Genomic DNA, 55,887 nt, shown 5'->3' with positions numbered 1-55,887 from the left:
ACGCCCGCAGCCCCGTCAGGTGGCGCTCGGCCGCCTCGTCGCGGGTCGTGGCCGGCGGCGCGGTGAAGGCGGCGATCACATCGGGGGCACGCTCGACTGGTATGGGTCCCGGTGCCGACATCACCGAGGTCATTGACAAGGTCCGGGCCGGATGCTTGATCGCCATCGCCTGGACGATCATCCCCCCCATGGACCAGCCGGCTATGTGGGCGGCGGCGGCGCCCAGGACATCGAGCACCGCGAATCCGTCGTCGGCCATGTCGTCGACGGTGTACTTCGGGCCACCCTTCAGATGACTGGACAGCCCGACGTCCCGATTGTCGAATCGGACGACACGGAATCCCTCGCCGACAAACTTCTGACAGAACTCGACCTTGAAGTTGATGCACTGACTTCCGAGCCCGTTCACCAACAACAGCATCGGGGCGTCGTCTGCACCGAAGACCTCGTAGTAGAGCGACACCGCACCGTTGGACGTGATGGGCATGTCCGCAGTATAGGCGTCGCCCCGAGCTCTGGGCTTAGTGCAGGTGTTCGACGAACCACCCCGTCGCCGCTCGTGCAGCTCGCTCGAGTTGATCGGTATAGGCAGAGAAATGCCCACCGGGGTAAAGCTCGAGCTCTTTCGGTTGTCGGGCCCGATTGAAGGCCTCTAGTGCCAGGTCGGCCGGACAAACGACGTCGGCGTCACCGACGATCATCAACAGAGGTGTGGGCGCGATTCGCTCGATGTAGGACCCGGGCTCGTACTCTGAATACAGCTCGAGTGACCGCAGCGTGATCTCGTTGCGCCATTTCGTGAATCGCCACTGGTCCTCCGGAGGTGAGCTCTGCCCGGTGAAGAACTTCCAAGCATCCGCGCTCCCGTGCGACGCGAGGCCGCTCTCGCCTGGATCCATCACCATCGGCACCATCTTCGGCGGTGCACCACGGAAGCGTTCGAGGCGGTCGGCATCGAAAGCCAGGCGTTGGTCCGCTACGGCTTGAGGCGGAGTACGCCGCAATGTCGACTGCCACCCGCTGATCGTCGGCACCTGGGCGACCACGCACTTCACTCGTCGGTCTATCGCCCCGACAACGAGCACGTGGCCGCCGGCGTAACTGCTTCCCCACACTCCGACATGATCGGCGTCTACGCCATCGAGCGTCTGCGCGAAGGTGATGGCATGTCGATAGTCACGGACCTGTGCCCAAGGGTCGAGCTCCTGGCGCGGTTCTCCGTCGCTGTCGCCGAAGTTCCGATGGTCGTAGGCGACAACGAAGTGACCAGCATTGGCGATCGACGCCGCGTATTCATCCAGGTAGAACTCCTTGAGACAGTTGTAACCATGGGCCATGACGACCACTGGGGCCGGCGACCGAGCCGACCTCGGACGGTAAAGCCAGCCCCGCAGGGTGGTCCCCTCCGCGTCGAACTCGATGTCAGAGACGTCGTGGCTCTCGGTCCGGTTGGCTGCCATGCGGCCAGTGTTGCATCTTCTAGAGCATGTACGCCTCGATCCTAGGTCCAGAGGTGGTAGCCCGAGGTGATATTGAGGGTGAATGCGAACGTGAGGTAAATCAGCCAGAAACCCGTGCCGAGGCGGAAGAAGCCAAGCGCCTTCTCACCGATGTCGCCGCCAATGTGAAAGGTGGAGAAGAACTCGCTCACGTACACGGCGGTCAGTCCTATGAACACCCCTGCGACCGACGCGTCGTTGTTGGAGAGGAAGACGATGATGCCCAGAATCGATATGAACATGAACGCCACGGCCATGAAGCCGCTGGGTCGGGGGTCGGCACGTCGCAGCCGGTTGGTGCCGATCGCGAACCAATGAACTCCGTAGGCGGTGAAGGCCAACGCCGCCATGTACAAAGCTGGCGCGCGAAAGGAGTTGAACCAGGTAAGACCCACGAAGAGATAGACGCCGGTCAGGAACTGCATGAAGCCGGCCATCCATATTCCCCAGACACCCATGTAGACGCATGGCTGCCTGCCCTCCACTTCCTCTTGTTCCCTACCCTCGCCATCTGGTTCGGAGCTCTGATCGACCAGCTGAGGTCACTGGGCGAGCCTGGCGTTCGTTAGTGCCTGGACGATCCGATCATCCCCCTCTCGTCTACGCGTCCCCGTTGTGGCTCGACGACATACCTCGGGTCCCTGACTGAGGCGCGGCCGGCGTCGAACACCCCGAACCGCGTGACGGCCGAGCCGGCGAGCAGTGCTGCTCCGGAGAGTGCCGAGACGACCCGGTTCCGGCGGCCGAGGAGCGCTCCGGCCGCCCCCCCGGTAGCGAGCATGCGCCCCGTCCGCATCAGCATTCCCGATCTGCCTGTCCGGTAGGTCTCTGCAACGGGGCCGAGGCGCCGATCGATCAGCCATTCAGTCGCGAGCTCAGTGGCCGCCCCGACGACCGCCAGGCGAGAGGCGGGCCTGGCCTTCTGGGGCGCGACAGCGAGCAGGCCCAGCCCGCCAGCCGCCGTGGCGGCCGATCCGACGAACAGGTAGGGCAGCTCGCGGCGGGCGTCGTTCCACGCCGGCGCGGCAGTGTCGCCGAGCAGCACCGAGGTGTAGGCAGCGACGGCCGGCCCGAGTGGGGCGGCGGCGAAGGTCGCGGCCAGCCCAGCCCGTGGCAGTTTTCGCGTCACTGCCGACGCTTCGGCGGCTAGGGCGAGCGGGGCGTAGACGGACAGCAGCCAGGTGCCGACACTCATGGGTGAGGTCACCTTGAGCACCCGCAGCATGTTGACGAACCGGGCGGGCCGGCCGAGGTCCTGTACCAGCGCGCCCAGCGACAGGCTGATGGCGCCGGCTGCACCGGCCTTGGCCGTGCGGGCGAGCTCCGGATGCCCGGAGATCTGGGCACCGGCGGCGAGGGCCGACGAGGCACCGGCCAGCCCGCCGAGGAACAGATAGCTGGGCACAGCGGGCCCCCACACCGTTTCCTTGACCACCGGCCGGCCGTAGTAGGAGGTGAACTCAGCCTCCGGCACCATCGCCTTCTCGCCGCCGCGGCGGCCCGCGCGGCTCTTCATCGCCGGCGTCCCACGGACGCGGCGACGGCGGTGAGTGCGAGGCTGGCCGCGGCAACGCCGGCGTGCCGCCACATGCGAGGCAGGTCACGCGTGGGCACAACCGGGTCCGGGGGTAAGCCGTACACCTCAGGGCGGTCGAGGAGCAGGAAGAAAGCTCCCGCCCCGCCGACGCCGTCGTCCGGGTCCTCACCGTACAGCCGAGCTTGGGTCCTGCCGGACTGGTGCAGGCTGGCCACCCGCCGCTGCGCGCGCTGCCGCAATTCGTCGAGCGGACCGAACTGTATCGACTCGGTGGGACACGCCTTGGCGCAGGCGGGCGTCAGGCCGTCACCCAGCCGGTCATAGCAGAGGGTGCACTTGTGCGCTCCTCCATCTGACTGGCGCCTGCCGATGACCCCGAACGGGCAGGCCGACACGCAGTAGCCGCACCCGTTGCAGACGTCATCTTGGACCACGACCGTCCCGAACTCCGTGCGCATCAGTGCCCCGGTCGGGCACACATCCAGGCACCCCGCCTCTGTGCAGTGCTTGCACACGTCACTCGACATCAGCCAGCGCAGCTCAGGACGCTCCTCACCGTCGTGCTGGGCTGCGGTGTCCTCGTCCATCGGGCCCTGGGCCGGTTGCTCGATGAAGGCCACGTGGCGCCAGGTCGATGCGCTCAGGCCTTGGGTGTTGTCGTAGGACATCCCGGTCAGGAGCAGACCGTCCTCGGGCACGCCATTCCACTCCTTGCAGGCAACCTCGCAGGCTTTGCAGCCGATACAGACCGAGGTATCGGTGAAGAACCCCACGCGGGGCGGGTGATCAAGATGACCGGCCCGAGCGGCCGGGTCGAGGCCAGGGTGATCGGCTGATGCCGTGTCCAGGTTCGGGGCGCTCGTCACACCGTGGCCTGTCGCCGCGCCCATCTCACATCTCGGTCCCCGTCTGGTCCGTTATGCCGGCGCGGCTCTGATAGTCGCGCACGAGCTCACGAAGGGCCGGGCCACGCGGCCGTCTGCCGGGGCGGATGTCGCAGGCCATGGCCTTTACCTCCTGAATGTGGACGTTCGGATCGAGTGCCAGGTGGGCCAGCTCGTTGGCGGCGTCCCCGGTCGTGTACCCGCTTGGACCCCAGTGCCAGGGAAGGCCGACCTGGTGCAGCGTCCGGCCCTGCACCTCGAGAGGCCGTATCCGCTCGGTGACCAGAACCCGCGCCTCGATGGCACTACGGGCGGTGATGATCGTCGCCCAGCCCGCATGTTCGAGGCCGCGCTCAGCAGCGAGATGGGGAGAGACCTCGCAGAAGAAGGCTGGCTGCAGCTCGGACAGGTAGGGCAGGAACCGGGACATGCCTCCGGCGGTGTGGTGCTCAGTGAGCCGGTAGGTGGTGGTCACGTAGGGGAAGATGTCCGCTCCTGGCTCGTCGCCGCTGGGCTGGTACCGGTCGTCTGGGTGGCGGATGAGCTGGCGCACCGGGTTGTGCTGCTGGGCGTAGAGAGCATTGGGAAAAGGTGATTCCTGGGGCTCGTAGTGGGCGGGCAGCGGGCCGTCCACCAAGCCGGCCGGGGCGAACAGCCAGGCCTTGCCGTCGGCTTGCATGATGAACGGATCGATGCCGGAGATCGCCGCCGTGCCCGTGGCGCCCTTGGGCGGGCGGTAGGAGGGGGCGCGGTCGGCGATGAAGTCCGGCACGTCGTGGCCGGCCCACCGTCCCTCGCCCTCGTCCCACCAGACCAGCGCCTTGCGCTCGCTCCACGGTCTTCCCTCTGGATCAGCCGACGCTCGGTTGTAGAGCACCCGCCGGTTGGCCGGCCACGCCCAGCCCCACTCCGGCGCTACCCAGCTCTGCTGTTGTCCTGGCTTGCGGCGGGCGGCCTGGTTGACCCCCTCGGCGCGCACCCCGCAGTAGATCCAGCAGCCGCACGCGGTGGAGCCGTCGTCGACGAGCTGGGTATAGGTCGACAGCGGCCGCTGATCCGAGTCCCACCCGTTGATCTCGGCAAGCACCGCCTCGGCGTCCGGGTCCTCGAGCGGACCGCGCACGGGATAGTCCCAGGTGAGGTCGAGAACCGGCCGATCAGCATCCTCGGCGGAGGAGGCCAGCTTCTGTCTTATCCTTCGCCCGAGGTGGTAGGTGAACCACAGGTCGCTGCGGGCGTCGCCGCCAGGATCGACCGCCTGGTCGCGCCACTGCAGCATGCGCTGGGTGTTGGTGAAGCTGCCGGCCTTCTCGGTGTGGGCGGCGGCGGGCAGGAAGAACACCTCGGTGCCGATGTCCTCGGTGCGCAGCTCACCCGTCTCGATCTCGGGCCCGTCCTTCCACCACGTGGCGCTCTCGATCATCACCATGTCCCGCACCACCAGCCAGTCCAGGTTGGCCATGCCCATGCGCTGCATCCTGGCGTTAGCCGAGCCCACGGCCGGGTTCTGGCCGTACAGGAAGTAGCCCTTGCACCTGCCGTCGAGCTGGGCCAGCACCGTCTCGTAGGTGCTATGGCTGCCGGTCAGCCGAGGCAGGTAGTCGTAGCAGTAGTCGTTCTCGGCCCTCGCGGCCTCACCCCACCAGGCCTTGAGCAGGCTGACCAGATAGGCACCGGTGTTCGACCAGAACCCCTCTCGGGTCGACTCGGCCCGTAGGTAGGTGGCGAGATCCTCGTTCCCGTAGGCGTGCGGCATCGGCAGGTAGCCGGGGAGCAGGTCGAACAGCGTCGGGATGTCGGTGGACCCCTGGATGGAGGCGTGCCCCCGCAGCGCCATGATGCCGCCGCCCGGTCGACCCACGTTGCCGAGCAGCGACTGGAGGATGGCGGCGGTGCGGATGTACTGCACACCGACGGTGTGCTGGGTCCAGCCGAGGCTGTAGACGAACGCCGTAGTCCGGTCGGGCCCCGAGTTGTCGGTGACGAGCTGGCACACCTTGGTGAACCGGCCCTGTGGCACCCCGCACACCTGCTCCACCAGATCGGGCGTGTAGCGGGCGAAGTGCCGCTTGAGCACCTGGAGCACACAGCGTGGATGCTGCAGGGTCGGGTCGGTGTCCGGGTTCGGATGAGCGGCAGCGCCACCGCAGCCGTGCGCCTCGCCCCGCCCCGCCTGGCGCACCATGCGCCGAATGCGGTGTTGGGCCTCGAGCTGCTCGCGCTCGCCGGCTACCGCCTTGACCTCGTCTCCCTGGTATCGCCAGGCATCGAAGTCATACACGTTGTAATCGCGGATCAGGCCAGAGAACACACCATCGAGGTCCTCGGTGTCGGCGTAGTCCTCGGTCAGGATCGTCGCCGCGTTGGTGTAGGCCAGGACGTAGTCCTTGAAGTACTGGTCATTGCTGAGCACGTGATTGATGAGCCCGCCGATGAAGACGATGTCGGTCCCCGCTCGTAGCGGCACGTGGAGGTCGGCCAGGGCGCTGGTACGAGTGAAGCGCGGGTCGACGTGGATGAGGGTGGCACCGCGGGCCTTGGCTTCCATGACCCACTGGAAGCCGACCGGATGGCACTCGGCCATGTTCGAGCCTTCGATCAGGATGCAGTCAGAGTTCTGCAGGTCCTGCTGGAAGTTTGTGGCCCCGCCGCGCCCGAAGCTTGTCCCCAGACCGGGGACGGTGGCGGAGTGTCATATCCGGGCCTGGTTCTCGATCTGGATGGCGCCGAGCGCAGTGAACAGCTTCTTGATGAGGTAGTTCTCCTCGTTGTCCAGTGTGGCCCCGCCGAGGCTGGCGACACCGAGCGTGCGGCGAGTACGAGCGCCGTCGACCTGCCACTGCCAGCCGGCCTGCCTGGCCGAGATGACCCGGTCGGCGATCATGTCCAAGGCCGTGTCGAGGTCCAGATCCTCCCAGTCGGTGCCGAAGGATCGCCGGTATCTCACCCGGTACTGACGAGCGTCGCCGGTCGTCAGCTGCAGGCTCGCCGAACCCTTGGGGCAGAGGCGGCCGCGGCTGACCGGCGAATCCGGGTCGCCTTCGATCTGGGTGACCCGGCCGTCCTCGACATAGACGTCCTGGCCGCAGCCGACCGCGCAGTAGGGACACACGGACTTGGCCACCTTCTCGGCCCGTCGGACACGAGGCTCGAGCGCCTCGCTGCGCTTGCTCTTGGTCGCCGCGCCGAGGCCGAGCAGGTCGTGCTGCGCCAACTGACGGTAGACCGGCCACGACTCAATCCAGCTACGCGCCCCCATGGCCGTACCCCCCGGTCCACGAGTCCTGCTCGTACGCTGCCCTACCCCTCAGCCGTCGTCGAACGAGCTCCCCTCTGGGCGACGGACCGTCGGATCGGGTAGGTCCTTCAATCGAAAAGGGAGGCTAGCAGCAGGCGCATCCGTAGCGCCATAAGCACTCTGACGCCGTCGGCATCTTGACAGTTCGCGGAGTAGGGGAGTAATCCTCACGGGAGTCTCTCAGCGTCGAATGGTCGTGACGTGGCTGACCCCTCGGTGTTCGCGGCCGCCGGCCAGGTAGTGCCTGCCCGCGGCCAGATGGCGACGACCCTCGGGTTTCACATCATCCTTGCCTGCGTCGGCATCGCCTTCCCGACGATCGTGCTGATCGCAGAGTTCATCGGCCTCCGGCGTTCGAACCAGGTCGCACTCCTCCTGGCGCGGCGATGGTCACAGGCCATGGGGGTGCTTGTCGCCGTCGGGGCGGTCACTGGAACGGTGCTGTCGTTCGAGTTGGGTCTCCTCTGGCCGAGGCTGATGCGCAAGTACGGGGAGGTGCTGGGATTTCCCTTCGGCGTCGAGGGCCTGTTCTTCTTCCTGGAGGCCATCTTCACTGCCATTTACCTCTACGGCTGGAGCCGGTTACGAGGCTGGGCGCACTTCTGGTCAGGTGTGCCCATCGCGGTGAGCGGCATCTTCGGTGCCATGTCGGTCGTGGCTGTCAACTCGTGGATGAACCAGCCGGGTGGATTCACCGTCCGAGGCGGCCACGTCGTTTCGGTGAGCCCGTGGAACGTGTTCTTCAATACGGCTGCCTCCTACGAGATGCCCCACATGATTCTCGCTGCCTATCTGGTCACCGGTTTCGCTGTCGCCGGGGTCTACGCCGCCGGCGTGTTTCGAGGGCGACGTGACCGCTACCACTACACCGGCTTCGCCATCCCGTTCGTGACGGCGGGCGTGCTCACGCTGCCCCAGCTCGTGATCGGAGACACCGCCGCCCGGGCCATCGCGAGCGACCAGCCGGTGAAGTTCGCCTCCATGGAGTATGTCCCGCATGCAGCGACTCACGTCCCGGAGTACATCGCCGGCGTCTACGTCAACGGGCATGTCTACGGGGGGTTGCGGATCCCCTGGCTGGACTCCATCCTGGTCGGCTTCAGCCCCCGCACGAAGGTGGTCGGCTGGAACAGCGTGCCTGCTTCCCAGCGGCCGCCGGCGCCCTGGCTCATCCACCTGGCTTTCGACGTCATGGTTGGCCTGGGAAGCCTGCTGCTGCTGCTGGGCCTGTGGGCGCTCTACATCTGGTGGCGTCGACGTCGCCTGCCCCTGATCCGATGGTTCTGGCTCCTTGCCAGCCTCAGCGGTGTGGCGGCCATCGTGGCCATGGAGTGCGGCTGGGTGGTCACAGAGGTCGGCCGCCAGCCCTGGGTCGTCTATCGCCTCCTCACCACCTCGGCGGCCTCGACGACCAACGGGGGGGTACTGGCCATCTTGAGCATCACCGTTGTGTTCTACGCCCTTCTCGGCGTTGCCACGGTCCTCATCCTGCGCTACCTGGCCAGGCGATGGCGCCGGAACGAGGAGCCGGGGGTTCCCTATGGTCCGCCGACGATGCCGGAGGAGCGCGCCCTGGGACAGGTGGGCGGGTGATCGCGGCCACGGTCGGAGCCATCCTGCTGGCCGCCATCGCCGCCTACGCCATTTTCGGCGGGGCGGACTTCGGCGGTGGCCTGTGGGATCTGCTGGCCGGTGGTGACGTCCGTGGCCGCGCCCCGCGCCGGCTGATCGAGGAGTCCATCACCCCGGTGTGGGAAGCCAACCACGTCTGGCTCGTCTTCGCCCTGGTCATCTTCTGGACCGCCTTCCCCACCGGATTCTCGGCCGTGATGAATACGGCGGCCGTGCCGCTATGGCTGGCGCTGTTCGGAGTGGTCCTGCGTGGGATCGGCCTCGCCTTTCGCAAGGAAACGGCTCGATTGAGCCTGCAGCGTGCCTTCGGGGCCATGTTCGCCTTCTCCTCGCTCCTCACCCCCTTCTTCATGGGGACAGTGATCGGGGCCATCGCCGCCGGCAGCGTTCCCGCCAACGCGACCCACCTCAGTCTCTCGGCGTGGACCCAGGCGACCTCCCTGCTGATCGGGTTCCTGTTCGTGAGCGCGTGTGCCTATCTGGCTGCCGTCTACCTCATCGAGGAAGCGGCGCGAAGAGACGAAGACCGCCTACGGCGCTACTTCACCCTCCGGGCCATCGTCGCCGGAGTGGTCACCGGGGCGCTGTCGCTAGCCACCCTTCTGGAGTTGCACGCCTCGAACGAGACATTGTCCAACCGCCTGACCGGCCGGGCGCTTCCTTTTGTCGTGCTGGCCGGCGTGATCGGCCTGGCCGTCCTGGGGCTCTTGGCCAGTCGCCGACGGCAGGGCCTTCGTGTCTTGTCCGCCCTGGGGGTGGCCCTGGTCGTGTGGGGCTGGGGGGTGGCCCAGTACCCTGCTGTGCTGCCTGGAACCTCCGTGAATTTGGGCAATGCTGGCGCCCCGAACTCGACGCTGGTGGCCCTGGTCGTGATCTTCGTCATTGCGGTCTTCCTCGTGGGCCCGTCCTTCGCGCTGCTGTTCTCCATGCAAGGCCGCCTCCTCCTGCGCAGCGACGGACCAACGATGCTGGTGGCGGATCCCCTTGGCGCTGAGCCATCCCGGGTGTCGCGGGGCCAGCAGAGGGGGCCTTCGGGTACGCCCGGCCCCGGCGGTTGGCTGACTCTTGTCGGCCTGCTCGCCGCCGGCGCCATCGTTCGGGCCCTCGAGCGTCGAAGCCAGCGGCGCTGACACAGTTGATGCGTGAGGCCGGCTCGTCATCCTCGCAGGGTGGGCAGCAATTCGGTTGCCGCCCACGAGATGAATTCTTCTTGGGTATCAGCACCGACCTGCACCAAGGCCACGTGGGTAAACCCGGCCGCCTCGAACTCGCGAATCCCGGCGACATGGCGCCGGATGTCCGGGCCGCATGGCATCTGCGAAGTTACGTCCTCCTCGCGCACCGTCCTGGATGCCGCATTGAATGAGGCTGGGAGTGGGAGCTCGGCGTTGACCTTCCAGTCACCGGTGAACCAGCGGAACTGCTGCATCGCCCGCGTGACCGCGACCCGCTCATCGGGATCGTAAGACAACGCTATCTGGGCGATGCGAGGCTTCCCGGTGCCTCCCGCCTCGTCGAACATCTGGCCGAGGTCGGCACGAGGCTCGACGGCAATCATGGCGTCCGCGTACCGTCCCGCCAGACGACAACCTTCTGGCCCTGACACTGCGACGCCGATCGGCGGCGAGGTGTCCGGCAGGTCCCAGACCCTGGCGGATTCGACATCAAAATGCTTACCTCGATGCGTCACCGTGCCGCCCCTCCACAGAGCCCGGATGATCTGTACCGCCTCCTCCAGCATCTCGTGGCGCAAGCTGGCCACGGGCCACCGGCCGCCGACGATGTGTTCGTTGAGGTTCTCGCCCGCACCGAGCCCGAGGGTGAACCGACCCTCGGACAGCAGCTGCATGGTCGCCGCCTTCTGTGCGACGACGGCTGGGTGATAGCGGCGGATCGGGCAGGTGACATAGGTCATGAGCGGAATGCGATCGGTGGCCTGGGCGGCGGCGCCGAGCACGCTCCATGCGTACGGGGAGTGTCCTTGTGAGTCCAGCCACGGGAAGTAATGATCACTGATCACTGCGAAGTCGAAGCCGGCTTGCTCGGCAAGAGCGACGTCTCGCACCAGCTGTCTCGGGCCTGCCTGCTCGCACAACATCGTGTAGCCAATCAACGTCATTGCGCTCCTCCTTTCGGCGCGAGCCGCTCGTCACGACGTCGAGCTCCTGATCGCCGAGCCCAAGATCCACCACTCGCTGCCGTTCGTAAGCCAGCGATACCAGACTGCCGCGGCAATTGCATTTCGAAGCCAACACGAGGCGGTCGGACGAACCGATCAACTGACTCACATATGAGCCGGAGCGGGCCCCACAGGGCGTTGCGTATCGGGCGGTCCGGGAGATATCGCCTGCATAGGGACAGCTCCGGTCGCAAGGCCTTCGCACGGTTAGGCTCCACGGGTAGTGGCAACCGGTGCGATCGGCTTCATTGGACTGGGCCTGATGGGTTCTCGCATGGCGGCCAGCCTGCGCCGCGCTGGGTTCGAGCTGAGTGTGTGGAACCTGAGCCGGCCGAAGGCCGAGGAGTTCGCCCGTGCTCACGGAGCCAGCGTGGCCGACACGCCTGCCGCGATGGCCGGCCAGGTGGACGCCGTCGTCTCCATGGTCATCGATGGGCCCGCCGTCATGGATGTCCTGGTGGGACCCGGTGGCGTCGCCGAGGGCGCCCGGCGGGGGCTGTTGTGCGTCGACTGTTCGACGATCGGCCCCACGGCAGCCCGTATGGTGGCCAAGGCGTTGGCCGAGCGAGGGATCGCGTTCGTCGATGCCCCGGTTTCAGGGTCGCTGCCGGGAGCCGAGACGGGAACGCTCACCATGATGGTGGGTGGCGCGCCGGGCGACGTGGAGCGGGCACGGCACCTACTGGAAGCGATGGGTGAGCTGATCGTGCACGTCGGCGAGCTGGGGCAGGGGCAGATGGTCAAGGTGGTCTCGAACAGCATGGCTGCAGCCAATGCCGTGACGGTGGGCGAGGCATTGCTGATGGCCAAGCGAGCCGGGGTGGACCTCGATGCCTTCCAGCGCGTCGTCCCCGGTACTTCGGGGGCCTCGGCCATGCTGGACCAGAAGGCCGCACTGATGCGCCGCCACGACTACACGACACTGTTCAAGCTCGACCAGATGGTAAAAGACGTCCGTCTGTGTCTGGAGGAGGCCCGGTCCCTGGGCATCCCCTTCACGTCGGCAGCCGAGGCCGGCCAACTTCTTGTGGCCGCAGCCGGGCGCGGCCACGGCTCCGATGACTACGCCGCTCTGATCGAGGCTCTCGAAGGTCTGAGCGGCGAGCGGCTGTGAGCGGGTCCCCCCGATGGGAGCGGGTGTGGCGCCCCTGCTCGGCGAGGAACCCGCGCGACATCTGACGATTGCCGATGAGCAAGGGCATATCGGGGACCGGGGAGAGGCCGCGCCTCCAGTGACCTGGGCTGCTAGTCGGCAGCGAGCACCGTGTCGGCCGCCTCGGCCAGCACGTCGAGGGCCTCCAACAGGAGGGCGTCATCGATGACCAGGGGTGGGAGCAGCCGTACGACATTGCCGTGCGTCCCGCAGGTGAGAACGATCAGCCCTGCCTGGTGGCAGGCTTTGGCCAGGGCCTGGGCCGCTTGCGCATTTGATCTCTTCGTTCCCGCTTCCACTAGCTCCATGGCGTACATGCCACCCCGCCCACGCACGTCACCTATTGCGGGATGCGCGGCCTGCAGGGCGTGGAGCCGCTCCGAGACGATGACACCGATCCTCGAGGCAGCGCTTGTGAGGTCGAGGTCCTCCATGGTGCGGATCGACGCCAAGGCGGAGGCGCAGGCTACCGGGTTGCCCCCGAACGTCCCACCCAGGCCGCCGATGTGGACCTCGTCCATCAGGCGAGCCTCACCAGTCACCGCTGAGAGTGGCAGGCCGCCAGCGATCCCTTTGGCCGTGGTGACCAGATCGGGTACGACGCCTTCGTGCTCGCAAGCGAACCAGGTTCCCGTGCGACAGAATCCAGTCTGGATTTCGTCGGCCACGAACAGCACGCCCGTGTCCCGGCACCACCGAGCCATCGCGACGAGGAAGCCCGGAGCCGGGACGATGAAGCCGCCTTCCCCCTGGACCGGCTCGATGACAAGACAGGCAGTGTTGGACGCTCCAACCTGCGATTCGATCTGATCGATGGCGCGCTCGGCGGCGGCCTCCCCGGTCATGCCCTCTGGGTCACGAAAAGGATAGGAGGCCGGGACTCGGTAGATGTCTGGAGCGAAGGGCCCGAAACCGTCCTTGTACGGCATGTTCTTGGCAGTCAACGCCATCGTCAGGTTGGTGCGGCCGTGATAGGCGTGATCGAAGACGACAACGGCAGAACGCCCGGTGGCGTGACGTGCGATCTTGATGGCGTTCTCCACCGCCTCGGCCCCCGAGTTGAACAGTGCCGATTTCTTTGCGTGATCTCCTGGAATCAGTCGGTTCAGTTCGTCGCAGACCTCGACATAACCCTCATACGGAACGACCATGAAGCAGGTGTGTGTGAAGCGCTCTGCCTGTGCAGCGACGGCGGCCGCCACGGCAGGGTTCCCGTGGCCGACACCTGCCACTCCGATGCCCGAGGCAAGGTCGATCAGTGAATTCCCGTCGACGTCCATGACGACCGCCCCCGACGCGGTGGCCGCGTAGACGGGAACTGTGCTGGCGACCCCGCTCGCAACGACCTCGCCTCGCTTGGCGTGAAGCCGTGACGACTGTGGGCCGGGGATCGGGGTAACCAGTCTCCTCTCCTGTGGAAGGGGCGTCTGCCCTACTACTGTCACGTGCCGGTTCCCCCTCTTCGTTTGGGGGACGTCGATCAGGTGAGGTCGAAGCGATCGAGGTTCATGACCTTGTCCCACGCAGCCACGAAGTCGCGTACGAACTTCTCCTTCGAGTCGCCAGATCCGTAGACCTCCGAGATGCCTCGGAGTTGGGAGTTCGAACCGAAGACGAGGTCGACGGCAGTGCCGGTCCACTTGACCTTGCCCGTCCCGCGGTCGCGGCCCTCGTACACGTTCTCAGCCGAGACGGATGCCTTCCACTCCGTGCCCATGTCGAGCAGGTTCACGAAGAAGTCGTTGGTCAACACCTCGGGCCGGTCAGTGAAGACGCCGTGTGCGGACCGGTCGAAGTTGGCGTTCAGGGCGCGCATGCCACCGACGAGAACCGTCATCTCGGGAGCGGTCAACGTCAACATGTTCGCTCGCTCAACCAGCGCGTGCTCCGCCGGGAACTTCTCTCCGGTTCGCACGTAGTTGCGGAACCCGTCGGCGAACGGTTCGAGCACGGCAAACGACTCCACGTCGGTTTGCTCCTGCGAGGCGTCGGTGCGCCCCGGCACGAAGGGAACTGTGACGTCCTGCCCGGCGTTCTTCGCCGCTTGCTCGACGGCCGCGCATCCGCCCAGGACGATCACGTCAGCGAGCGAGACGGTCTTCCCGCCCGACTGTGACCTGTTGAAGTCCTGCTGGATCTGCTCGAGGGTCTGCAGCGCCTTCGCCAGTTCGGCCGGGTCGTTGACGTCCCAGTCCCTCTGCGGCGCAAGGCGAATTCGTGCCCCGTTCGCGCCGCCGCGCATGTCAGTACCGCGGAAGCTCGCCGCCGACGCCCATGCGGTGGAGACCAGCTGGGAAACGGACAGTCCAGACGCGAGGATCTTGCCCTTGAGGGCGGCAATATCCTTGTCCCGGATCAGTTCATGATCGACCTGGGGGACGGGGTCCTGCCACAGCTGCGGCTCCGGAACCCACGGGCCGAGATAGCGCGAGACGGGTCCCATGTCGCGGTGCAGCAGCTTGTACCACGCCCTGGCGAAGGCGTCTGCCAACTGGTCCGGATTCTCGTGGAATCGCTTCGCGATCGGCCCGTAGATCGGGTCCAGCTTCAACGCAAGATCCGTCGTCAGCATCATGGGGGCGTGCCGCTTCGACGGAAGATGAGCATCCGGCACGTCGTTCTCCGCCGCGGGGTCGGTCGGAGTCCACTGGTTCGCGCCGGCGGGGCTCGTCGTGAGCTTCCAGTCGTACTTGAACAGGTTGTCGAGGAACCCGTTGTCCCACTTCGTCGGCTCGTTGGTCCATGCCCCCTCCAGCCCGCTGGTGAGCGTGTCGGCGCCCTTGCCAGTGCCGAAGGTGTTCTTCCAGCCCAGGCCTTGCTCCTCGACGGGGCAGGCCTCGGGTTCGGGACCGACGTACTCGGCGCCGACTGCGCCATGGCACTTGCCGAACGTGTGGCCGCCGACGATGAGCGCAAGGGTCTCCTCGTCGTTCATCGCCATACGACCGAAGGTCTCTCGAATGTCCTTGGCGGCGGCGAGCGGATCCGGGTTGCTGTTGGGTCCCTCCGGGTTCACGTAGATGAGGCCCATCTGCACGGCGCCGAACGGCCTGTCGAGCTCCCTGTCGCCTCGGTAGCGCTCATCTCCGAGCCAGGTGTCCTCGGGTCCCCAGTAGATGTCGTCCTCGGGGGCCCAGATGTCCTCTCGCCCGAACCCGAAGCCGAACGTCTTGAACCCCATCGCTTCGTAGGCCACGTTGCCGGCGAAGATGATCAGATCGGCCCAGGAGATCTTCCGGCCGTACCTCTGCTTGACCGGCCAGAGCAGGCGGCGCGCCTTGTCGAGGCTCGCGTTGTCGGGCCAGCTGTTGAGGGGGGCGAAGCGCTGAGCGCCGGTACCGCCACCGCCCCGGCCGTCGTGGATGCGGTACGTGCCTGCAGCGTGCCACGACATCCGGATCCAGAGCGGCCCGTAGTTGCCGTAGTCGGCGGGCCACCAGTCCTGCGACGTCGTCATCACCTCGGTGATGTCCCGCTTCAGCGCATCGAGGTCGAGGGTCTTGAACTCTTCTGCGTAGTTGAAGTCCTCGCCCAGCGGATTGGCCTTGGGCGAATGCTGGTGAAGAACCTGCAGGTTCAGCTGATTCGGCCACCAGTCGAGGTTCGTCCTCCGCCGAATCGGGGCCGGGTACGGGAGTACTGGGTTCTCGCTTTCGCTGCCGCGGTCAGACACGTCGGTCCTTCCCCTCTCTCGCTCTTCCATCTGATGGCACTTTGCTCTTGACTCTGTTGCCGACGTCCACGGAGTGCCCAAGGCTGTGTTGCGCTGCGTGTCCGGTTCCTGTCACCAGACGAGGCAGAAGCTGCCTCGACACACCCGGGTGTGTCGGCCTCGCTAGATGGCCTTGGCTCTCTCGGGTCTCGAACTTGGACGAATACTAATTCTCGACACGTTCGTACGTCAAGAGATAGCATTGCCACGTGGGAATGGACTTGCTCACCCGCCTACGGGACCGGAACTGGCGGCTCAGCCCACAACGGCGGGTCGTGGCCGAGGTGCTCGTCGGCGACCACGTCCATCTGACCGCCGAGGAGGTTCACGACCTCGCTCGGGAGCGGCTCCCCGAGATCAGCAGGGCCACGGTGTACAACACGCTCAACGAGCTCGTGTCCATGGGCGAGCTCCTCGAGGTCGACGTCGTCGACGGGCCGAAGCGCTACGACCCCAACGTCGGCGACGAGCACGACCACCTCGTGTGCGAGCGCTGCCATGCCATCCGCGACGTCCCTCGCTCCCGGAGGTCGCCGACCATCCCCGAGGACGCGCTAGCTGGCTACGTGGTGACCGCGGTGGAGGTCACGCATCGGGGGCTGTGCCCCGCTTGCGCGGCACGCGACCGCCGCAGCTAGCCCCGCGCCGTACGCAAGGCCCATGGTCTACACGCCAGATCGCGAGGAGCACTGGCACGGCGCTGCCCCCGAACCCCCTCCACCGGAGCTCCGAATCGCCATTGCCCCAGGGACCTGGCTCCCGAAGGTTCGGACGGGTAGCGTCGCGACCCGTGCCCATCGTGGAACTCAGGTGATCTGATCATGCGGCGTCTGGCCGGCCGAGCGGCCATCGTGACCGGAGGCGCCGGGGGAATCGGTGAGGCCACGGCGCTGGCCTTGGCGAGGGAACACGCGTCCGTCGCCATCGTCGATATCGACGGCGATCGGGCGGAGCAGGTCGCGCAGGCAATCACGGCATTCAACGGCACCGCCTTCAGCGTGTCTGCTGATCTCTCGGAGGAAACCGAAGTCGTCGCTGCGGTCGCAGCAGTCGTGGCGCGCTATGGGCGCCTCGATGTGCTCCATAACAACGCAGCCATGACGGAGTCCGACTTCCTGTCGCGCGACACTGAGGTGACCGACCTGCCTCTCGAGATCTGGGAGAGGACCATCGCGGTCAATCTTCGAAGTCAGATGTTGATGTGCAAGCACGCCATTCCCGAGATGGTCCGCGACGGCGGTGGCTCCATCATCAACATGTCCTCGGGCGCCTCGCTCAAGGGCGACCGGACTCGCACCGCCTATGGCGTCTCGAAGGCGGGCGTCAATACGCTGACCATGTACGTGGCGGCCTCCCACGGGAAGCAGGGTGTGCGCGTCAACACCATCGCTCCGGGCCTCATCATCACCGACGCGGTCCGCGCTCACCTGACCGACCGCATGCTGGATGGTCTCGGGCGGGCAACGCTCACGCCGTATGTCGGTGAGCCCGCAGACGTCGCCAACCTTGTCGTCTTTCTTGCTTCTGACGACTCGCGCTACATCACGGGCCAGATGATCACCATCGACGGTGGTATGTCTGCCCACGTCGGCTCCGCCGCGCAGGACGAGAGATGAGCGCTCGTCGACGCATCAGGGAGGCCCGAGGATGTAGGACCCATCCTCCGGGTGGTGATACCAGCCGCTCGAGGCCTGGGTCCCGCCGTCGACATGAATGGTCTGGCCTGTGACGTAGCTCGACAGTGAGCCGGCCAGGAAGACGGCCGCGCCGCCCATCTCGTCGACGTGGCCGGGGCGGCCCATGGGAACGGTGAGGCCAAAACGGGCCTCAGCTCCAGGCGGGGCGACCGCCGCCATGCCCTCGGTCAGGGTGATGTCGGGAGCCAGTGCGTTCACCCGGATACCGTGACGGGCGAGCTCGAGTGCAGCGGTCTTCGTGAAGTTGATGACCCCAGCTTTCGCTGCCGCATAGGCCGCATACCCGGGCGCCGCCCGGACTCCCTCGATCGAGGTCACGCTGATGATGCTGCCCGTCGTTCCGCTCTCGACCATCGACTGGGCGACACGTTGGGTACACAGCATCACGTGCTTCAGGTTGGCCCGGTAGAGCGCATCCCAGCCCTTCTCGGACGTCTCCAGGAGGGGCGAGGAGAAGACACCTCCGGCGTTGTTCACCAGGATGCTGACAGGACCGAGCTCAGCGATCGTACGGGCGAGCGCCGCGTCGACCTCAACAGCCTCGCGGACGTCGGTGGTGAGGCCGAGCCCACCGACCTCCTTCGCCGCCGACGCCGCAGTCTCGGCATCGCGCTCCCAGACGGCCACCGAGGCACCGAAGGCGGCGAGAGCGCGGGCCACACCCCGGCCGATCCCCCCTCCACCCCCGGTCACGACAGCCACGCGGTCGGTGAGCAGCACAGACGAAGGCACCATGGACACGACATCACCTGCCTTGTAGCTTCGAAAGGCCAGCGCCAATAGATCGCTGTACCGGCCGAGAGTAGGTATGCAGATGCCCAGGATAGAACCGATCCCGTTGGACCAGCTCGCCGAGGAACCACGGCGGATCATCGAAGAAGGGGTCGCCGACGGCACCTACGCCACGCCGGTCCCACTTCAGATCTTCGCTTACAAGACGGCACAGATTCTCATGACGCATGCGGCGCGCGGCGTCATGGGGAAGCAGAGCCTTCTCGGTGCCCGGATCGTCGAGCTGATCCGGATACGCAGCGCCCAATTGGGTGAGTGCCAGCCCTGCATGCAGTCCCGCAAGCACGACTCCATAACCGACGAGGACGTCGCCTGCCTGGTTGCTCCCGGGGGCTCGCAGCTGACGGAGCAGGAGCGAATGGCCGTGGAGTTCCTCGATCTGCTCTCGGCCGACCATCATGCGATCGACGAGGACATGTACCGACGACTCGGTGAGGTCTTCACCGCGGCCCAGATCGTCGAGCTTGGGTTCACCTGTGCCAACACCATGGGTCTCCATCGCTTCATCCACACGCTCGATGTCTTCGGACCGAGCCCTCCGGTCATCGCATATGACCCCGACCAGGTCGATGCCGCCTTCTCCGAATCCACCGAGCAGACCCCGGCATGAGTGAGACGATCTTCGTCACCGGCGCTACCGGGCTGGCCGGTGCCAACATCTGCAAGCACCTTGTCATGCGCGGCGACAGCGTCCGGGCGCTGGCTCGCGCCTCGGCTGACACGGAGCCTCTCGCCGCCCTGGGGGTCGCCATCGTGACGGGCGACGTCACAGATCCCGACGACGTGCGGCGCGCCGCCACCGGCGCCGATGCAGCGATTCACTGTGCGGCCCTGCTGGGCGGCGCGAGCCAACACCTACCTGACTTCGAGGCCGTCAACGTCCTCGGGACGAAGCACGTCCTCGACGTCGCCGAAGCGCTCGACATGCGCCGTGTCGTCGCCGTGAGCACGGGCACGTTCTTCGACACGGCTGGAGGTCTCGAGCGCGAGGACGCCCCGGTCATGAAAGAACCGAGCTCGGATCCCTACACGATCACCAAGATGGCCGCATTCCAGGACGCCATGGCCCGAGCGGCAGCCGGCCGAGATGTCGTATCCACCCACCCCGGGGCCATCTTCGGTCCCTCTCCGGTGGCGAGCAATGCCCTTGGTCGTACAAGCTTCAACCGGGTGCTGCTGTCCGCTCTCCGTCAACGCGTCACGCGGTATCTCACCTTTCCAGTGAGCTGGGTTTTCGCCGACGACATCGCGCGCGGCTGCGTTCTGGCTCTCGATCGCGGCGTGTCGGGTGAGCGCTACATGCTCGACGGCCGTCCCGAGGATGTCGTGAGCACCGCCGAGGCCTGCAACCGGATCTGTGCTCTGGCCGGCGTCGACCATCAGGTGGAGGACGTCCCACCGTCGGACGATCCCGAGTTGCTTGCGGTCTTCGGACCGACGCTGATGGCGATCGCTTCCAAACTGGCCTCGGTCCGGACACCTCACCGCGACCTCACGGAGACGAAGACGTACAAGCGGCTTGGCTACAACCCCATCGGCCTCGACGAGGGCCTCCGTCTCACCGCCGCGTGGCTAGGCGAGATGGGCAGCTTCGGCCGGACTGGTCGGTAGGGCTCACGTATCCAGCCATGAGCCGGAGGGCACGGACTGCGCTGGGCGGGTTCATTCAGCTCGAGTCGAATCGGCAGCGAGCTGACGGGCGGTCCTGTACAGCTTGCTCGTGAGCTCAGCGACTCTTTGGTCGTTGTCATCGTAGAAGCCCCGCCCGCTCTTCACGCCGAGCCGACCGTCAGCGACGTGTTGTTCAATGGTCCTTGACGCCCTTCGATCGGTGGCGAGCTCGGGATAGAGCGCGTTGGAGATGTCCCTCAGGGTGTCGTGGCCGATGAGATCGGTCATCTGGAGGGGTCCGAACACCGGGATGAAGGCGCGCAGCGTGGTTTGGACCAAGGAGTCGAGCTCGAGGGGATCGACTGCCCCGATGTCCACGAGGTGGAGCATCTCGCGCAACATTGCGAACCAGATCCGGTTCCAGAGGAATCCAGGGATCTCCTTTCGCACGCGGACGGCTCGTAGGCCAACTTCGTCAGCGAAGCGAAGCGTCTCTGTGATCGTCGCGTCACTGGTCTTTTCTCCCGGGACAACTTCGACGAAGATGATCAGCTGGGTCTGCACCGGATGCACGACGATGGCCCTCTCAGGGTGAGCCATGCCCGCGGCAAGGCGGGTCATCGGGAAGTTGGACGTCGAGCTCCACAGGAGCGCATCGGCCCCTATCGCCGCCTCGATGTCTCGGTAGCACGTGGATTTCACCTCGGCATCCTCGACGATCGATTCCATGACGGCGGCACAGGGTGCCAGCGCCGTGTCCAGGTCGTCGTATGTGGAGACTCTGGTCAGGACCTCGTCGACGGCCGAGGATCCGACGGCGCCGATCTCGGCCAGCATCGACACGCTCTCCCCCAATCGGTCGTGCAGTGTGTGTACCGACCTGGTGGGTGACCACGCTCGTACGTCGTAGCCGGCCAGCGCGAACTGCTGTGCGAAGAGATGTCCGATATAGCCGGCGCCGACGATGCCGATCGGGCCGTCCAGCGTTCGTGTATTGGTCACGTACCACGAAACTAGTCGTCGGCGCGCGGACCAGCCGACGGAGATGCGACAATCCGCGATGAGCTACCAGGCCAGCGCCAGTCGCTGGGGTCCCCGGATGGTGGATGTCGGCTTCCATTCGATCTCGGGGTCTGCGAGGGTCAGGGAAGGAAAGCGACGGATCAGTCGCCCGATCGCCTCTTGGCCCTCGATGCGGGCGAGAGGCGCTCCGAGGCAATGATGGATGCCACCGCCGAAGGAGAGATGACGGTTGTCCCGGCGGCCGATGTCCAGCCGGCCCGGACGCTCGAAGACATCGGGGTCTCGGTTGGCTGCGGCGATCAGCGCGACGACCTCGGTGCCCGCCGCTATCGGTTGGCCCGCGAGCTCGACGTCGACCGTCGCGATCCGCGCCGTCAGCTGGACCGGCGGGCCGAAGCGCAGGAGCTCCTCCACGGCGCTCATGATGAGAGTGGGATCGGCCCGCAGGCGGCCTAGCTCGCCAGGGTGGCGCAGCAGGTTGAGGGCGCCCCCCGCAATGAGGTTGACGGTCGTCTCGTGCCCGGCGCCGAACAGCAGGATCGCCGTGTCCAGCAGCTCCTCGTGACTGAGGCGGTCGCCGTGGTCCTCGGCTTCGATCAGCGCGCTGAGCAGGTCGGAGCCGAGCGCTTGGCGGCGGCGGCGTACGAGCTCGTCGAAGTAGGTCCGCAGAGCCCGGATGGCTTCGGCCGCGGGGAAGAACACGGTCATGTCATCGGATGGGTCGAGCGCCTTCACCGCCTCTGCCGTCCAACTACGCAGTATCTCGTGGTCCTCGTGCGGTACGCCCAACATCTCGCTGATCACTGTTACGGGGAGGGGGAAGGCCAGCGCCTCCACCAGGTCGGCCCCGCCGTCGTCAGCCACTGCATCGAGCATTCGGTCGACGATGGCGGCGATGCGGGGACGCATGTCCTCGACGGCGCGGGCGGTGAAGGCTTTCCCCACGATCCGACGCAGTCGGGTGTGGTCGGGCGGGTCAGCAAAGAGCATGACCCTGCCCATGAGGTCCTGTAGGTCGGACAGGCCCAGCTGGCGGCCCAGCTCGGCGAGCTGCTCGTAGCCGCCCTGGTGGCGGGAGCTACTGCTGAAACGGTTATCCCGCAGCACGGCGAATACCTCGGCGTGTCGTGAGATGAGCCAGCCGCCCACGACGGTGGGAAGGACGAGGCCCATGGCCTGGAGCCGGGCGTAGGTGGGGTACGGGTCCGCCCGGACCGCCGGGTCCCTCATCAGATCGATGAGCGAGACGGTTCCGAGCTCGGTCACTTGCTGATCATCTACCCGCCGCGCCACCACCCGCAAGGTGAGGACCGTTGAGCCTCGAACACCCGAGTGCCTCATCGGATGGAAGCAACCTGGCGGTCCGGCCGACCCCTCAGTCGTCGACCGGCTCCGCGATGACCCCGGCGGCCGCAGCCACGGCCCCCGCCATGGCGGCGGCCCGCTCGACCACAGCCGCCAGGTAGTGCTCCGCGTAGGCTGTCTGCCCGGGCAGCGACGGCGGACCGAGCGAGCGTACGAGCGCGGTGGGGTCGACAGCAGGCCTCATGGGCTGCGCCTCTGGTGCAGGGGGTACGGGACGCCACAGGTTTACTCGTGAGCTGCGCCCCCGGGGAGTACGTCGGGAATTCTTCGGAGCCGGTGTCATCCGTCGTCCTCGGTCAACAAGGTGTCCTCCCGCAGGCCCAGCGCGGAACGGAGCTGCTCGGGCTCGAGATCAGCGAGGGAGCTCGATCGTGGCAGCACGAGGTCGGCCACTCGCCGCTTCCCGGCAACGATCTCCTCGACGCGTTCATCCACCGTTCCGGGGCAGATGAGCCGGTGGGAGACGACGGTATGATTTTGGCCAATACGCCAAGCCCTGTCGCGGGCCTGATCCTCGACCGCAGGGTTCCACCAGCGGTCGTACAGGACGACGTGGCTCGCTGCGGTCAGGTTCAGTCCGGTACCGCCTGCCTTCAGAGACAGGACAAGGGCGCCGGCGCCCTTGCTCTCCTGGAACTCACCGACCATGGCGTCGCGGGCCCGGCGGGCCAGCCCGCCGTGGTAACAGGCGATCGGTACGCCGGTCCGGTCGGTCAGGTGATCGGCGAGGCGCTTGCCCCACTCTGCGAAGTGCGTGAACACCAGCACGCGTTCGTCGGCACTGAAGATGGCATCGACGAGCTCCTCGAGGCGCGCCAGCTTGCCAGACCGACCTTCGAGGGGGCGCCCGTCGTCGTGGTAGGCGGCGGGATGGTTGCATATCTGCTTGAGGGCCGTGATGGCAGCGAGGATCTCTCCCTGCTTGGCCTTGCGGGAATCATCGATGTCGGCCGTGTGCGTGACGAGCCCGTTCAGGACCGCCTGGTAGAGGCCTATCTGCTCGGCGCTCATGGCGCAGTGGTCGAGCTCATCCACCTTGTCGGGAAGCTCGGTGGCAATGGCGGGCTCGTCCTTGGTATGCCTGAACACCAGGATGCCGTTCAGCGCGCTCAGTGCCGCGTCCGGCTCGCCACTGAGTTGGGCCATGAAGGCCGGGCGGGATCCGACCAACCCGGGGTTCGTGAAATCGAGGATGGCCCACAGGTCTCCGAGGCCGTTCTCGATCGGAGTACCAGTGAGGGCGAGGCGTGCGCCGGCCGGGATCCGGCGCAGCTCCCGTGCCGTGTCGCTGGCTGGGTTCTTCAGGGCCTGAGCCTCGTCGACCACGAGACGGGTCCATTCCACCGCTGCTAATGCGTCGACATCGCGCAGGGCGGTGCCGTAGGTCGTCACGACGATGTCGGCTCCCGCTGCTTCAGCCGTGAGATCGGCTGCCGACGACCGGGCGGTGCCGTGGTGCACGACGACCCGCAACGACGGTGTGAACCGGGCGGCCTCCGACGCCCAGTTACCGACGACGGCGGCCGGCGCAATCACGAGAGTCGGGCCGCTGCCCACATCGCGGAGGGCATGGGCCAGCACGATCGGCGTCTTGCCGAGTCCCATGTCCAGGGCGAGGCAGCCGCCGAGCTCGACGGTGTCGAGGAACTCCAGCCAACCGAGCGCGTCGGCCTGGTAGTGGCGCAGCTCACCCTGGAATCCTTCGGGTGCGTCAACCGGCTCGGTGGCGGCGGTCTCGGCCCTGCGCAGCAGGTCGGCGGCCCACCCCTCACCCTCCACCGTGAGACCGCCGGCAAGCGGAGATCCCTCGAGGCCCACGGCGTAGCGCAGGACCTCGGCACCAGTCATCTGTGTGCTCGCGGAACGCTCCACCAGAGCCTCGGCTGCGGCATCGAGGTCGGCACGGTCGAGCTCGACCCATCTGCCTCGAGAGCGAACCAGCGGTCGAGCCTCCGCGGCGAGCCGAGTCACCTCGTCGGCGGACAGCTGGACGTCGTCGAAGACGACCGACCAACGCACGTCGGAGAGCTGTCGCGCGCCGACGGCGGTGTCGCCCGATGAGGTCGTGGACAGGTGCAGCCGGGCTGCCGGTCTGCGCCGGGACAGGGCGGGCGCGCGGACATCGAAGCCGGCGCTACGAAGCGAGGGGCCGGTCCTGGTCATCAGATCCCAGGCCTCGTCCGGGCCCAGGTACACCTGGCCCCGGCGCGCCGCACCGGCGCGCAGCAAGGCGGGAAAGGCCCGCTCGAGGCGCAGGAGCTCGTCTCCGAGAGGTCCGGAGCTCTTGGAGTCAGCGAGCGCCCGCTCGATCGGTAGGAGTGTTCCGTCAGCTCCCTGGCCGAGAACGGACAGCAACCACGCTCCGCTGTCGTCGGGAGCATCGAGCGCCACGGTGAGGACCGGTCGGTCACCCCCGGTAACCGGGGCGGCCCATCGGGCGAGCTGAGTCGATACCTCCGCCGCGGCTCGGGTCGGCGCCGTGAACGTCGAGCCATCGAGACGGGTGACGACTGCCTCGGCCACCAACGCGGCCGATGACGTGACGGGTGGAGGCGCAGGGACGTCGACCCGCGCCGCGGCCTGGGTGACGATGGCGTTGACCACGGAGGTGAGGACAGCGCGAACGACTGCACCAGGCGGGGTGGGCGTGATCGCTGCGACGGCGGGGGGCATCGCCCTGGCGAAGTTCCTTATCTCCGAGTCGCCCACAAGAGCGGGTGTCCACTCCACGGCGACTTCCTCCTGCGCCGATCGTTCCTGCCGCCTGCTCCTGTGCAGCGTCGGGACGACCGATCCGTCCATGACCAGCTGCACGCCGAGGAGGGCCACCCGTCCGAGCCAGATCAGGCTCTTCCCCACCGCCTCGCTCTCAGCGGATTCCTCTCGGCCCTGGCGTTGCTCGCTGCCCGTAGCCGTCGTCCCGGTGTCGGACTTGCCGACCTCGACGAGCCACCCCAGTCCGTCCGCCAGCGGGATCGACAACGCCGCCGCCCGCTCGCCGCTCGGGAGCCGGATGTCTCGGTGCACCTCCCACCCGAGCGGTGGCGCACCGATTGCCTCGAGACGATCCGCCAGCCCACCGTTGTCGGCGGGCGCGGCGCCCGGACCACCAGCCCAAACGACGAGGCGGCCGGCCGACCACGAGCCTTGCAGACGAGCCTCTCGCACGGGATCCACCGTCGGAGGGCCACCACCGCTCCTGAGGCCAGCGGACTCATCTGACGGCGACCATCCGGCGCGCTCGTACCCGGCTTTGAGACGCCGTAGCGTGGCTTGGCAATCCGCGACGACCTGGGCCCGCTCGGGACCCTTGACGCCTCGGACCGACGCCAGCGTCTCCTCCGTCTCCTTCACGAGCCGCTCCAGCACTCGCCGCCAGGCATGCGCGTCAGCCTCGAGCAGCCCCCGCTGCTCCGGTGTAGCGAATCCTTCCGCATCCGCGAAGGCGGCTGTCTCGAAGGCGTCGGTCTCGCTGTCGATCACTACTTCACTCCATGCCCGCCTGGCGCCGATTCGATCGGCGCTGTCGAAGCCGCGTGGCCGTCTCCGACCCGCTCTCTAAGTCGAGTCCTCTCCCCCAACAGTCGCCGCCCGGTCCGGGATGTCGGGTATCGGCGCGAACTGGGGCATTCAGCCCGACGCCGGGACAAGGATCCGGACCGGTGCCGAAAACGTCGCTCCCCCTGCTCCTGCGAGGTGCGGCTCGAGAGGTGGTGCTCTCACAGAACCCTTCTGGTAGAGACCCCGACCCGCTCCCTGATCACTCACTCTACCAGGAGCGCCTGCCGGTCACGACCAGCCGAGCGCCGTGGGCCGGCCGGCCCCGGCCTCCTGTGGCGCCGTCAGGCGCCGACCGTCACCCGACCACGGCCGTCTCGGTTGGAGCGGCACACCGCACGATCGCTCTCCGCAGCGAGCTCGTGGCCGCCCAGCGCCGGTCGCCGAGCGACAGACGGCGGTGGCGCTGGCCAACTGATGGTCTCGGCAGGCTACGCCGGGTTCGATGCCGCAGCGACGAGCGACCGCCTCGGGCTGTACTGGTAGTTGGTGATCAGGCTCACGGCGAGGACCGCAATGCCACCCACCGTGTAGAAGGCGGCGAGGCCACCATCGGCCGAGGCAAAGTTCAGGGCCCAGGGCGCGGCGAGAAGCAGCGCGGCGGCGAGATAATCGCCCGCCGAGTGGACGGTGAACGGCAGGACTTTCACAACCCCGAGTGGATACCTGGTGAGGGCGCTGACGAGCAGGACAGTCGCCCCAACGACGACACCTGTCGCGATCGCGCCGGTGGAGCCACCGACTGCAATCGGGATGATGATGAGCAGCGCGGCGACCGCATAGTCGGCAATGGCGTGAAACCATGCGGGCAGAAATCGCACGAGTGACATGAAGGATCTCCTCTCATCGACCAGCCTCCGCTCGACGACACCTGGTATTCGGTGCCGTTGGCCGCCACGGATGGGCCTCCTGGTCCCCGAAGCGAGGCTGTCATGGGTCCCATCATTGAGTTACCGACCTCGTCGGGCGGCCCGGCGTAGGCTCGGCTCACCAGCACATCCCGGGCGGCCACGCTCCGAGAAAGAGAGGCCCATGGCGGAGCCGAGCTCACCGAGACCATCGCCATCGGGCGCCGATCCCCACGACATCTCCGCGACGAGCGACGAGCGCCGAGAAGCCGGCAGGCTCGCGCGCCGGAAGGCACCGCGGGCGATCATGGGGCGCTGGGGCGACGACCAGCGCAACCAGGATGCACTGACGACGATCGTCGCTCAGAGTCAGGCCCGGATCCAAGAGCTGGTCCCCCTTCGCCACCGGCGGATGGCGGCCTCGCCTTGGAACTACTACCGGGGAGCTGCCGCGGTCATGGCCGCCGACCTTGCTGCTCGACCTGACAGTGGGCTGATGGTCCAGCTCTGCGGTGACGCCCACGTGCTGAACTTCGGCCTGTGGGCCACTCCGGAGCGGAACCTGATGTTCGACCTGCGCGACTTCGACGAGACGCTGCCAGGTCCGTTCGAGTGGGATGTCAAGCGCTTCGCCGCCAGCCTGGTGGTCGCCGCACGGCACAACGGCATCGGGCCAGCGACGGGAGATGAGGCGGTCGCGGCCGGCGTGGAGGCCTATCGCAAGCGCATGCGCCGTTACACCACGATGCCCGAGCTCGATATCTGGTACGACGGCATGCACGTCGAGAGGTGGATGAGCTACTTCGAGCCGGCGGACCGAGGCCGGGTGTCGATCCATATCGACAAAAGGCGCACCCGCCGCACGAGCCGTGGGGCGTTCGCAAAGCTCACGACGATGGCTCATGGGCGGCCCCGGATCACCGAAGACCCACCGATCCGCGTCGCCATCAGCGACGAGGAGCAGGCCGATATCGTCGACCACCTCTTCGCCGAGTACCGGCTCACCCTCCAGGAAGATCGACGGCGCCTGTTCGATCGGTTCACTGCGGTCGATGTCGTGCGCCAGGTGGTGGGAGTGGGCAGCGTGGGCATGCGGGTCTATCTGGTGCTCATGGAGGGCCGCACCGGCGCGGATCCCCTGTTCCTGCAGGTCAAGCAGGCTGGCCCGTCGGTCTACGAGGCCCATGCCCGCCCGAGCCGGCACGACAACCACGGCGCGCGTGTGATCAACGGCAAGCGGATGGTCCAGAGCGCCACCGACATCTTCGTCGGTTGGGGCTCGCTGCACGGCGAGGACTACTACGTGCGACAGTTCCGCGACATGAAGATCATTCCGACCACCGAGCTGATCGCTCCTGTCCTTGTCGAGTTCGCCACTGCGTGCGGCGAGACGCTGGCGCGGGCCCACGCCCGCACCGGCGACCCAGTGGCAATCGATGGCTACATCGGGAAGGGCCCGAAGTTCGACGCTCCCATCCGTGAGTTCGCTCACCTCTACGCCGATCAGAACGAGCGGGACCACGCTCAACTCGTCCGCGCCATCGACGCCGGGAGCGAAGAGGCTCACACGGATTCAGGCTCTCGGTACTGAACGCCGCCTCACGTGTAGTGCGGCTCCCGCGGTCAGCCCGTCCCTCCCGCCCCCCACCGAACCTCTGTACGTGCAGGTCAGTGGATCTCGTGGTCATTCCTCCACGGCATCGTCCCAACGCGCCGACGCACCCGATCGTCGCTCACCCGCAGGAGACGGACGGCGCGATGTCCAAACAAGAGAGAACAGGATTCTGCTGCCGTGGGATCCGCGGGATTCCCCGGGTGAGTGCTCGACATGGCACGACACGAACAATCGCAGGTCGATGCGGCTGGCGACGGGCCGCGGGGTGAGCCTGTCGGCGATGAAGTCGACGAGCCGCAGCGAGCCGACCAGCCAGGGGCCGACGAACCGGATGGCGCGGGTCAAGCCGATGGGCCGGGAAAGCCCCCGGCTGCCCGTGCAAGCGACGGGGCCGCCACGGTGGCGACGCCCCAGGCCGGCCCGAGCTGGTACCGGCTCCAGGGCGAGCGATTCTTCGCTCTAGCTGACCAGATCCATCTCGGAGCGCTGGCCACCGGCGTCGGCTTCATCGTCCTCGGCGTGCTCCTCCTGGGCGGTACCCAGGTGGCCTGGCGCGGCCTGCTCGACGCCGTCCTGGCCGTGATGGGGCTGGTCCTCGTGGTCGGCAGCCGTCGGCCGGACAGTCGGCGCGCGCTGCTGGTGGTGGGCCTGCTGCTGGCCGTGATCCTGCTCGGAGTCTGGCGCGCTGATGTGCCGTTGCGGGGGGGTATGAGGTGGCAGACCGTCAGCCCGACCACGACGGCAGATCTGACGTCCTCCTACCACCAGACGGCGGGCTCGCTCACCATCGACCTGCGGCACTACCCCCGGCCCCCGACCCTGACGCCCCCGCCGCCGCTGGTCGCGAGCGTCGGTGTCGGTCGCCTGGTGGTGGTCCTTCCGCCACTCACCACTCTCCAGGGTACGATCGCCGTCGGTGAGGGTCGGGCGTCCGTCGTCGGGGTGAACAAGAACGGGGTCGGGCTCGAAGTCCCCCTTGCGGCCGCAAACCTCCCGGCTCTGGCCCGGGCGGATCTGCGCGTCGGCGTCGGCACAGTGGAGGTCCAAGTTGGCAGCTCGCCCTAGCCACGCACAACCCCTCCCCCTGTTCGCCGGGTGCGTCTACCTGATCCTCGGTCTCGCGCTGCTGCTGGACAACATCGGCGTCATCAGCTTGCAGGGATCGGATCTGGCGCCGCTGGTGATCGTGGCAGGGGGCATCGCCACTGTCGGGCTTGCCCTCTCCAGGGTCATCCCCAGCAGCCGCTGAGTGCCCTGTTCGGGCGCGGCGCGGCCTCGATATGAACGAGACTCCTTCGGACTTGGCGGCGCTCCAGGACCTCCTCGATCGCAGCATCACGACCGCGGGCGCCCACCTGTCGAGCATCATCACTCCGGACCGGCGCCTGACCGCTCAGGAGCTGTGCGAACGGCTGACGGGCATGCGACTCCTGGCGCTGGCGACCGTGACCGCGGACGGGCGACCCCTCGTCGGCCCCGTTGACGGGATCTTCTATCGAGGCGCGTTCTACTTCGGGTCCTCACCGGACTCCGTGAGGTTTCGCCACATCCGCCGTCGCCCCCACGTCAGCGCCACCCATCTGCCGGGGGAAGAGCTGGCCGTGACGGTCCATGGGCGGGCCACGCCAGCGGACGTGCGCAGCACCGAAGGCGCCGGCTTTCGACAGGCCCTTCTCGGTGTGTACCTCCCAAGATACGGGAGCGAATGGGAGACTTTCCTCGATTCCGGGCCGACGTACGCTCGCATCGACGCCGACAAGATGTTCACCTTCCACATGACCGACGACGGCTGACCGCACGGCGGGGGACGTCCCCGACGGCACGACGAGCTGGGCAAGAGCAATATTGGCTCGAAAAGTGACCCGATCTGCCCACGCGCCCCTGCCCTGGATCGCCGATGGCCGGAGCGGGCGATGAATCAGACAGAAGTAACTCGTCTGACTCACCAGACCGCAGGACAGGAGGCGAAGTTGGAACCGATGACGACGATCGATGAGCGATTCAGCGAACCCGGCGCCGATCCGACATCGTGGGAAGAGACCCGTCGGGCGCTGGAGACCGCCGAGCTCTTCTGGATCACGACAGTCAGGAGCGATGGTCGGCCTCACGTCTCGCCCCTGGTCGCCGTCTGGCTGGACGGCGCCATCCACTTCTCCACCGGCCCCACCGAGCAGAAGGCCCTCAACCTCCGACACAACTCTCACGTGATCCTCATGACCGGCTGCAACCGATGGAACGAGGGCCTCGACGTCGTCGTGGAGGGCGACGCCGTGCCCGTCACCGACGACGAGCTGCTCCGTCGCCTCGCTCACGCCTGGACGACCAAGTGGGACGGACGATGGCGGTACGAGGCGCGCAGCGGCGCCTTTCACCATCAGGGTGGAGGTCCGGCCCTGGTGTTCTCGGTGACCCCCACCAAGATCCTCGCCTTCGGCAAGGGCAGCTTCACCCACACCCGTCACCGATTCTGACCACGCGGCGCGTCAAGTGGGTGGGCGTCCGACGGCCATCGCCGCCACCCGCCAGAGGTCGTCCCCGTAGGCGAGGACCAGGCCCGTGGCCACGTCCGTACGGAGCTCGAAGTCGTAGTCGCCCGACTGATACCGCCACCTGCCATCGCCCAGACGGGTGTAGCGCTGCTCGCTGGTCACAACGTCGAGCTCGGGGAACCGCACCCAGGCCGCCGAGATGGGCGCGGTCTCTCCGACCTCGAGCGCCAGTCGCCGAATCGGGATCGTGTTGGTGGCGGGCGTCCAGCCGAGATCGACGTCTCCACAGCCGTCGAGGAGCGGTGACGGCGTCGCGTCGAGCGTCCACCGGCCCTGTCCCACCGATACCAGCGCAATCGTCGACACTTGGACGGCCGTCGTGACGGTGGCGGTGGCGGCGAGCGGGGCCCACTGGTGGTCGACCATGACCTCGTAGCTGATATGACACGGAGCATCGTCGAGTGGCAACGCGGCCACGCCCGCCAGCTTGTGGCCCTCTTCGTCGTCGACCAACCAGGCGTGCTCGCTACTGGCGAGCTCGGCGCAGTGCCAGAGGACGTGGTGCCCGAGGCGGTCATCCCGCTTCATTCGTGCCTCCACTGTCGTTAGCCGAGCAACAAGATAGCATCAGCCGGCTGCTGTGCGAAGGGGGACGTACGCTTGCCGGCGTGGCCAAGGATCGCGCGCCTGACTTCCAGTCCGTCTTCTGGGAGACCAGGCACGACCTCGCCCACGCGGCGATGGTGGCGTTCTCGAGGCACGGTGTCCACGAGGGACAGCAGTTCGTCCTGCGCTGTCTGTGGGACGACGACGGCCTCAGCCCCGGCGAGGTGGCCCGGAGATTGGGTCTGGCCACGCCGACGGTGACCAGAGCCGCAACCCGGATGGAAGCGACCGGCCTATTGCGCCGCGAACCGCATCCCACCGACCGCCGTCTCGTCCGCCTCGTGCTGACCGCGAAGGCACGAGGACTCGAGCAGGTGATCGGTCGAGAGATGCAAGAGCTCAACGACCGGGCACTGGCAGGGCTCACCCAGACCCAGCGCACGAGCCTCATTCGTGCGCTCGAGGCGATCCAGAAGAATCTGGCCGACAGTGGCTGAGACCGACACATCATCGCGGGTCGATCTCCCGGTCGAGGGACGGACCGTCCGAATCACAAACCCCGATCGCGTCTACTTCCCGGCGCTCGGCGTGACCAAGCTCGACCTGATTCGCTACTACGTGAGCGTCGGAGACGGGATTCTTCGGGCCTTGCGTGACCGGCCCTGTATGTTGCACCGGTTTCCCCGGGGCGTCGACGGCGAGAAGGTCCATCAGAAGCGAATCCCGAGCGGCTCCCCGGACTGGATCGAGACCGTGCGTGTCGACTTCCCCTCGGGCCGACACGCCGACGAGCTGTGCGTGACCGAGTTGGCCAGCGTCATCTGGGCGGTGCAGATGTCGACAGTCGAGTTTCATCCCTGGAACTGCCGTCGCACAGACGTCGAACGGCCCGACGAATGGCGCATCGACCTCGACCCGATGCCCGAATGCGACTTTGACACCGTACGACGCGTCGCCCACGTCGCACAGGAGGTGCTGACAGAGCTCGGGGCTACGGGGTGGCCGAAGACCTCGGGCGGCTCAGGCCTGCACATCTACGTGCGCATCGAGGCGAGCTGGAGTTTCGGGGACGTCCGGCGGGCGGCGTTGGCCTTCGCCCGCGAGGTCGAGCGCCGGGCTCCGACGATGGCCACCACCACGTGGTGGCGCAAAGACCGAGAGCCGGGCAAGGTCTTCGTCGACTACAACCAGAACAGCCGAGACCACACCATCGCTGCCGCGTACTCGGTCCGCGGGGTGAGCAGGGCGACGGTCTCGACGCCCATCATGTGGGACGAGATCGACGATGTCGTACCTGGTGACTGCACCGTCTCCACCGTCGGGGGACGGTTCGCGAAGCTCGGCGACCTTCACGCTGGAATCGACGCGGCGGTCTACTCCCTCGACGAGCTGATCGAATGGGCCGAGCGCGACGAGCGCGAGGGTGATCGACTCGCCGACGACGAATGAACCAGGAGGGCTCTATGGAGCGGGTGCGGCTCGGGGTGGTAGGCGCGGGGAACATCGCGCCCCTCAACCTGGCGGGCTACCTCGAGCACGAGCGCTGCGACGTTGTTGCGGTCTGTGACCCGCGCGCCGAGGTGGCCGAGCGCCGGGCGCGTGAGTGGGACGTACCCCGCGTCTATACACGTTTGGAGGATCTTCTCGACGACCGGGACATCGACGCAGTCGAGATCCTGACGCCAACCCACCTGCACAAGGACCACGTCGTCGCCGCGGCCCGCGCCGGCAAGCACGTCAGCTGCCAGAAGCCCGTCGCCAACAGCGTGACCGAGGCGCGGATCATGCTTGCTGCTGCGGAGGAGGCGGGGATCGTGTTCCGCGTCTCGGAGTGCTTCTATCACTATCCGCCCCTGGTCGAGGCGAAGCGGCTGATCGCCGACGGCGCCATCGGGACGCCCACGATGCTCCGCATCCGCACGGTCGTCGGCGACACCGACTCGCCCTTCCAGTCCGCTCTCGATCCCACTGGCTACGAGTGGCGGTTCGACAGCAGGAGCCCGGGGGGGCACCTCTTCGACGATGTCGTCCACAAGTACGCAGTTGCCTTGTGGCTGTTCCCTGAGCGGATCCGCAGCGTGCAGGCGGTCGTGCGCCGCGGAGCGCTGTTCTTCGAGGCCCCGACAGCGGCCATCTTCGAGTACGAACGTGACGATCTGCTGGCGACGATGGAAGTCACGCACGCGCCCCACATGCGACTACGGACCCGCTACTACGGCGCCGACGAGGTCTTCGAGGTGCAGGGCACCGACGGGTTCGTCTGGGTCACCCGAGCGACGGGCGAGATGCTCGACCTTTCTCCCCTGCTCTGGCACCGTTCCGACGGCACGATGGTCTCCTTCTCGAATCTGGACGCCGACTGGGGAACGGGCTTTCGCCTGGCATCTCGCGCCTTCGTCGACGCCCTGCTCGAGGGAACGCAGCCAGAGATGTCCGGCCCACGCGCCATCGAGGTCCTGCAGCTGTGCTTCGCCGTCTACCAGGCGTCCGCGACCCGGTCGCCCGTGGATCCGGCAACGATCGAGAGCGCGGCCTCGCCGCCGTGGTGGCCCAAGTCAGCACGGGAGCTGCTGGCCGACGCCGATCGCCTGGGGCTCATTCCCGAGGGTGTCGACGTGGACACACTCGTCGAGCAGCTCGGGCTGGAGTAGCGGCATCTACCACCCACCGATGTCGATCGAGCCGAGCTCGACGTTGTACGAGAAGCCGACCGGCTTCACGTGGGGGAAACCTCCTGGCGCCACGGTCGCAAGCCGCCCCTGCTGCTGGCCGGCGAGGAACTGCTGTTCGGAATGAGTGAGTGCTATGGCTGGCACCCTATGACTGACGCCTACCGAGGTGGGACCTGCTGCACCGCCCATCCGTTGCCGTCGGGGTCCTGGAAGTACACGAACGAACCCCAAGGGAAGTCCTGGACCTCGCTGACGTCGACACCACGATCGACGAGCTCGGCCCGCGCTGGCCCGATGTCGGCAACGACCAGCTGGAGTCCCTGAACGGCGCCCGGCGGCATCTCAGTGAGTCCCGTCCCGATGGCGATCGAGCACGCCGACCCGGGTGGGGTCAGCTGCACGAAGCGGATCTCATCGCTGACCGTGACGTCGTTGTCAGCATTGAAGCCGGCCATGTCCGCGTAGAACGCCTTCGAGCGGTCGACGTCCGAGACCGGCACCTGTACCAGCTCGAGCTTCCAGTCCATGATTTTCGTCCTCCTCGGGTTGCGGCGCGGATCGCAGCATGAGGCCCGAAACCGGTCAGGTCCTGGCCGGTTTCTCTGAGAAGATGATCCGGTGCGCGCCGACCGGCTCGTCGCCATCCTCCTTCTCCTCCAAGCCCGCGGCCACCTGACGGCGGCGGAGGTCGCCGAGGAGCTGGAGATCTCGGAGCGGACCGCCCGTCGCGACCTGGAGGCCCTCGGTGTGGCCGGCCTGCCCATCTACTCGCAGCAGGGTCGCAACGGCGGCTGGCGCTTGGCCGGCGGCGGGCGCACCGACCTGAGCGGCCTCACCGCCGGTGAGGCTCGGGCTCTGTTCCTGATCGCGGGGCCGTCCACCGCTTCGGCCACCCCTCAGGTGAAGGCCGCCCTTCGCAAGCTGGTGCGCGCCCTCCCCGAGCCGCTGCGGTCCGGTGCCGAGGCGGCCTCGGCGGCCGTGGTGGTCGACCCCGGCGGCTGGGACGATCACGTGAATCCCCGACCGGCTCCGCCGCTCCTCGATGCCGTGCAGCGCGCCGTCGTCGAGGCCGAGCAGGTCACGCTCGGTTACGTTGCCCGCAACCGCGAACCGAGCACTCGGGTCGTGCATCCGCTCGGCCTGGCCGCCAAGGGCTCGACGTGGTACCTGGTGGCGGACACCGACGCGGGGCTGCGGACGTTCCGTGTCGACCGCATGACGGCCGTCGAGCCCACTGGTGAGCCCGTCGTGCGTCCGGCCGGCTTCGAGCTGGCCCAGGCATGGCGGCTGATCACCGACGAGATCGAGCAGCGTCGCACGCCGGTCCGGGCCCGGGCCCTCGCCAGCCCGGACGCCGTCCAGCTGTGCCGTTGGGTCCTCGGCAACCGCGTCCGCATCGGAGCGGCGGCCGCCGACGGTCGGGTCGAGATCGAGCTTCGAGGACATCACGTCGAGTCACTCGCCGGCGAGATCGCCGGGCTCGGCGGCGCCGTCGAGGTCCTCGACCCCCAGGAGCTGCGCGAGCGCCTGGCGCGCGTGGGGGCAGAGCTCACCGCCACCTACCGCGAGCGCTGAACCAGAGTCGGTGCGACGGCGCCCGAACCCCGTCGTGGTGAGCGATGAGTCTCGGTTGGCGTCGTCGTCTCACCACCGACGTCCGCCCTCCGCAAGAACGGCGGCTCGGAGGCGACCGATGGCATCCGAAAATTCGTCTGCAAACCGGCCATCAGATGGCCGGTTTCGACCCGGAAGATGAGGCCATGACGAGCCTGACTGTTCACGACGATGCCCTCGTCGGCGACACCTCCGATCATCCAAGGAGACACCGCATGCCAGCCATCACGACGGAAGGCCTGGTCCGCACGTTCGACGGAGTGACGGCCGTCGACGGGCTGGACCTCGATATCCGCCAGGGCGAGATCTACGGCTTCCTCGGCCCCAACGGCGCCGGCAAGTCAACGACCGTCCGCGTGCTCTGCACGCTGCTGGCGCCGACGGCCGGCCGGGCGACGGTGGCTGGTCACGACGTCGCCACCGAGCCGGGGCAGGTACGACTGCGGATCGGCGTGGCGCTCCAGGAGGCCGCCCTCGACCCGCGCCAGACCGGTGAGGAGCTGCTGCGGCTCCAGGGACGGCTCTACGGGCTGACCCGTGGCGAGATCGAGGAGAGGCTGGTAGAGCTGAAGGAGCTGGTGGACATCGGTGATGCCCTGGCCCGGCCGATCAGCACGTACTCGGGCGGGATGCGCCGGCGCCTCGACCTGGCCGCCGCCCTGGTGCACAACCCGGAGGTCCTCTTCCTCGACGAGCCCACCACGGGCCTGGATCCGATGAGTCGAGCCCGGGTGTGGGAGGAGGTCCGCCGCCTCAACAACCAGCTCGGGGTCACGATCTTCCTGACGACCCAGTACCTGGAGGAGGCTGACGAGCTGGCCGACCGGGTCGGCATCCTGAGTGCCGGTCGCCTCGTTGCCGAGGGTCCGCCGGCAGACCTGAAGCGCAAGGTCGGAAACGACGTGATCGTCGCCCGTGTGGACGGCGATGCGGGGACGGCCCTGGCTTCCCTGGCCCGTGTGGACGGCGTCCAAGCCGTCGATGCCAGCGGCAGCGAGGTCGTCGTCACGGCAACCAACGGCGCCGGGACGATCGGGCCCGTCGCCGTCGCCCTCGCCGGCGGCGGCATCCAGGTCCGGGACCTGACGCTGCGCACCCCGACGCTGGACGACGTGTTTCTCGAGCTGACCGGTACCCATATCCGCCCGGAGGAAGGCATCGACGAGGAGATCGAGGAGGTCACCCAATGACAGCGACCGTGATCACGACCGGCCAGCGGACCGAGCTCCGGCCCAGCGCGATCCGGCCCCGCCAGGCCGGTTTCGCCCGTGACGTCATTTCCATCGCCGGGCGGGCATTGCGCGCCATCCCCCGCGACATGACGGCGGTCATCCCGCCCGTCTTCATCGCGCTGTTCTTCTTCGTGGTCAATATCGGGACGCTGCAGCGCCTGACCGAGAGGAGCATCGGGGGCTTCGACTTCAAGGCCTTCATGATGGCGACGGCCATCCTGCTCGGGGTCACCGGGATCTCCCGGGCGCCAGCGCTCGTCCTCGACGTCGAGAACGGCTACTTCGACCGGCTGCTGATGACACCCGTGCGCCGGCTCTCCATCCTGCTCGGGCACATGGTGGCTGACGTCGCTGTGGCCTGCGCCCTCACCGTGCCCATCGTCATCCTGGGCTTCGCCCTCGGCGTCAACTTCGAGGCCGGGCCGCTGGGTGTCGTCGTCTTCGTCCTGTTCGCCGCCCTCTGGAGTCTGGCGTTCGCCGGGTTCGGCTACGCCATCGCACTCAAGACGGGTAACCCGGCCGCGGTGAACAGCGCCTTCCTGCTGTTCTTCCCGTTCCTGTTCCTCACGTCCTCGTACGTGCCCCGATCGCAGCTCACCGGCTGGTTGAACACCGTCGCCGCCTGGAACCCGGTCACCTACGTCCTCGGCGGCTTGCGGTCGCTCACCATGCAGGGCTGGCAGTGGAGCGAGCTCGGCCAGGCGCTCGCCGCCATCGCGGTGGTCGCCGTCGTCAGCATGGCCCTGTGCTTCGGCGCCCTGAGGGGCCGCCTGAAGCAGGCGTGAGGTTCACTGATGACCACTTCCGGACACCCTTCCGAGCAGATGGTCGCCGTATTGATGACCAACGCGGCCTGGAGCTCGCCCAACCCGCCGGACATCGCCCTCGACTTCCTCACCGGGGCGTACGCGGCGATCGACGACTGACGCGGCGAGCGGGTGAGGCAGTTCCCGATGTCCCTCGCCCGAGCCGACTCTGATCAAATCGGTGCATGACCGTGATCAAGATCAACGCCATCACCGTCCCCGAGGACTCCGGCGACGAGCTCGCCCGGCGCTTCGCCGCCCGTGCCCACGCCGTCGATGATCAGGACGGCTTCGAGGGCTTTCAGCTGCTGCGGCCGACCGACGGACGGCATCAATGGCTCGTCGTCACGACCTGGCGGGACGAGGGGGCGTTCCAGGCCTGGGTCAGCTCGCCGGCCTTCGCCCACGGGCACGCCGGAGCGGACCGCCCCTCACCCCATGGGGGCCCTGTCTCGGTCTCGTCGGAGCTCTGGTCCTACGAGGTGGCGGGCGGCTCGCCCGGCGACAGCGACGCCTGACGAGGTCGTCCCAGGATCGTGACTGGATAGTCTGACGCGATGACCGACGTCGAGATGTACGTGGATCCGAGTTGCCCGTGGGCATGGATCACGGGTCGCTGGCTCAAGGAGGTGGCCCCCGAGCGCGGCCTGTCACTGAGCTGGCCCTCCTACTGTCTCGAGATCCGCGACGACTACGGCGTGGCTGCGACCGTCCCCCAGCACCTGCGCGAGGCTGCCCTTCGCGGCCACGCCCTGTCCCACCGCATGCTTCGCATCTTCGAGGCGGCGCGGGCGGCACACGGCGAGGAGGCCGTCGACGCCCTGTACACCGAGTGGGGCGCTCGGTTCTTCGCCTCCGATACGGCGCGCGATGACACGCTCCTGTCCGCCTGCGCGGCGGCCTGCGGGCTCGACGCCGACGTTCTCACCGCAGCCGACGACGAGAAGTGGGACGCCCCGATCGTCGAGGCCATGGACATCGCATACCAGTTCGGCGGGCACAAGACCCAGACGCCGACGATCGTCGTGCGGACCGACCCGCCACATGGTCTCAAGGGCCCGGTGATGGCACCAGCCCCGACCGGCGAAGGGGCCGCCCGGTTGTGGGACGCCATCCAGATCCTCTCCCAGGAACCGGGGTTCTTCGAGATCACCCGACCGAGGGCGAACCCACCGATACCGCCTCGCTAGCACGATCCGGCTGCACGGCCGCCCGGTCGGACCTGTCAACCTAGGGTCCGGCCGCGGGCAGGGGACCCTCGACCTCGCCGGACAGGGTGAACGCCCGCCCGCACTCGCACCGCAGCGACGGCGGGAGTCGCTTCCCGCAGGAGCAGACCCATCCGACGCGGCGCGCCGGGTTGCCCATCATGAGCCCGTGAGGTGGGACGTCGCCACTGACGACGGATCCGGCAGCGACGAAGGCCCGAGCGCCGACGGTCAGATCGCTGAGGACCGTGACGTTCGCACCGATGCTGGCGCCGCGCCGGACGAGGGTCGGAAGCAGGGTGGGAGTCTGCCGGGGCGAGGTGACGCGCGGCAGGCGATCGTTGGTGAACACGGTGCCGGGGCCGATGAAGACCTCATCCTCGATCGTCACCCTGTCGAAGATGAGCACCCCGTTCTTCACCGTGACGTCGTTGCCGATCGACACGTCGTCCTCGATGAAGACGTGGTCGCAGACGTTGCAGTCTCGACCGATCCGGGCACCGCCCAACACGTGCGCAAAGGCCCAGATCCTGGTCCCGGCGCCAACGTCGTCGGTCTCCAGCAGGGCGTGCTCGTGCACGAACACGCCGGCCGGCGGTCTCATCGCAGGGCGCGATCCAGCTCGTCGACGACTCGCTCCTGCTGCTCCAGCGTGATCCTCGGGAACAGCGGCAGCGACAGGATCTCCTCGCACGCGGCCTCGGCGACCGGAAAGTCACCCTTCTCGTAACCGAGGGGCCCGGCGAAGCCCTGGAGGTGGATGGGCGTCCGGTAGTGGACGCCAGCGCCGATGCCCGCCTCGTTGAGCCGGCCCAGGACCTTGTCACGGTCCGGCACCCGCACCACGTAGAGGTGCCAGACGGAGCCGTCAACGTCGGCCCCCGAAGGTCTCCGCACCTTCTCGAGGTCGGCGAGGAGCAGGTCGTACCGGCTGGCGGCCTCCCGCCGGGCCTGGTTCCAGCGGGTCAGGCGGCGGAGCTTGGCCCGGAGGACAACGGCTTGAAGCTCGTCGAGACGGGAGTTGAACCCCTGCTCGTCGTGCTCGTGGCGAGCTTCGCTGCCGTAGTTGCGCAGGGCGCGGGCACTCGTTGCCAGCTCGTCGGAGCCCGTGAGCACGGCGCCGGCGTCACCATAGGCGCCGAGGTTCTTCGCCGGGTAGAAGCTCATCGCTGTCATGGCGCCCGCCGCCCCGACCCTGGTGTCGCCCCGCGCCGCCCCGTGGGCCTGGGCGGCATCCTCGATGAGAACGGCGCCCACCTCGTCGGCCAGGCGCCGAAGCTCGGCGACGGGCGCGACGTGCCCGTGCAGATGGACCGGCATGATGGCCCGTGTCCGGGGTCCGGTGTGTCGAGCCGCGTGCTCGGCATCGACGAGGAGTGTCTCGGAGTCGACGTCGGCGAGGACGGGGGTGGCGCCGGCCCGGAGCACCGCCAATGCGCTGGCGACGAAGGAGTTGGCGGGAACGATGACCTCGTCGCCGGGGCCGATACGGCACGCGCGCAGGGCGATCTCGAGGGCGTCGGTGCCGTTGGCGACCGCTACGCAGTGGCGGACTCCGGTGAAGCCGGCGAGCTCGGACTCGAATGCCTTCCCCTCCTCGCCGAGGATGAAGGCCGTGCGATCGATGACCAGCGCCCATCCTCGACGAACCTCGTCGGCGATCTCGTCGTGCTCCGCTCGCAGGTCAACCAGCGGGACTGTCAACCCGTTCCACCTCGAGCACCGCTTCTCTGCCCTCGTCCTGCAGGGAACGATCGATCGCCTCCAGGACTCGGACGACGCTCGTCCCCTGACGTCCGCTCGTGATCGGCTCTGTCCGCTTCACGACACATTCGAGGAAGTGCATGCACTCGGTCTTGAGCGGCTCCTCCAGGGTGATCCGAGGAATGGAGATGTCTCCTTCGCGGATGCTGGCCCGGAAGGAAGCGAAGGTGTCGACGACACCCCTGCTCCGTTCGCCCCCATCGAGCACCCGCTTGTCGTATACCCTCACTGGCTCGGTGAGATTCATGTCGTCGAGGGTCAGCATCCGTTGGCTCCCGACCACCGTGATATCCCGCACCTTGCGGGGGCTGAGCCAGGAGGCGTGCAGATTGACGAGAACATCGTCTGGATAGCGCATGGTGACGAAGACGGCGTCTTCGACGCAGGGGTTGATCCACTTGCCTCCGACAGCCGAGACGGCGATGGGCACGGCCTTGAGCCAGTAGTTCGCGATCGAGATGTCGTGGGCCGCCAGATCCCAGGCGGCGTTGGCGTCGTCCCGGACCGGGCCGAGATTGTTGCGCACCATGGTGAGGTGGTAGACGGATCCGAGCTGTCCGGCCCAGAGGTAGTCGCGCACCCACTGAACGGCCCGCGCGTAGAGGAAGAGGTGGCTCACCATGAGGACGTTGCCGGACGACCGCGCCAGCCGGCAGAGCTCCTCCGCGTCGCCGATGCCCATTGTCATCGGCTTTTCGATCAATACGTCCTTGCCCGCCGAGAGTGCGAGGTGGGCGAGCGCGAAATGGCTCGTCGCCGGCGTGGCCACCACGAGGGCGTCAACGTCTGGGAGGGCGGCAACCGGATCGTCCCCGACCCTGACTCCGGGGTAACGCCCCTGGACCTCATCGAGGCGTCGACGGTCGTGATCGATCACCCACACCACCCGACTCCCGGGGAGGTCCTGGAAGCTGCGAATGAGATTGGGTCCCCAATGGCCGGCGCCCACCACGCCGATGTCGATCATCCCTTCGAATAGTAGCGGCGCGACAGCCGCTCACCCCCGATGGCAGCGACCGCCAGCGGCCGGAGGATCGACCACCAGTCGACAACTGGGCGCATCTTCGTCTGACCGAGCGCTCGGTCGGGATAGACCTTGGTGACGGGGGCCTCCAGGAATCGATAGCCCAGCTTGATGGCGCGGAGGAGGAGGTACGGCTCGAGCTCGTAGGCATCGAGCCACGACCGGTCGAGCTCGAGGTTCGGGTCACGAAGCACACTCGTGCGGATGGCCCGGAAGCCGTTCGTCGAGTCGGTGACCCGACAGCCGGCGAGACGGGAGAAGAGGTGCGAGTGGAGCCTCACGGCGACCCGTCGATAGCCCGGCATGTCCCCCAGGCTCGCCCCTGCGCTCAGGAACCGGGAGCCCTGCACGAGGTCGGCTCGGTCATCGGCGATCGGGTCGAGCAGCGTCGGGATCTCCTCGGGCGCGTCCTTGTTGTTGCCGGCGGCCACGACGGCGGCGTCCGCGCCGCTCGCCAGGACGTGCTCGAAGCCGATCCGGAGGGCGGCGCCGACTCCCTGGGTGCTGCCCAGCTCGATGACGTTGGCGCCTCCGGCGGCGGCCTCCTCACGGGACCCATCCGTGGATCCATCGTCCACGACGACAACCTCGTCGACGATCGCGCGGGGCGCACGTCGCACGACCTCACCGATCTTCCCCGCCTCGTCGAGCACTGGCACGACCAGCACCACTGAGAGCTGACGGTACACGGCGAGAGGATAGCCCTGGCCTCGGGCAGGTTGATAGGGTCCTGCCGCCCGTATTGGCGTGCGGGCCACAGCTGCCAGCAGAACGGAGACGATGCCTCCTCCCGCCACTGGCCAACACGATCAGGTCCGCCCGACACGAACCGGACGGCTGCCATCGAGGGTCCGAGGCAGCCTCGCTGCACGGGTCCCCGACGGGTCCCGACGATTTTTCACCGCCCTGCTGCTCATCGTGGTCGTGGCCTTCGGGGTGCGCACCGCCTTCGTGCTCGGCGTGTCCCGCTACGACAGGCACTTCTACGACGCCGTCTTCTACCAGCTCGAGGCGCAGCAGGTGGCGACGGGGCACGGGTTCACCGACCCGTTCCAGGCGCTCACTCACCCCAACACACCGCTGCTTCCCACAGCGGTGCACCCACCGCTCACGGTCCTGGTGCTGACTCCGGTCGCCTGGGCCACCGGTGGCAGCGCCCTCGCCATGCGGTTCACGATGGTCGTGCTCGGGTCGGCCGCGGTGCTGCTCGTCGGCCTGCTCGGCCGGGAGATCGCCGGCACCAGGGTGGGACTTCTCGCCGCCGCCATCGCCGCCGTCTACCCGAACCTCTGGGTCAACGACGGGCTCATCATGTCAGAGACATTGACCGCTCTCACCGTTGTCATCGCCATGCTGCTGGCGTACCGGTTGGCGAGGCGGCCCCGTCTCCTGACCGCTGTCGGGCTTGGTGCCGTCTGCGGACTGGCCACACTCGCCCGGGCGGAGCTGGTCCTGCTCGCCCCTCTCCTCGCCGTCTGGTTCGTCCTGCCGAAGCACCGGGCGACCATGCGCAGGCGTCTGGCCCGAGCCGGGGCGATCCTCGTCGCCGCCGGCCTGGTGATGGCGCCCTGGGTCGCCTACAACCTGAGCCGCTTCCAGACGGCCACGTTCATCTCGACCAACGACGGGGCCACACTCCTGGCGTCGAACTGCGACGCCGCCTACCACGGTTACGGTCTGGGGCTCGTGGTCGACGCACCGGGCGTCTGTCTGCCCCGCATCCCGCCTGCGGGCGACGAGTCAACCGTCTCCAGGATCTACCGGGGCGAGGGCATCCACTACATGAAGGGCCACCTGCAACGCCTGGTCGTCGTCAGCGCGGCCCGTATCGGTCGCGACTGGAGCCTGTTCCGTCCGCTCGACATGCTGCAGTGGAACGAGAACGAGGGTCGCCCACAGTGGGTGACGGGATTGGGCCTCGCCTTCTTCTATCCGCTGCTTGCGCTCGCGATCGGGGGCGTCGTCGTCCTGTGGCGCCGCCGCGCCGGAGTCTGGCCCCTCGTCGTCCCTGCGGTCATCGTCACCGCGAGCACCTTCGCGTCCTACGGACAGACGCGCCTCAGAGTCGAGGCCGAGCCGTCCCTGGTCGTGCTGGCGTCGGTCGCCCTCGTCCCCGCCTACGCCAGCTGGCGGGCTCGGGTCCGCCCGTCGGCGACCACCGAGGCCCGGCCTCCGAGCCTCCACCCGGGTTAGCTACCTCGGTTCCTCGGCTAGGGAGGTCCGATCTCGTTACCGCCCTCGGCGTCCCCGTCCGTCCGGGCCACTCGGCCGATGTCTCCGAGCAGGAGGTCGCTCAGGCCGACCAGGTCCAGCAGGTCGCAAAGCTCGTCGCAGGCAGTGCGCAGGCGGATCGAGCAGCCCAGGCGTGTGGCGACGAGCTGCAGCCGCGCCAGCTCGTCCACGGCTTCGAGGCCCGGGCGACCCCACCACCAAAACGGCCAGGTTGCCAGCTCCACGTCGTCGCGGGCGAGCACGACCATCGCGTCCCGGTGTCGCTGCGCCACACTGCTACGACGACGCCCGGCACCGGGAATCATCGGCTGGGCCACGCGGGGCGGCCCGTGGCACCCGGGGACGGTGCCCGGGAAGGTGGCAGTATGCCGAGGTGCCGACCTACGTCGTGCTGCTACGGGGCATCAACCTGGCGGGGCGCAACCGGGTTGCCATGGGAACTCTGCGCCAGGTGCTGACCTCGAGCGGCCACCGTGACGTCCAGACGTACGTGCAGAGCGGCAACGTCGTCCTGCGCAGCAGGCTCCAGGAGAAGGGGGTCGCAGCCGACGTCCGCCAGCACGTGAGCGACACCTTCGGGCTCGACGTCGGTGTCATCGTGCGAAGCGCCAGCCAGATGGTCGAGGTGGCGGCCAAGAACCCGTTCCTCCAGCCGGGGGTCGACCATGGGAGACAGTTGCACGTCGGCTTCCTGGAGGCCGTTCCCGACCAACGCGCCATCGCGGCGCTCGATCCGCACCGGTCGCCACCCGATGTGCTCCACCACAGGGGCCGCGAGATCTACATCTGGGCCCCGAACGGCATCGGTCAGAGCAAGGTGCTCAACGGCCTCGACCGGATCCTCGCCACCCCGATCACCGTGCGGAACTGGCGCACGGTGACTGCCGTGCTGGACATGACCAAAGGGTTATCCTGAGTCCCCCGAGGCCCGCCGGAATGCCGGCGGACTCTGAGCCGTTGCCTGAACCATGACACAGGGTCACCAGATCACGATCACGCCTGCCGATCTCCACGTCGAGATCGCAGTCGGCGGCGAGACGGTCGCCGACTCGCAGCACCCGGTTCTCCTCGAGGAGACCGGCTTGCCCACGCGGTACTACCTTCCCCGCCAGGACGTGCGCACCGAGCTGCTCCGGCCCACCAGCACCGAGACGACCTGCCCGTTCAAGGGCCAGGCGTCGTACTGGTCGCTCGAGGTCGGCGGCGAGGTGCACGATGACATCGTGTGGAGCTACGAGTCTCCCATCCCTCAGGCGGAGGGCGTCGCCGGGCTTCTGTGCTTCTTCAACGAGCGAGTCGACCTCACGATCGACGGTGAGCGACAAGCCACACCGGAGACACCGTTCTCGCGCTAGACGAACGGGTCGTGGTGGTAGACAGGTCCGCATGACTCTGGAGGGAAAGTACGAGCCGAGCGCCTGGGAGCCCGTCGCTGACCAGGTGGACACCTACGAGCGGACGGGCGGCCAGGAGGGCGCCGAGCTGGAGGGCAAGCCGTGCGTCGTTCTGTGGACACGCGGTCGCCACAGCGGCGCCATCCGCAAGAACCCGCTCATGCGGATCCGGCGCGGCGACCAGTACGCAGTAGTTGCCTCCATGGGCGGGGCGCCCAAGCACCCGGTCTGGTACCTCAACCTGGTTGCCAGTCCGACCGTGAGCCTTCAGGACGGCCCCGACCTCAAGGACTACAGCGCCCACACGGCGACGCCGGCCGAGAAGGCCGAGTGGTGGCCTCGAGCCACTGCGGTATGGCCGGACTACGACAAGTACCAGCAGGGCACCGACCGGGAGATCCCGCTCGTCATCCTCGATCCCGTCGCCAGCTGACGACCTCGGTCCCCGGCCTGCTCGGGCCGCCGTCATGGACAAACGTTTGAACAATCGCTAAACTGTTGACATGACAGCGAGCCCGGTGACGCCTCGCAGCGTCGCGCCGGATGACACGGCCCTCGCCAAGGGCTGCGATCTGCTCCGGGCCCTCGGCACGCCTCATCGCCTGGCGATCGTCCTGCTGCTGGCCGAGCGCCCTCGGTGCGTGCACGAGCTGGTCGACGACCTCGGCATCTCGCCGTCCCTCGCCTCACAGCACCTCAGGGTGCTGCGCGGCACCGGACTGGTCACCGCCGCCCGCCAGGGCAAGGAGACCGTCTACACCCTGGCGGACGACCACGTCGCCCACATCGCTCACGACGCCATCACCCACGGCACAGAGCCCGGCCACCGGAGCTCTACCCAGTCAGATCCCACAACGGAGGTTCATCACCCATGACCGCTGACAACCACCAGACCCACGGCAGTCACGAGCACGCCCACGGCGTGAGCTGCGGGCACGTCGCAGTCCTTCATGACGACCACACCGATTACCTCCACGACGGCCACGTCCACCGGGACCACGGCGGGCACTGGGACGAGTGCGTCCCCGCCGTCCACGTGACCCACGACAGTCACGACCATACCCACGGTGAGGGCTGTGGCCACGCCGCCGTCGCCCACGACGACCACACCGATTTCGTCCATGGCGAGCACCGGCACGCGGCCCACGACGGCCACTGGGACGAGCACTGACCTGCCCCCTGCTGCCGCCTCCCCGCGACTCGGTCAGAGGCGGCGACGGGGCCGGAGACGCCGCCGTCCGCTCTAAGGTGGCGCCCTGATGCGATTGGTGTGGGGTGAGGCCGGAGCCCATGAGGTGACCGCCCGACGGGTGGCGATCACCGGACTGGGGGTCGTCTCCTGCTGCGGACTCGGGAAGGACGCCTTCTGGGACGGCCTGTGCGGCCCCGCGCCGACGGGCGAGCGCCGCGTCGTCGGCTTCGATCCGTCCCTGTGGCTCGGTCCAAAGGAGGTCCGCCGGGTCGACCGGTTCGGCCAGCTGACCGTGGCGGCGGCGGCCATGGCCGTCGAGGACGCCGGCGCCGTCGATGTCGACCCCGACCGGGCGGGCGTCGTCATGGGTACCGGCGCGGGGGGCATCGAGACCCTCGAGACCCAGTTCGTCGTCGAGCGGGACCGCGGCTCGGATCGTGTCTCCCCCTTCCTGGTACCCATGATGATGCTCAACGCCGGCTCGGCCCTGGTGTCCATGCGGACCGGGTGGCGGGGCCCGTGCGAGACGATCTCCACCGCCTGTGCGACGGGGACCCACGCCGTCGCCAACGCGGCGCGCCTCGTGGCGAGCGGCCGCTGCGAGGTCATGCTGGCGGGCGGCGCGGAGGGAGCCATGATCGACCCCGCTGTTGCCGCCCTGACCAACACGACCGCCCTCTCCCAGATCGGCATCTCCCGGCCGTTCGATGCCCGGCGGGACGGGTTCCTCATGGCCGAGGGCTCCGCCGCCGTCGTCCTCGAGGACCTCGAGCGGGCTATGAGCCGCGGGGCTCGCATCTACGGTGAGGTGACGGGGGCAGCGAGCAACGCCGACGCCCACCACATCACGATGCCCGCTCCGGGAGGCACCGGGGCGGCCGCCTGCATGGAGCTGGCGCTGGCCGACGCCGGCCTGGTGCCGAGCCAGATCGGCCATATCAACGCCCATGGCACCTCGACCCCCTTGAACGACGCCGCCGAGGCCGAGGCGATCGCCAAGGTCTTCGGCTCGCCGGGGCCCCCGCTGACATCGATCAAGGGTGTCACCGGTCACGCCATGGGAGCAGCCGGAGCCATCGAGGCCGTCGCCGTGGCGCTCTCGATCGAGCGGGGTCTCATCCCCCCCACCGCCGGATACGAGGACCCCGATCCCGACCTCCAACTCGACGTGGTGGCCGGGGCACCGCGTCCATGGTCACCAGCCCCCGTCCTGTCGAACTCGTTCGGGTTCGGCGGCCACAACGGCTGTCTCGTGGTGACCCCCGCGGCCACCGACTGAGCCCGGCTCTCGGCGGACCTCCCCGGCGTTCGGTCCCGGCGGGCCGGGGGACGGCACCCCGGTGCGTGCTCCCTCCGGTGCAGGGCTAGCTATCATCGAGCGCTGCGGTCGTCGGGACCTCCACGAGACTCGTGGGAGCATGCGGCAGAGGAGCCATGGACAGGGCGGTTCACACTCCCTACGAGGCCTTCACCCGCGATCACGCCTATCAGGCGGGCATCGATCACCTGGTCCGCTTCGCGGGGATCCAACCCGCGCAGGTGGTGATGGATCTCGGCGGAGGCACCGGTGCCATGGCCCTGGCCGTCCTCGAGCGGTGCGACCCCGCCGAGCTGATCATCGTCGAGCCCGACGAGACCGAGCTCGCCGCGGCCAGAGCCGCCCTCGGCGACCGGGCCCGCTACGTGCCGGCCACGGCCGAGCGCCTCCTCGAGCACGTCCGACCGGCTTCGGTCGATCACGTGATCGTGGCCAACGCCATCCACCTGTTCGAGGACCTCCCCCGCGCCACGACCAACATCTTCTCGGTCCTGCGACCGAAGGGGACGATGTCGGTCAGTACCGCCTTCCACCGCGACGCCAGCGGCGAGGACGAGCATCGACTGGCCAAGGCGACGCTGCTGCGTGCGCTGCGCCAGCTGCGATCCACCCCAAAGCGGGAGTCGACTGAGGAACGGCACTACAAGGGGCGCGAGGAGCTCTCACAGGAAAGCCTCGTCGACGCCCTGCGCCAGGCGGGGTTCGACGACATCACGACGGAGTTGGTGCCGATCGCCATCACGCCCGACTTCCTCGCCGCCTTCCTCCAGACCGACATCTTCGCGCTGGCCGTGCTACCCGACTACGACCCGGCGGTGTCGCGCCCGGTACTGGGCCAGGCGGTGATGGATGCGGCTGCCAACGACAAGACCGGCGGCCTCTACATGCGCAATTGGCTGTTCGCCAGGGCGGCGAAGCCGGCGAACTGACGCGATCGTCGACCCCCCTCGAAGGCGCCGAGGGGGCTAGCGCCCGTAGGGATCCCGGTAGGTGTCCCGGTACGGGTCCCGACGCGGTTCCCGATACTGGTCGCGATAGGGATCCTGGTACGGGTCCCGGTAGGGCCGCTGCGGCGGCTGGCCGGATCCGGACGGTGGCTGCTTCGACACGGTCTGTCCGAAACCCGAGATGAGGCCGATGACCGTGACCCCCACCGCGAGGTTGATCGCCGCCACTGTGACCTGCGACTCGAGGGTGGCGGACGCCGTGAACGGCAGGAGGACGGCCAGGGCCGTCACGATGCCCATGATGGCGCTGAAGAGCAGCTCCGGACGCGGCGCGCTGAGCAGGAGCAGATACATCAGGGCGGTCGCCACCAGCGTGGCCGCCGCCGCCCCGAGGGCGTACCACCCGGTGTTCACGTCGAGAAGGGCCCCGCCCCCCGTGTTGATGAGCACGTGGACATTGAGGACGCGCGCGACCAGCAGGCCCACGATGACGATCCCGGCGGCGACGAAGGCGGCGGCGACACCACCGGCCCAGAGCCTGATGGCGTCGACGCGAGGTCCCTGCCCCGCGCCACCCCCGTACGGATCGTCACGTCGACTCATGTCTGTGGTATCCCCCTAGCCAGCCAATGTTACCCCGGCTGAGTGGGATGTGGGCCCTGCGGTGACGGCCGCCGCCTGGTCGGACCCGGCGACCGCTGCTGAAAACTGATCGCCGACGATCCCGTCCCTCGTCACGGGCCGAGCCCTTTTCAACCAGGTCCTCATGTATGCTGCTCGGAACGCCGAACCACCAGGTATGGCCGCACCAGGGGGAGCCAGGTGGACGAGGTCCGGACCGACCAGCCCCTCGAGGCCACAGGCGGAGTGAGACGGCGGAGACCGCCAATTGCAGACGCTCAATGATACCGACACGGGGTCCTCGCGTACTCAGCGTCGACGGACTCGCGAGTCGGGCCGTCGCAGGCGCCGTCTCAAGCGGACGATCATCATCGGCGCCATTGCGCTGTTCGTGCTCCTGGGATCGCTCTTCGGCTATCTCTGGTTCCTGAACGGCGAGATCCACCGGGTGAAGGTGAAGGGGCTGGGGGCCGCGCCGAAAGCCGGGGTCATCAAGAACACCGAGAACATCCTCCTCGTCGGCTCGACCGACCGCTGCTCCCTCAAGCAGCAGAACCCCGCCTTTGGCCTCTGCTCCGAGGGCGTCACCGGGATCAACAGCGACGTGGTCATGATCCTCCACCTCGACCCCAACACCCACCGCGTGTCGATCCTGTCAATCCCCCGCGACACGTTCGTGCCCAACGCCAGGACCACCGGGGCCAACAAGATCGACACCGCCCTGTACCAGGGTCCGAGTCAGCTCGTGAGCGCCATCCAGAGCGACTTCGGGATCCCGATCAACCACTACGTGGAGCTCAACTTCGACACCTTCGCCGGCGTCGTGGACGCCTTGGGGGGCATCCGGATGTACTTCCCGATGCCGCTCTACGACGGTCTTGCCAGCCTCGACATCCCGACGGCGGGGTGTCAGACCCTGAACGGCTTCCAGGCCCTCGCCGTGGTGAGGGCCCGCCATCTGCAGTACAAGCCGCCCGGCGTCACGAGCACCGATCCACGCAGCTGGCCCCAGGACCCCGAGAGCGACCTGAGCCGGATCCGGCGGGACCACGAGTTCGTCCGGGTGCTCGCCAGCGCCGTCGGCAAGCGCGGCCTCGGCAACCCGTTCACCGACCGGGCCCTCGTCGCCGCGGTCGCCCCGAACCTCCAGGTCGACGAGGGCTTGTCGGTCAGCGACATGGTGAACCTCGTGCTGCGGTACCACACGATCGACCCCATCAACGCGCCCCAGCTCACCATCCCGGTCAGCGTGAACAACAGCCTCTCGTACGTGTACCAGGGCACCGACTACGGCAGCGTCGAGCTCCCGAACCAGCCGGCCGACCAACAGGTCATCGATCAGTTCATGGGCGAGAAGCCGAACACCGACGCCATGACAGGGAAGGCGCTGCCGCCGCCGTCATCGGTCAACGTGGCCGTCCTCTCCGGGACGGGCGTAGCCAGCCGGGCGGAGACGGCCGCGTCCCAGCTCCAGACCCTGGGCTTCCACATCTCCACCACCGGCACCGGTACGTACCAAGGGCCGCTCTCGGAGACGCTCGTGACCTACGCCAGCCCGGCCAACGAGGCCGCGGCGCAGACGGTCGCCCACAACCTGTCCGGCGCCGTCGTCCTGGCCCAGGGCCCGACGCCGCCGGGCGCCGACGTCAGCCTGACGACCGGATCGGATTTCACCGTGAACCCGCCGCCAGCTCCCACCCCACCACCCGCGGCCGGACCCTCCACCACCGCGGCGCCCCCGACCAACACGACCACTGCGCCGGCGGGCACGTCGGCCAACAGCCAGCTGAGCGCCCCCACCCCGGCGATGACTCCGCTGGCGCCCTTCGATCCTCGCTCGTGCACTCCCTCCGGTGGACCGGGCCCATAGCCCGACCGGCCCTGGAGGCGCGACCAGCTAGTGTCTCCGCCCGATGGCAATGGGAACGGCAATGGACGGATGCCGGCTCGAGCATTGCGGGGCGAAGGACGTCGTCTCCGCGGCCAGCCAGGTCGAGGGCTGGCTCACTGACGAGCAGGCACATCAGCTGTGGCACTCGGCCTCGCCACTTGAGCCGAAACAGCGGATCGTGGAGATCGGCAGCTTTCGTGGTCGATCGACCATCGCCTTGGCGTTGGCTGCGCCCGAGGGCGTCGAGATCGTGGCGATCGACCCCCACAGTGGCGTGGACCGGGCGCCGCAGGAGAGCACGCTCAACCTGGAGGTCGGTGCCGAGGACGCCGAGGTCTTCGCCAGCAACCTGCGTCGCTTCGGGTTGACCGACAAGGTCAACCATATCCCGAAGGAGTCGTTGCGCGCCCTCGACGACGTTCCCCGACCGGTCGACGTGCTTTTCATCGACGGCGCCCACGGGTTCAAGGCCGCCCGGCAGGACATCGTGTTCTACGGCGACCTCCTGCCGGACGGGGGCACCATGCTCATCCACGACTCGTTCTCGTCCCTGGGCGTCACTCTCGCACTGATGGCGACCCTCTTCACCAGCAGACGGTTCCGGTACGCCGGTCGCACCGGCTCGCTCGCCGTCTACCTCAGGGCCGACCTCACGCCGGCCGAGCGGATGCGCAACTGCGGGCTCCAGATCGCCCAGCTTCGATGGTTCGCCCGCAACTTCGTGGTCAAGGCGCTGGTCCTCCTGCACCAGGATCGTCTGGTCAGGGCCATGGGTCACACCACCGGCCCCTGGCCCTTCTGAGGGCTACCCCAACTCACCTGGCCCGCCCCGGGCCCAGCCGCCGTTTTCGGCTCCGCACGCAGGGGTAGACAGCACGCGCTGAACTCAGCCTGGGGATCGTGACATCAAGGAGGATGGCGATGGGTCCTCCCATGCGAGCACGCTGGCGGCTCTTCGTAGCCGCCGCCGTACTGACTCTGGTGGCCGCGGCATGCGGGTCGAGCTCGTCCACCGGCTCGGGGAGCGGTGGTGGGGCGGTGAAGGTCGGGTTCTTCGGCGCCCTCACCGGGAACAACTCACCGCAGCTCGGCATCAGCATCGACAACGGCGTGAAGCTCGCCGTCCAGCAGTACAACGCCAAGGGGCAGGGGCCGAAGGTGGCCCTGGTCCAGTACGACAGCCAGGGTGATCCCGCCCAGGCACCCCAGCTGGCTCAGAAGGTGATCACCGACCACACCGTTGCGCTGGTCGGGCCCGCCTTCTCCGGCGAGTCGAAGGTGGCCGACCCGATCTTCCAGCAGGGCCGGATCGTCAACGTGACGCCGTCGGCGACCAGCCCCACCCTGGCGAGCCATGGGTGGACCTACTGGCATCGGGCAGTCGGCAACGACAACTCGCAGGGCCCGGCGGCCGCCGGCTACATCGTCAACAAGCTCAACGACAGGAGGGTCGCCGTCATCGACGACAACAGCGAGTACGGCAAGGGGATCGCTGACATCGTGTCGTCGACGTTGCCCAGGAGCGGTGCGACGGTGGCCGTTCGCGACCACATCGACCCCAAGGCGACCGACTACTCGGCGACGGTCAACGCCATCAACGCCGGGAACGTCGATGCCGTGTTCTACGGTGGCTATTACCAGCAGGCCGGCCCGCTCGTGAAGCAACTGCGCGATGCCGGCAACAAGGCCACCTTCGTGTCCGACGACGGCACCAACGATCCTGGCTTCGCGGCCGCCGCCGGGCCCGCCGCTGCGGGCTCGTATGTGACCTGCTCGTGTGTTCCGACACCCTCGACTCCGGCGGGGCAGGCTTTCGCCACCGCGTACCAGAGCGCCGCCGGCACGGCGCCCGGCACCTACTCGGCACAAGGCTACGACGCCGCCAACTTCATCCTGGCGGCCATCCGGGCCGGTCACACCACCGGCAAGGCCATCAACTCCTACCTGGCGCGCCACTCGTACGACGGCGTCATCGGAACGCTGAAGTTCAACCCACAGGGTGACATCAACGCGCCGCCGATCGAGGCGTACCAGGTCCAGAACGGGTCGCTCGATCCCGTAGGAATGATCTCGTGACTGCCCGCGCTGACGGCGACCATGAGCACGATCGGAGGCGTCAGATCAGGGCGGCCATCACTTCGGCCTGAGACTGGGCCGAGCCGAACACCGTGTCGAGGACCCGGGCCCGCTTGAGGTACAGGTGGGCGTCGACCTCCCAGGTGAAGCCCATCCCCCCGTGAACCTGGATGCACGCCTTGCCATTCACCAGCGCAGCTTCGCCCGCCATCAGCTTGGCGGTGGAGACGGCGCGCCGGACGTCTCCGACGCCGGGATCATCGAGGTGCACGCCGGCGGAATAGACCGCCGCCCGGGCCACTTCGGTCCGCACCAACATGTCGGCCAGGATGTGCTTGACGGCCTGGAACGACCCGATCGGTCGCTCGAACTGCTGGCGCTCCTTGGCATAGGCCACGGCCATGTCGGTGACCGCCTCGGCCAGACCGAGGAGGAGGGCGGCGGCCAAGGCCGTCCCGTCCAGTCGCCAGGAGGCGGCCGTGTCGGCCCCGGCCAGCTGGGTGCCCGGCGGCAGCTGGTCCACCGTGTGCAGAGGTGTCAGCGGGTCCAAGGGGTGTGGTACCAGCTCGCCCTTGACGGCTGTGGGGTCGACTTCCCACACCCCGGTGTCGTCCAGCACCAGCAGTCGGTCCAGGGCGGCGAGGTGCTCGACCACCAAGGGCAGCGGACGGTCCTGGGCTCGGCGCTCGACGCCGCCGACGACCTGGTCTCCGGACCCGGCCCCGTCGACCACCCCGGCCCCCAGATGGGTCCACAGCAGCGGTCCGGGCACGAGGGCCCGGCCGAGCTCCTCGAACACGAGGACGGCCTCGCAGCTGCCCAGGCCGACGCCGCCAGCGGCCGCCGGGAGACGCAGGGCGAACACGCCGGCGTCGGCCAGGCGGCGCCACAGGGCCCGTTCCACCCCGCCCTGGGCCTCCAGTGACCTGACAGTGTCCATCGGGTACACACCGGCGCACAGCCTGCGCACGGCGCCCTGCAGCGCCTCCTGGTCGTCGCTGAGCTCGAAGTCCATGAGCGCCTCAACGCTCCCGGGGCAGGCCGAGGACCCGCTCGCCCAGGATGTTGCGCTGGATCTGCGAGGTGCCGGCGGCGATGGAGATCGACATGGCGTGGACCCAACCGTGCACCTGCTCGCCGCTGCCGGGACCCGCCAAGTCGTCGAACGAGAGCCCCGCCCGGTCCAGGATCCGCAGGGCGAGGTCGCCGAGCCGGTGGCGCACCTCGGAGTAGTGCAGCTTGAACACCGATCCCCCGACGCCGGGCACGCCGGTCCGGGACGCCTGGGAGACGTTCCTCTTGGTCAGTGACCAGAGGGCGTCGAGGTCGGCCGCCAGGTGCCCGAGCTCACGCCTGATCCCGAGGTCGTCCCAGGGATGGGCCCCGTTCCCAGTCGACCGGGCAATGCCGACGAGGCTCTCGAGCAGCTCGATCGACTGGAGCAGCTCGCTCACGAAGGCCGTGCCCCGCTCGAAGCTGAAGGTGACCATGGCCACCCGCCACCCGTCGTTCTCGGCGCCGACTCGGTTGGCCACCGGCACGCGCACCTCGTCCAGGAACACCTCACTGAACTCCGCCGACCCGTAGATGGTGCGCAACGGCCGGACCTCGACGCCGGGGCTGTCGATGGGCAGGATCAGCCAGGAGATGCCCCGGTGCTTCGGCGCGTCGGAGTCGGTGCGGACCAGCAGCTCGCAGAAGTCGGCCACCTCGGCGTGCGAGGTCCAGATCTTCTGTCCCGACACGACGTAGTCGTCGCCGTCACGCACGGCACGGGTGCGCAGGGAGGCCAGATCCGATCCCGCACCGGGCTCGGAGAAGCCCTGGCACCAGACCTCGTCGCCGCGAAGGATTGCCGCGAGGTGGGCCTCTTGGACCTGCGGGCTGGCCTCCGCGATAAGGGTGGGGCCGGCGTGCAGCAACCCGACGAAATTGACCCCGACGTAGGGGGCGCCCGCCCTCTCGGACTCCTCGAGGAAGATCAGGTGCTCGGTGGGGGTAGCGCCGCGGCCGCCGTACTCCTTCGGCCAGTTGATCCCGGCGTACCCGGCCTCGTAGAGCTGCACCTGCCAGGCGGTGTCGTACTCGCGACGGCCGGGCCAGTCGGTGACGTGTGGCTTCGGTGGCAGCGTCGGCAGCACCGTCGCGAGCCAGTCCCGGAGCTCGGCCCGAAACTGCCGCTCGTCGGGTGAGTCGCGCAGGTCCACGCGCGCAACGATAACCTGACGACCCGTCAGAAAAAGAGGAGACCATGGGCCGGCTTGATGGCAAGGTCGTGATCGTGACCGGCGCCGGTCAGGGTATCGGCGCCGGGATCGCTCTCGCGGCCGCCGCTGAAGGTGCGTCGGTCGTCGTCGCCGGCCGAACCCTGGAGAAGGTCGAGCGGACCGCCGCCGAG

At 68.0% G+C, this 55,887-nt stretch carries 59 protein-coding genes (1 of these 59 only partly in view); 33 read left to right on the top strand and 26 right to left on the bottom strand.

The features are described from left to right. The 6 genes from VGF64_14635 to fdh form a co-directional block, all read right to left on the bottom strand. Nucleotides 1–487: the 5' portion of an alpha/beta fold hydrolase gene (locus VGF64_14635; GenBank protein ID HEY1635998.1), read on the bottom strand. The gene continues 344 nt to the left of window position 1, outside the view; the window shows 487 of its 831 coding nt (coding positions 1–487); the start codon lies at nt 485–487; the stop codon falls past the left edge of the window. Between the two features lie 34 nt (nt 488–521). Next, the gene (locus VGF64_14630) at nt 522–1,460 is read right to left on the bottom strand and encodes an alpha/beta hydrolase (protein HEY1635997.1); all 939 of its coding nucleotides are present in this window, start codon (nt 1,458–1,460) and stop codon (nt 522–524) included. A gap of 41 nt (nt 1,461–1,501) precedes the next feature. Next, nucleotides 1,502–1,984 carry a hypothetical protein gene (locus VGF64_14625; protein ID HEY1635996.1) on the bottom strand — a complete coding sequence of 161 codons (483 nt, stop codon included), beginning with the start codon at nt 1,982–1,984 and terminating at the stop codon, nt 1,502–1,504. An 80-nt stretch (nt 1,985–2,064) separates the two neighbouring features. After that, nucleotides 2,065–3,015, bottom strand: a complete 951-nt coding sequence (gene nrfD / locus VGF64_14620; protein ID HEY1635995.1) for an NrfD/PsrC family molybdoenzyme membrane anchor subunit — start codon at nt 3,013–3,015, stop codon at nt 2,065–2,067. Next, entirely contained in the window at nt 3,012–3,926 is a 915-nt protein-coding gene (locus tag VGF64_14615) for a 4Fe-4S dicluster domain-containing protein (protein ID HEY1635994.1), read from the bottom strand. Before VGF64_14615 ends, nrfD begins: the two co-directional genes overlap by 4 nt. Nucleotide 3,927: 1 nt before the next feature. After that, entirely contained in the window at nt 3,928–7,179 is a 3,252-nt protein-coding gene (fdh, locus tag VGF64_14610) for a formate dehydrogenase (protein ID HEY1635993.1), read from the bottom strand. 240 nt (nt 7,180–7,419) lie between these two features. Between fdh and VGF64_14605 the strand changes: the two genes are divergently transcribed. Further along, nucleotides 7,420–8,811 (top strand): cytochrome ubiquinol oxidase subunit I, encoded by a 1,392-nt coding sequence (locus VGF64_14605; GenBank protein ID HEY1635992.1) that lies wholly within the window; start codon nt 7,420–7,422, stop codon nt 8,809–8,811. Beyond that, a complete protein-coding gene (locus VGF64_14600; GenBank protein ID HEY1635991.1) occupies nt 8,808–9,980 on the top strand; it encodes a cytochrome d ubiquinol oxidase subunit II in 1,173 nt (390 codons plus the stop codon). Before VGF64_14605 ends, VGF64_14600 begins: the two co-directional genes overlap by 4 nt. Nucleotides 9,981–10,006: 26 nt before the next feature. Here the strand turns inward: VGF64_14600 and VGF64_14595 are convergent, their stop codons facing one another. After that, nucleotides 10,007–10,948, bottom strand: coding sequence for a TIGR03557 family F420-dependent LLM class oxidoreductase (locus tag VGF64_14595; GenBank protein ID HEY1635990.1), 942 nt, complete (start codon nt 10,946–10,948; stop codon nt 10,007–10,009). Between the two features lie 304 nt (nt 10,949–11,252). Here VGF64_14595 and VGF64_14590 point away from each other — a divergent pair, with 304 nt between their 5' ends. Further along, on the top strand, nt 11,253–12,143 hold the full coding sequence (locus VGF64_14590; protein ID HEY1635989.1) for an NAD(P)-dependent oxidoreductase: 891 nt from the start codon (nt 11,253–11,255) through the stop codon (nt 12,141–12,143). Nucleotides 12,144–12,274: 131 nt separating this feature from the next. Here VGF64_14590 and gabT read toward each other — a convergent pair whose 3' ends face one another. Both gabT and katG read right to left on the bottom strand, forming a co-directional pair. Next, on the bottom strand, nt 12,275–13,627 hold the full coding sequence (gene gabT / locus VGF64_14585) for a 4-aminobutyrate--2-oxoglutarate transaminase (GenBank protein ID HEY1635988.1): 1,353 nt from the start codon (nt 13,625–13,627) through the stop codon (nt 12,275–12,277). 35 nt (nt 13,628–13,662) lie between these two features. Then, on the bottom strand, nt 13,663–15,855 hold the full coding sequence (gene katG / locus VGF64_14580; GenBank protein HEY1635987.1) for a catalase/peroxidase HPI: 2,193 nt from the start codon (nt 15,853–15,855) through the stop codon (nt 13,663–13,665). A gap of 254 nt (nt 15,856–16,109) precedes the next feature. Between katG and VGF64_14575 the strand changes: the two genes are divergently transcribed. Then, nucleotides 16,110–16,532 (top strand): transcriptional repressor, encoded by a 423-nt coding sequence (locus tag VGF64_14575; protein HEY1635986.1) that lies wholly within the window; start codon nt 16,110–16,112, stop codon nt 16,530–16,532. Between the two features lie 183 nt (nt 16,533–16,715). Beyond that, nucleotides 16,716–17,510, top strand: coding sequence for an SDR family oxidoreductase (locus VGF64_14570; GenBank protein ID HEY1635985.1), 795 nt, complete (start codon nt 16,716–16,718; stop codon nt 17,508–17,510). Nucleotides 17,511–17,525: 15 nt separating this feature from the next. Here the strand turns inward: VGF64_14570 and VGF64_14565 are convergent, their stop codons facing one another. Further along, nucleotides 17,526–18,326: an SDR family oxidoreductase gene (locus VGF64_14565; GenBank protein HEY1635984.1), complete on the bottom strand. Its 801-nt coding sequence runs from the start codon at nt 18,324–18,326 to the stop codon at nt 17,526–17,528. Nucleotides 18,327–18,405: 79 nt separating this feature from the next. On the opposite strand from VGF64_14565, the gene VGF64_14560 reads away from it, so the two are divergent. Together VGF64_14560 and VGF64_14555 are read left to right on the top strand one after the other, a co-directional pair. After that, nucleotides 18,406–18,993, top strand: coding sequence for a hypothetical protein (locus tag VGF64_14560; GenBank protein ID HEY1635983.1), 588 nt, complete (start codon nt 18,406–18,408; stop codon nt 18,991–18,993). Next, entirely contained in the window at nt 18,990–19,994 is a 1,005-nt protein-coding gene (locus VGF64_14555; protein ID HEY1635982.1) for an NAD-dependent epimerase/dehydratase family protein, read from the top strand. Before VGF64_14560 ends, VGF64_14555 begins: the two co-directional genes overlap by 4 nt. A 51-nt stretch (nt 19,995–20,045) precedes the next feature. Here the strand turns inward: VGF64_14555 and VGF64_14550 are convergent, their stop codons facing one another. From VGF64_14550 to VGF64_14530, 5 genes are all read right to left on the bottom strand, one after another. After that, nucleotides 20,046–20,996 carry a 3-hydroxyacyl-CoA dehydrogenase family protein gene (locus tag VGF64_14550; protein HEY1635981.1) on the bottom strand — a complete coding sequence of 317 codons (951 nt, stop codon included), beginning with the start codon at nt 20,994–20,996 and terminating at the stop codon, nt 20,046–20,048. A 63-nt stretch (nt 20,997–21,059) separates the two neighbouring features. After that, on the bottom strand, nt 21,060–22,283 hold the full coding sequence (locus VGF64_14545; GenBank protein ID HEY1635980.1) for a cytochrome P450: 1,224 nt from the start codon (nt 22,281–22,283) through the stop codon (nt 21,060–21,062). 109 nt (nt 22,284–22,392) lie between these two features. Then, nucleotides 22,393–22,566 carry a hypothetical protein gene (locus VGF64_14540; GenBank protein HEY1635979.1) on the bottom strand — a complete coding sequence of 58 codons (174 nt, stop codon included), beginning with the start codon at nt 22,564–22,566 and terminating at the stop codon, nt 22,393–22,395. Between the two features lie 95 nt (nt 22,567–22,661). Then, entirely contained in the window at nt 22,662–25,865 is a 3,204-nt protein-coding gene (locus tag VGF64_14535; GenBank protein HEY1635978.1) for a DEAD/DEAH box helicase, read from the bottom strand. A 506-nt stretch (nt 25,866–26,371) separates the two neighbouring features. Then, complete coding sequence (locus tag VGF64_14530; protein ID HEY1635977.1) at nt 26,372–26,770, bottom strand: hypothetical protein; 399 nt, start codon at nt 26,768–26,770, stop codon at nt 26,372–26,374. A gap of 202 nt (nt 26,771–26,972) precedes the next feature. Here VGF64_14530 and VGF64_14525 point away from each other — a divergent pair, with 202 nt between their 5' ends. The 5 genes from VGF64_14525 (at nt 26,973) to VGF64_14505 (ending at nt 30,874) form a co-directional block, all read left to right on the top strand. Next, nucleotides 26,973–28,379, top strand: a complete 1,407-nt coding sequence (locus VGF64_14525; GenBank protein ID HEY1635976.1) for a DUF2252 domain-containing protein — start codon at nt 26,973–26,975, stop codon at nt 28,377–28,379. Nucleotides 28,380–28,802: 423 nt separating this feature from the next. Next, nucleotides 28,803–29,468 carry a hypothetical protein gene (locus tag VGF64_14520; GenBank protein ID HEY1635975.1) on the top strand — a complete coding sequence of 222 codons (666 nt, stop codon included), beginning with the start codon at nt 28,803–28,805 and terminating at the stop codon, nt 29,466–29,468. Beyond that, nucleotides 29,452–29,652, top strand: coding sequence for a hypothetical protein (locus tag VGF64_14515; GenBank protein HEY1635974.1), 201 nt, complete (start codon nt 29,452–29,454; stop codon nt 29,650–29,652). The genes VGF64_14520 and VGF64_14515 overlap by 17 nt, the downstream gene beginning before the upstream one ends. A gap of 52 nt (nt 29,653–29,704) precedes the next feature. Beyond that, nucleotides 29,705–30,196 (top strand): pyridoxamine 5'-phosphate oxidase family protein, encoded by a 492-nt coding sequence (locus tag VGF64_14510; GenBank protein ID HEY1635973.1) that lies wholly within the window; start codon nt 29,705–29,707, stop codon nt 30,194–30,196. A 186-nt stretch (nt 30,197–30,382) separates the two neighbouring features. Continuing rightward, nucleotides 30,383–30,874, top strand: a complete 492-nt coding sequence (locus tag VGF64_14505) for a pyridoxamine 5'-phosphate oxidase family protein (protein ID HEY1635972.1) — start codon at nt 30,383–30,385, stop codon at nt 30,872–30,874. A gap of 12 nt (nt 30,875–30,886) precedes the next feature. Here the strand turns inward: VGF64_14505 and VGF64_14500 are convergent, their stop codons facing one another. Continuing rightward, nucleotides 30,887–31,480, bottom strand: coding sequence for a putative glycolipid-binding domain-containing protein (locus tag VGF64_14500; GenBank protein ID HEY1635971.1), 594 nt, complete (start codon nt 31,478–31,480; stop codon nt 30,887–30,889). 80 nt (nt 31,481–31,560) lie between these two features. On the opposite strand from VGF64_14500, the gene VGF64_14495 reads away from it, so the two are divergent. From VGF64_14495 to VGF64_14485, 3 genes are read left to right on the top strand one after another with little or no spacing between them, the layout of a single operon-like run. After that, the gene (locus VGF64_14495; protein ID HEY1635970.1) at nt 31,561–31,995 is read left to right on the top strand and encodes a MarR family transcriptional regulator; all 435 of its coding nucleotides are present in this window, start codon (nt 31,561–31,563) and stop codon (nt 31,993–31,995) included. After that, a complete protein-coding gene (gene ligD / locus VGF64_14490) occupies nt 31,988–32,947 on the top strand; it encodes a non-homologous end-joining DNA ligase (protein HEY1635969.1) in 960 nt (319 codons plus the stop codon). The genes VGF64_14495 and ligD overlap by 8 nt, the downstream gene beginning before the upstream one ends. A gap of 14 nt (nt 32,948–32,961) precedes the next feature. Next, on the top strand, nt 32,962–34,149 hold the full coding sequence (locus VGF64_14485; GenBank protein HEY1635968.1) for a Gfo/Idh/MocA family oxidoreductase: 1,188 nt from the start codon (nt 32,962–32,964) through the stop codon (nt 34,147–34,149). Between the two features lie 6 nt (nt 34,150–34,155). Here the strand turns inward: VGF64_14485 and VGF64_14480 are convergent, their stop codons facing one another. Then, a complete protein-coding gene (locus tag VGF64_14480) occupies nt 34,156–34,314 on the bottom strand; it encodes a pyridoxamine 5'-phosphate oxidase family protein (protein HEY1635967.1) in 159 nt (52 codons plus the stop codon). A gap of 14 nt (nt 34,315–34,328) precedes the next feature. Then, the gene (locus VGF64_14475) at nt 34,329–34,697 is read right to left on the bottom strand and encodes a VOC family protein (GenBank protein HEY1635966.1); all 369 of its coding nucleotides are present in this window, start codon (nt 34,695–34,697) and stop codon (nt 34,329–34,331) included. Nucleotides 34,698–34,788: 91 nt separating this feature from the next. Between VGF64_14475 and VGF64_14470 the strand changes: the two genes are divergently transcribed. The 6 genes from VGF64_14470 (at nt 34,789) to VGF64_14445 (ending at nt 39,012) form a co-directional block, all read left to right on the top strand. Further along, complete coding sequence (locus tag VGF64_14470; protein HEY1635965.1) at nt 34,789–35,745, top strand: YafY family protein; 957 nt, start codon at nt 34,789–34,791, stop codon at nt 35,743–35,745. A gap of 254 nt (nt 35,746–35,999) precedes the next feature. Continuing rightward, nucleotides 36,000–36,974 (top strand): ATP-binding cassette domain-containing protein, encoded by a 975-nt coding sequence (locus VGF64_14465; protein ID HEY1635964.1) that lies wholly within the window; start codon nt 36,000–36,002, stop codon nt 36,972–36,974. Next, nucleotides 36,971–37,801 (top strand): ABC transporter permease, encoded by an 831-nt coding sequence (locus tag VGF64_14460; GenBank protein ID HEY1635963.1) that lies wholly within the window; start codon nt 36,971–36,973, stop codon nt 37,799–37,801. The genes VGF64_14465 and VGF64_14460 overlap by 4 nt, the downstream gene beginning before the upstream one ends. A 9-nt stretch (nt 37,802–37,810) precedes the next feature. Continuing rightward, entirely contained in the window at nt 37,811–37,942 is a 132-nt protein-coding gene (locus VGF64_14455; protein ID HEY1635962.1) for a hypothetical protein, read from the top strand. Between the two features lie 65 nt (nt 37,943–38,007). Further along, nucleotides 38,008–38,340 (top strand): antibiotic biosynthesis monooxygenase family protein, encoded by a 333-nt coding sequence (locus VGF64_14450; GenBank protein HEY1635961.1) that lies wholly within the window; start codon nt 38,008–38,010, stop codon nt 38,338–38,340. Between the two features lie 39 nt (nt 38,341–38,379). Continuing rightward, nucleotides 38,380–39,012, top strand: a complete 633-nt coding sequence (locus VGF64_14445) for a hypothetical protein (protein HEY1635960.1) — start codon at nt 38,380–38,382, stop codon at nt 39,010–39,012. Between the two features lie 40 nt (nt 39,013–39,052). On the opposite strand, the gene VGF64_14440 is transcribed toward VGF64_14445, so the two are convergent. From VGF64_14440 to VGF64_14425, 4 genes are read right to left on the bottom strand one after another with little or no spacing between them, the layout of a single operon-like run. Further along, complete coding sequence (locus tag VGF64_14440) at nt 39,053–39,634, bottom strand: acyltransferase (GenBank protein ID HEY1635959.1); 582 nt, start codon at nt 39,632–39,634, stop codon at nt 39,053–39,055. Continuing rightward, nucleotides 39,631–40,734, bottom strand: coding sequence for a DegT/DnrJ/EryC1/StrS family aminotransferase (locus VGF64_14435; protein HEY1635958.1), 1,104 nt, complete (start codon nt 40,732–40,734; stop codon nt 39,631–39,633). Before VGF64_14435 ends, VGF64_14440 begins: the two co-directional genes overlap by 4 nt. Further along, entirely contained in the window at nt 40,715–41,761 is a 1,047-nt protein-coding gene (locus tag VGF64_14430; protein HEY1635957.1) for a Gfo/Idh/MocA family oxidoreductase, read from the bottom strand. The genes VGF64_14435 and VGF64_14430 overlap by 20 nt, the downstream gene beginning before the upstream one ends. Then, nucleotides 41,758–42,507: a glycosyltransferase family 2 protein gene (locus tag VGF64_14425; GenBank protein HEY1635956.1), complete on the bottom strand. Its 750-nt coding sequence runs from the start codon at nt 42,505–42,507 to the stop codon at nt 41,758–41,760. The genes VGF64_14430 and VGF64_14425 overlap by 4 nt, the downstream gene beginning before the upstream one ends. Nucleotides 42,508–42,598: 91 nt before the next feature. On the opposite strand from VGF64_14425, the gene VGF64_14420 reads away from it, so the two are divergent. Then, nucleotides 42,599–44,011, top strand: a complete 1,413-nt coding sequence (locus VGF64_14420; GenBank protein ID HEY1635955.1) for a glycosyltransferase family 39 protein — start codon at nt 42,599–42,601, stop codon at nt 44,009–44,011. A gap of 17 nt (nt 44,012–44,028) precedes the next feature. Here the strand turns inward: VGF64_14420 and VGF64_14415 are convergent, their stop codons facing one another. Then, nucleotides 44,029–44,298 carry a hypothetical protein gene (locus tag VGF64_14415; protein HEY1635954.1) on the bottom strand — a complete coding sequence of 90 codons (270 nt, stop codon included), beginning with the start codon at nt 44,296–44,298 and terminating at the stop codon, nt 44,029–44,031. Nucleotides 44,299–44,423: 125 nt separating this feature from the next. On the opposite strand from VGF64_14415, the gene VGF64_14410 reads away from it, so the two are divergent. From VGF64_14410 to VGF64_14380, 7 genes are all read left to right on the top strand, one after another. Continuing rightward, nucleotides 44,424–44,966, top strand: coding sequence for a DUF1697 domain-containing protein (locus tag VGF64_14410; protein ID HEY1635953.1), 543 nt, complete (start codon nt 44,424–44,426; stop codon nt 44,964–44,966). A gap of 52 nt (nt 44,967–45,018) precedes the next feature. After that, complete coding sequence (locus VGF64_14405; protein HEY1635952.1) at nt 45,019–45,405, top strand: DUF427 domain-containing protein; 387 nt, start codon at nt 45,019–45,021, stop codon at nt 45,403–45,405. Nucleotides 45,406–45,436: 31 nt separating this feature from the next. Then, entirely contained in the window at nt 45,437–45,877 is a 441-nt protein-coding gene (locus tag VGF64_14400; protein HEY1635951.1) for a nitroreductase family deazaflavin-dependent oxidoreductase, read from the top strand. Nucleotides 45,878–45,947: 70 nt separating this feature from the next. Further along, on the top strand, nt 45,948–46,319 hold the full coding sequence (locus tag VGF64_14395) for a metalloregulator ArsR/SmtB family transcription factor (protein ID HEY1635950.1): 372 nt from the start codon (nt 45,948–45,950) through the stop codon (nt 46,317–46,319). After that, nucleotides 46,316–46,615: a hypothetical protein gene (locus VGF64_14390; protein HEY1635949.1), complete on the top strand. Its 300-nt coding sequence runs from the start codon at nt 46,316–46,318 to the stop codon at nt 46,613–46,615. The genes VGF64_14395 and VGF64_14390 overlap by 4 nt, the downstream gene beginning before the upstream one ends. Nucleotides 46,616–46,703: 88 nt before the next feature. Next, nucleotides 46,704–47,915 carry a beta-ketoacyl-[acyl-carrier-protein] synthase family protein gene (locus VGF64_14385; protein ID HEY1635948.1) on the top strand — a complete coding sequence of 404 codons (1,212 nt, stop codon included), beginning with the start codon at nt 46,704–46,706 and terminating at the stop codon, nt 47,913–47,915. A gap of 155 nt (nt 47,916–48,070) precedes the next feature. After that, complete coding sequence (locus VGF64_14380; GenBank protein HEY1635947.1) at nt 48,071–48,883, top strand: methyltransferase domain-containing protein; 813 nt, start codon at nt 48,071–48,073, stop codon at nt 48,881–48,883. Between the two features lie 36 nt (nt 48,884–48,919). On the opposite strand, the gene VGF64_14375 is transcribed toward VGF64_14380, so the two are convergent. Then, on the bottom strand, nt 48,920–49,504 hold the full coding sequence (locus tag VGF64_14375; protein HEY1635946.1) for a DUF6069 family protein: 585 nt from the start codon (nt 49,502–49,504) through the stop codon (nt 48,920–48,922). A gap of 286 nt (nt 49,505–49,790) precedes the next feature. Between VGF64_14375 and VGF64_14370 the strand changes: the two genes are divergently transcribed. From VGF64_14370 to VGF64_14360, 3 genes are all read left to right on the top strand, one after another. After that, complete coding sequence (locus VGF64_14370) at nt 49,791–51,392, top strand: LCP family protein (GenBank protein ID HEY1635945.1); 1,602 nt, start codon at nt 49,791–49,793, stop codon at nt 51,390–51,392. Between the two features lie 43 nt (nt 51,393–51,435). Then, nucleotides 51,436–52,215: a class I SAM-dependent methyltransferase gene (locus VGF64_14365; protein HEY1635944.1), complete on the top strand. Its 780-nt coding sequence runs from the start codon at nt 51,436–51,438 to the stop codon at nt 52,213–52,215. Nucleotides 52,216–52,334: 119 nt separating this feature from the next. Further along, entirely contained in the window at nt 52,335–53,489 is a 1,155-nt protein-coding gene (locus tag VGF64_14360) for a branched-chain amino acid ABC transporter substrate-binding protein (GenBank protein ID HEY1635943.1), read from the top strand. Between the two features lie 40 nt (nt 53,490–53,529). Here VGF64_14360 and VGF64_14355 read toward each other — a convergent pair whose 3' ends face one another. Together VGF64_14355 and VGF64_14350 are read right to left on the bottom strand one after the other, a co-directional pair. Then, complete coding sequence (locus VGF64_14355) at nt 53,530–54,504, bottom strand: acyl-CoA dehydrogenase family protein (protein ID HEY1635942.1); 975 nt, start codon at nt 54,502–54,504, stop codon at nt 53,530–53,532. A gap of 7 nt (nt 54,505–54,511) precedes the next feature. Beyond that, the gene (locus VGF64_14350; protein HEY1635941.1) at nt 54,512–55,696 is read right to left on the bottom strand and encodes an acyl-CoA dehydrogenase family protein; all 1,185 of its coding nucleotides are present in this window, start codon (nt 55,694–55,696) and stop codon (nt 54,512–54,514) included. Between the two features lie 44 nt (nt 55,697–55,740). Here VGF64_14350 and VGF64_14345 point away from each other — a divergent pair. Continuing rightward, nucleotides 55,741–55,887, top strand: a 147-nt coding sequence (locus tag VGF64_14345) for an SDR family NAD(P)-dependent oxidoreductase (GenBank protein ID HEY1635940.1), incomplete at its 3' end; no start/stop codon positions are given.

The sequence above is a fragment of the Acidimicrobiales bacterium genome (assembly GCA_036491125.1).
Classification (GTDB): Bacteria; Actinomycetota; Acidimicrobiia; order Acidimicrobiales; family AC-9; genus AC-9.
This window is presented reverse-complemented; position numbering and strand designations above follow the sequence as displayed.

Bases quoted from the DNA above. Each gene is read 5' to 3' on its own strand.
- VGF64_14405 (HEY1635952.1), top strand. From the start codon at position 45,019: ATGACACAGGGTCACCAGATCACGATCACGCCTGCCGATCTCCACGTC.
- VGF64_14570 (HEY1635985.1), top strand. From the start codon at position 16,716: ATGCGGCGTCTGGCCGGCCGAGCGGCCATCGTGACCGGAGGCGCCGGG.
- VGF64_14390 (HEY1635949.1), top strand. From the start codon at position 46,316: ATGACCGCTGACAACCACCAGACCCACGGCAGTCACGAGCACGCCCAC.
- VGF64_14575 (HEY1635986.1), top strand. From the start codon at position 16,110: ATGGACTTGCTCACCCGCCTACGGGACCGGAACTGGCGGCTCAGCCCA.
- VGF64_14450 (HEY1635961.1), top strand. From the start codon at position 38,008: ATGACCGTGATCAAGATCAACGCCATCACCGTCCCCGAGGACTCCGGC.
- VGF64_14445 (HEY1635960.1), top strand. From the start codon at position 38,380: ATGACCGACGTCGAGATGTACGTGGATCCGAGTTGCCCGTGGGCATGG.
- VGF64_14415 (HEY1635954.1), bottom strand. From the start codon at position 44,298: ATGGTCGTGCTCGCCCGCGACGACGTGGAGCTGGCAACCTGGCCGTTT.
- VGF64_14385 (HEY1635948.1), top strand. From the start codon at position 46,704: ATGCGATTGGTGTGGGGTGAGGCCGGAGCCCATGAGGTGACCGCCCGA.
- VGF64_14630 (HEY1635997.1), bottom strand. From the start codon at position 1,460: ATGGCAGCCAACCGGACCGAGAGCCACGACGTCTCTGACATCGAGTTC.
- VGF64_14485 (HEY1635968.1), top strand. From the start codon at position 32,962: ATGGAGCGGGTGCGGCTCGGGGTGGTAGGCGCGGGGAACATCGCGCCC.
- VGF64_14540 (HEY1635979.1), bottom strand. From the start codon at position 22,566: ATGAGGCCTGCTGTCGACCCCACCGCGCTCGTACGCTCGCTCGGTCCG.
- VGF64_14505 (HEY1635972.1), top strand. From the start codon at position 30,383: ATGACGACGATCGATGAGCGATTCAGCGAACCCGGCGCCGATCCGACA.
- VGF64_14375 (HEY1635946.1), bottom strand. From the start codon at position 49,504: ATGAGTCGACGTGACGATCCGTACGGGGGTGGCGCGGGGCAGGGACCT.
- VGF64_14560 (HEY1635983.1), top strand. From the start codon at position 18,406: ATGCCCAGGATAGAACCGATCCCGTTGGACCAGCTCGCCGAGGAACCA.
- VGF64_14355 (HEY1635942.1), bottom strand. From the start codon at position 54,504: ATGGACTTCGAGCTCAGCGACGACCAGGAGGCGCTGCAGGGCGCCGTG.
- VGF64_14500 (HEY1635971.1), bottom strand. From the start codon at position 31,480: ATGAAGCGGGATGACCGCCTCGGGCACCACGTCCTCTGGCACTGCGCC.
- VGF64_14440 (HEY1635959.1), bottom strand. From the start codon at position 39,634: ATGAGACCGCCGGCCGGCGTGTTCGTGCACGAGCACGCCCTGCTGGAG.
- VGF64_14555 (HEY1635982.1), top strand. From the start codon at position 18,990: ATGAGTGAGACGATCTTCGTCACCGGCGCTACCGGGCTGGCCGGTGCC.
- VGF64_14475 (HEY1635966.1), bottom strand. From the start codon at position 34,697: ATGGACTGGAAGCTCGAGCTGGTACAGGTGCCGGTCTCGGACGTCGAC.
- VGF64_14420 (HEY1635955.1), top strand. From the start codon at position 42,599: ATGCCTCCTCCCGCCACTGGCCAACACGATCAGGTCCGCCCGACACGA.
- VGF64_14430 (HEY1635957.1), bottom strand. From the start codon at position 41,761: ATGATCGACATCGGCGTGGTGGGCGCCGGCCATTGGGGACCCAATCTC.
- nrfD (HEY1635995.1), bottom strand. From the start codon at position 3,015: ATGAAGAGCCGCGCGGGCCGCCGCGGCGGCGAGAAGGCGATGGTGCCG.
- VGF64_14400 (HEY1635951.1), top strand. From the start codon at position 45,437: ATGACTCTGGAGGGAAAGTACGAGCCGAGCGCCTGGGAGCCCGTCGCT.
- VGF64_14595 (HEY1635990.1), bottom strand. From the start codon at position 10,948: ATGTTGTGCGAGCAGGCAGGCCCGAGACAGCTGGTGCGAGACGTCGCT.
- VGF64_14615 (HEY1635994.1), bottom strand. From the start codon at position 3,926: ATGGGCGCGGCGACAGGCCACGGTGTGACGAGCGCCCCGAACCTGGAC.
- VGF64_14380 (HEY1635947.1), top strand. From the start codon at position 48,071: ATGGACAGGGCGGTTCACACTCCCTACGAGGCCTTCACCCGCGATCAC.
- VGF64_14460 (HEY1635963.1), top strand. From the start codon at position 36,971: ATGACAGCGACCGTGATCACGACCGGCCAGCGGACCGAGCTCCGGCCC.
- VGF64_14365 (HEY1635944.1), top strand. From the start codon at position 51,436: ATGGCAATGGGAACGGCAATGGACGGATGCCGGCTCGAGCATTGCGGG.
- VGF64_14395 (HEY1635950.1), top strand. From the start codon at position 45,948: ATGACAGCGAGCCCGGTGACGCCTCGCAGCGTCGCGCCGGATGACACG.
- VGF64_14525 (HEY1635976.1), top strand. From the start codon at position 26,973: ATGGCGGAGCCGAGCTCACCGAGACCATCGCCATCGGGCGCCGATCCC.
- VGF64_14360 (HEY1635943.1), top strand. From the start codon at position 52,335: ATGGGTCCTCCCATGCGAGCACGCTGGCGGCTCTTCGTAGCCGCCGCC.
- VGF64_14465 (HEY1635964.1), top strand. From the start codon at position 36,000: ATGCCAGCCATCACGACGGAAGGCCTGGTCCGCACGTTCGACGGAGTG.
- VGF64_14455 (HEY1635962.1), top strand. From the start codon at position 37,811: ATGACCACTTCCGGACACCCTTCCGAGCAGATGGTCGCCGTATTGATG.
- VGF64_14565 (HEY1635984.1), bottom strand. From the start codon at position 18,326: ATGGTGCCTTCGTCTGTGCTGCTCACCGACCGCGTGGCTGTCGTGACC.
- VGF64_14530 (HEY1635977.1), bottom strand. From the start codon at position 26,770: ATGTCACTCGTGCGATTTCTGCCCGCATGGTTTCACGCCATTGCCGAC.